The sequence below is a fragment of the Clostridium sp. LS genome (genome assembly GCF_002760435.1).
Lineage (GTDB): Bacteria > Bacillota > Clostridia > Clostridiales > Clostridiaceae > Clostridium.
Window position 1 is genome coordinate 1 of sequence record NZ_AUUU01000067.1, and the last position, 57,671, is coordinate 57,671.

Genomic DNA, 57,671 nt, shown 5'->3' on the forward strand with positions numbered 1-57,671 from the left:
CAAATCTATGATTTGGTGTGAATCGCTTACTCAGCGAGCGTATGCGAGTCGAGCTTTCCTTGATGGAAAATAGGCTTGGCAGATGGACTTGTTATTTTTTGGAATGTGCCTAATTTAAGAAACCTGTTATCTTTTATGCTAACAGGTTTCTTAATGTCTAAAATCTATTTCAATTAAATGAAAACGTATATATAATGAGCCTATGAAAGACACAATAATTTAATAAGAGGTGGAAATTATGAAGGATAAAATTATGAATGCTATGCAAAGATTTTCTAAAGCTATGTTTATTCCAGTATTAATACTTCCAATTGTAGGTATACTAATAGCCTTTGGAAATATCTTTACAAATGCCAAGTTAGTAGAATATGCACCGTTTCTAAAAAACGATATAATATTTGGATTTGGTAAAATACTATCAGGTTCTTTGGTACCTATACTATCAAATCTTGGAATAATATTCTGTGTTGGGTTAGCAGTGGGACTTGCAAAAGAGAAAAAGGCAGAATCAGGATTCACATCAGTTTTAGTTTATCTAATATTTAATAATGCTATGAATATTTTCCTTAGTTTATCAGGAAAATTAGTTCCAGCAGATCAGTTAAGAGGATCTGGTCAGGCAGTTGTACTTGGTACTCAAGTTTTAGACATGGGAGTTTTTTTAGGAATAATTTTAGGAATAGTTGTAGCTTATGTTCATAACAAGTATTGCAAAAAAGAATTTAATGGAGCATTTCAAATATATGGTGGTTCAAGATTAGTATTTTTAATATTAATCCCAGTAGTAGTTATACTAGCAGTTATTCTTTCTTATGTTTGGCCATCAGTACAATGGGGAATATCAAGTTTAGGATACTATATACAAAAGAGCGGTAACTTCGGAATATTCATATACGGAATGTTAGAAAGACTTCTAATTCCAACAGGCTTACATCACTTAGTATATACTCCATTCTTATATAGTCAGCTTGGGGGAATAGAAACTATAGGAGGTAAAACAATTGAAGGAGCAAGAAATATTTACTTTGCACAAATTGCAGATCCTTCAGTTAAAGTTTTATCTAGTACAGTTATATGGGATGCTAGAGGATTATCAAAAATGTTTGGTTTAGTAGGGGCTTGTTTAGCACTTTATCACACAGCTGATCCTGATAAGAAAAAGAAAGCTAGAGCTATACTTATACCTGCAGCAATTACATCAATAATAGCTGGTGTTACAGAGCCTATTGAATTTTCTTTCTTGTTTACAGCACCAATATTATTTGGAGTGCACGCAGTATTAAGCGGGCTTGGAATGGTAGCTCTAAACATACTAAACGTAAGAGCTATAGCACCTAATGGATTTATAGATTTCTTGCTTTATAACTTACCATTGGGTATAGAAAAAACAGGCTGGCCAATGTTCATTTTAGTAGGTATAGTACAATTTGCAGTTTACTACGTAATATTTAGATTCCTAATAGTCAAGCTTAACTTAAAGACTACTGGAAGAGAAGACAATACCGAGGAAGTTAAACTTTATACTAAGCAAGACTATAAGGAAAAAGTAGCAGGGGAACAAGGTACAGGAGATAAAGCTTCAGGAAATGAAGCACTTGTAATAATAGAGGCCCTAGGAGGAAAAGAAAATATTAAAAAAGTAGATAATTGTTTCACAAGATTAAGATTAATTCTCGATGATACATCAAAGGTAAATGAAGCTATGTTAAAAGGAACAGGGGCTACTGGCGTAGTTAAAAAAGGAGAAAATGTTCAAGTAGTATACGGATTACATGTAACTAGAATTAGATCTATAGTAGATGAAGCACTAGGAATCATAGGAGAATAATACAACTCACAGAAATAGTTGAAGAATAATATAAATTAGAGGAAAGAGGTAATATATATGAAAAAACATTCTATTGTTATTGCAGGAGGAGGAAGTACATTCACTCCAGGAATAGTTATGATGCTATTAGATAATCTACACCGTTTTCCAATTAGAAAATTAAAATTATATGATAATGACGGCGATCGTCAAAGTGTTATTGGTAAGGCTTTAGATATTGTATTAAAAGAAAATGCACCAGATATTGAATTTTCTTATACAACAGATCCTAAAGAAGCATTTACAGATGTCGACTTCTGTATGGCACATATACGTGTTGGAAAATATGAAATGCGTGAAAAGGATGAAAAAATTCCGTTAAAGTATGGAGTACTTGGACAAGAAACTTGCGGGCCAGGTGGAATTGCTTATGGAATGAGAAGTATAGGAGGCATGCTGGAATTAATAGATTTAATGGAAAAATATTCGCCAAACTGTTGGATGTTAAACTACTCTAATCCAGCATCAATTGTAGCTGAGGCTTGCCGTAGATTAAATCCAAATTCAAAGGTGTTAAATATTTGTGATATGCCGGTAGGGACTCTTCGTCGTATGGCTGGTATTGTAGATTTAGAACCAAGTGATTTAGAAGTTAAATACTTTGGGTTAAACCACTTTGGATGGTGGACTAGCGTTAAGGATAAACAAGGTAATGACTTAACAGATAGGATTAAAGCATATGTTGTAGAAAATGGATACTTAACAGTAAAAGAAGTGGAGACACAACACACTGACCCAAGTTGGCAGGAAACTCATAAGAAAGCAAAAGATTTATTAGCAGTAGATCCAAGATTTTTACCAAATACTTATTTAAAATATTATCTATATCCTGATTATGTTGTAGAACACTCCAATGCAGAATATTCTAGAGCAAATGAGGTTATGGATGGAAGGGAGAAAGATGTATTTAATGCAGCACGAGCTATTGCAAAAGCAGGAACGGCTAAAGGTGGAGAATTCCATATTGATGCTCATGCTACCTTTATAGTGGATTTAGCAAGAGCAATTGCTTATAACACTCACGAAAGAATGCTGTGTATTGTAGAAAATAAGGGTGCAATTTCTAATTTTGATCCAACGGCTATGGTTGAGGTTCCGTGCATTGTTGGAAGTGATGGACCAGAGCCTTTAGCTCAAGGAGAAATTCCACAATTCCAAAAGGGATTAATGGAGCAGCAGGTATCAGTAGAAAAATTAGTTGTTGAAGCATGGATTGAAAATAGTTATCAAAAATTATGGCAGGCACTTACTTTATCTAAGACTGTACCAAGTGCCAGAGTTGCTAAATTATTATTAGACGATCTTATTGTAGCAAATAAAGGCTACTGGCCTGAATTAAAGTAGAGGTATACATGTTTAAGAATTTATTTGATAAAAATAAGAATAAAGTATTTTATGCTTTTGCTGATGGTGTAAGTGTTGACCTAAGCGAGGTTAATGATGAAGTGTTCTCACAAAAAATAATGGGGGAAGGAATCGCTATTAAACCAAGTGAAGGGAAAATATATTCACCTTGTGATGGATCTATAGCAGCAGTTATGAAAGAAAGTGGACATGCTGTTGGTATCAGAACAAAAGATGGAGTAGGATTTCTTATACATGTTGGAATTGATACAGTAGCTTTAAATGGAGAAGGTTTTGAAGTGCACTGTGAAGAAGGAAAAGCAGTAAAAAAAGGTGATCTTCTTTTAAGCTTTGACAGGAACTTTATTAAAGAAAAAGGATTAGATGATATTACTATGCTGGTAATCTCTGAGCCTAACAATCATAAGATTGTGAAATTCAATACTGGTATGAGTGTGAAGGCTAAGGAAGAGATTTTGTTGGAATATAATTAGCATAAAAATCACATTAAAAATAAATTGAATGCCTCACTACCCCAAAATTAAGCATTCTTATATAGCGCTACAATTCAATCTAATAGCTTTAGAAACTATATAGGAGAAGCTTAGTGTTACAGCACTAGGCTTTTTTTAATTATTTTACAAAAAATATATCAAGAAAATTACTTTCTACTAAAATAAAACCCGGTAATATATTTTCAAGAATTTATTAAAAAATTTATAAATACATTGTTATTTTATAAAGTAAACCATATATCCTAATTGTAAAGAATATAGAAATAAAAATTTTAAGGGGAATGATTAATATGAGAGAAAGAAGATATGCACCTTTAAAAAGAGCAGCTATGCTGCATGTGAGAACATTTGTGGATTAACTTGCTAGTATATAAATTATGAAAGGAAATGATAAAAGTGAGAGAAAGAAGATATGTTAGATTAAGAGTTGATATGTTTGAAGATACAAAATTTAAAATAATAGATAGAATGCCTGAAAGGGATGTTATTCACTATATTTGGGCTAGGATTGTAACTTTAGCTGGTAAGATTAATTTAGAAGGTAATTTATATATGTCAAAAAACATCCCATATACAGTAGATACTTTGGCTATAGAATTTAATAGAGATGTAAATCAAGTGAAATTAGCATTGGATACATTTATAAAATTAGAAATGGTGGAAGTTACTGAAGAGAATATTTATAAAGTAAAGAATTTTGCAAAGCATCAAAATATTAAAGTTAAAGCAAAGGACAAAGAAGAAGAGATAAAGAAAGAAGAGAGTCATTTAAAAAGTGAAGAATCTAATAAAGTTAATATGAATATTGATAATCAAAAATTAGAAAATAAAGAAAAAGAGATTGATAATAATTCAAGCGAGAAACAAGATGAGAAGGGAGAAAAAAATAACATTAATGATGGAAAGGTAGATTTAGAATTTGTCAACACAGATGTTAATCAGGATAATAACAGCCTGCAAAGTACTCCTATACTTTTAGAAATGAAAAAGAGTAAGAAATTAAATAAGCGGGGAAGAAAAGATATGGATATTAAAATTACCGATGAGGAAGTTAATGATGATAGTATAATTAGTATGTACGAAGGAGATGCAAGGCCCTTAGGAGAAGGTGAAAGTGTAGTCAGTGAGTGGGCTTTTTAAGTAATTTGTGCAGTTAAACGGTTGGAAGTTTCTATGTTATAATATTATCTATGGAAAACGTGATTATTTTTATAAATGGGCGAGAAGATCTAAGCGATCACAAAAAAGTAGATTAAAAGAGTATATAAAACCACATAGTCTTACGGCTGAAAGGAGTGATTCTTTGAAACTGAATGAATTGAAAGCAATAGTATTTAAGTCTGCCACGAGTGTTATGAAAAAAGAAGGGGAAGAGGCTTTTAATAATGGCTTAGTCACCTATTTTAAAGGCAAGAAGATAGAGAATATATATCACATTTATGGTAGAGTGAAAGATAAAAGTAAATTCAAAGAGTTTAACACTCACATTAAAATTAATCTACAGAAGAAAAAGTTAGATGGAGCAAAATGTTCTTGTGATGAGTTCAAGGAATTTGCTTCAAACGGATATAACTTCATGTGTAGCCACATAACTGCAACTAGCTATAAATTTTTTAGTTTACTATCAAAAGGGAATAGTGAGACAAGAGAGGATTCAGAAAATAACATTGTAGAAAAGTATAAAATATGGGGGAATAGTGAAACCACTCGGCTTATTAGAAAAACAGAAAAAGAATCTGAATATTATGAAGTGCTGACAGCATCAAGAAGCGAAAAACTTATACTTAAGCCTAATGACTTAAGAGGATTTTTAGAAGTAATAGATAATAGAAAAATCAAATTTAAGTTTGAGCATATAGAATTTACGGTACCGATTTTTCATAGGGATATGCCTATAACCTTTAACTTAAAAGAAGATAATGAGAAAATGGTTTTATCAACCCATAAGCAGCTTCCTGTACCACTAAATTCAAATAATGATGTTTATTACTTTAAAAATGAACTTTATCTGCCTTCAAAAAAGCAGAGTGATAATTATGTAACTTTACATGAAAAACTTAAAGCTCATGGAGAAATTGTTTATAGGAAGGATATACACAACTATGTTAAACTCATTTTAATTCTAAGCAATATTACAGAAAATATTAATATTGGAGAGAGCTTAAGGAGTTTAGTATCACATTCTTTAAAACCTGAATTATTGGTATTTGAGGAGGATGGAAAAGTTTATTGTGATGTAATAGTAAATTATGGTGGCAGAAAAGTTAATATATTAAATAAGAATAGTAGAGAAGATAATTTTATAAGAGATCGTAGGAAAGAAGAGAAACTTCTCTTAGAAATGGAAAAAAGAAACTTTATAAAGCTGAAAAATAGATTTATGTTTACAGGTGAAGATGAGGAACTATTTAATCTGTTAAAAGGAATAGAAGATAGCATTCAAGCACTGGGAAAGATTACTTTAGGCAAAGGGCTTAATAATAAAAAAATATACACATTAGAACATATAAAAGCGGATTTATTTGAGGCAGATGGAGAATATAATTTTTCTTATAAAATAGGAAATTTAGAAGTAAATGAGCTAAATAGTGCATTTGAGGCTTATAGAAATAAGAGTAAGTTTTACAAAACAAGGAACAATGACTTTTTAGATTTTGAAGACGACAATGTAAGAGGGTTTTTCAATATTTTTGAAGTTTTAAATATTAGCGAGAACCTAGTAGATGGAATGGTTAAAGTAGAAAAAGCCAAAGCATTATATTTATATGAAAATATAACTAATAAGAGATTGGGGATTATTAAAAGTTCTGAAGAGTTAAAGGAAATGGAAAATAAGTTATCCAACATAAATAATAGAAAAATAGCTTTACCAGATACGTTTGTTGGGGAACTTAGAGACTATCAGATGAAGGGCTTTAAATGGTTTAAAACCATAAGTGAATTAGGCTTTGGTGGTATACTTGCTGATGAAATGGGTTTAGGGAAGACAATACAAACTATTGCATTTTTGCTTTCAGAAAAAAGTAAAAGAACCCTCATCGTTTGTCCTACTTCCTTAATTTATAATTGGAAAGATGAATTTCAGAAGTTTGCTCCAAGCTTAGAGGTGCTAATTGTACATGGAGCACAAAGAATTGAAACAATAAATAATACTCGTGATTATGATGTAATCTTAACTACCTACGGAACTTTGAGATTAGATATAAATTACTATGAAGATATTATCTTTGATTACTGTATCATTGATGAAGGACAAAACATAAAGAATGCTTCAGCTCAGAACACAAAAGTTATAAAAGAAATCAAAGCTAAAACAAGGTTTGCTTTAACTGGGACACCTATTGAAAATAATTTAACAGAGCTTTGGTCTATCTTTGATTTTATTATGCCAGGCTACTTGTACTCCAAAGAAGTATTTATAGAGAAATTCATTTCAAAAGGAAAAGATAATTTAGAAAACCTTAAACTTTTAATAAAGCCATTTATTCTAAGGCGGACTAAAAAAGAGGTAATGAAGGAACTTCCAGATAAAGTAGAAAAGAAGCTTTTAGTTGAAATGACAGCTTCCCAAAAGGCTCTATACAGTAATTATATTAAAAGAGTAAAGAATGTAATGAAGAATAATAATGAAGGGAAAATTGAGATCCTTTCATATTTAACTAAGCTTAGACAAATATGTTTAGATCCTTCGCTTATAGTTGAAGATTATAATGGTGGAAGTGGGAAACTAGAAGTGGCAGTCGATATAATTAAAGAACATATTTATTCTGGCAATAAAGTTCTCTTATTTTCACAGTTTACTTCAGCTTTAGATAAAATTGGAGAACGCTTAAATAAAGAAGAAATTGACTTCTTTCACTTACAAGGAAGTACGAGACCAAAAGATAGAATTAAACTTGTGAAAGATTTTAACAGCAGTGAATCCGCAAAGGTATTTTTAATTTCACTAAAAGCTGGGGGCACGGGCCTTAATTTAACTTCAGCCAATCTAGTTATTCACTTTGATCCATGGTGGAATCCAGCAGTTGAAGATCAGGCAACGGATAGAGCCCATAGAATTGGTCAAGAGAATATAGTGGAGGTAATTAGGTTAGTTGCTAAAGGAACTATAGAAGAAAAGATTATATTGCTGCAGGAAGATAAGAAAGATCTTATTAATGATATTCTAACTGGAGAACTTCAAAATAGCAGTTTGCTTAGCAGTTTGTCAAAGGAAGATTTGATTCAGTTGTTTGATAGGGAGTGAAATTTGATTTATTAAAGTAACATAAATATTGGTGTATGGAGGTTATATGCGCCTCTCCTCCACCATGAAACCCACGAAAATCTAAAATTTGGATTTTCGTGGGTTGTTTTATGTATATTATATCATCTTGATATTTTTAAATATTATAAAAGAAAAAAGTATTCTAAGACTTGGCATTATTCTTTATTTTGGAGAAACTATAAAATGAGATATACTAATGTTCTAGTTGTATAAAACTTAAGTAACTATGTATAATTTAATTTTTGTTACTAATTTATAATTGTTTCTTTATCCATTCATCAAGACCCTTCAATAAAGGAAGTAATTCCTTACCTTTTTCTGACAATGAATATTCCACCCGAGGAGGCATTTCTAAGTATTGTACACGATCTATTATTTGATAATGCTCTAATTCATTCAAACAGTTACTCAGAGACATATTAGTAATTCCATCTAATTTTCTTTTTAATTCATTAAAACGTACTACATCGTTCATGCTTAATATGCATAGTATAGGTAACTTCCACTTACCACCAAGTACTTGCAACAAATATTGTACAGGGGTGGTTATAGGATTATCAATTTTTCTATTTTTCATAAATAAGCTCCTTTAGTCAAGTTTAATATACTTAGTCAAAATAAATTGCGTACTAGTATATTTTTGATTTAGTAATATAATTATATCATAAAGTAAAAAATAATATTACTACATAAGTAACAATAAAAAATCTTATTAAAACCATAAAAGTATGTAGTATTATTTATTTAATAACTGCAATTAATAAAGGAGTGAAAATAATGAAAATTATTGCTATTAACGGTAGCCCACGAAAAACTTGGAATACTGCAACCTTATTAAACAAAGCTCTTGAAGGGGCAGCTTCACAAGGAGCAGATACTGAACTTATTCATCTTAATGATTTAAAATACAGGGGTTGCATTAGTTGCTTTGCTTGTAAAAGAAAAGATGGACAACATGGAAAATGTGCAATGAAGGATGACTTAACAGATATTCTTGAAAAATTAGAAACAGCAGATGCTATTATATTTGGTTCACCTATTTATTACATGAGTATTACAGCTGGAATGAATGCACTTTTAGAACGTTTTTTATATTCACATAGCATATATAGTTCAAAAGTACCAACAGTTTATCCTAGAAAAATCAGAGCTGGATTTATTTATACTATGAATGCAACAGAAAAGCAAATTGAACAATTTGGACTTAAGCAAAGCTTAAGTTTACGTGAAAATATGATTGCAAAAACCATAGGAAGACCACTTGAATCATTATATAGTTGTGATACTTATCAATTTTCTGATTATGATAAATATGAGTCATCTTTGTTTTCTAAAGAAGCTAAGGCAAAACAAAAATCTGAGCAATTTCCAATTGATTGTCAAAAGGCTTTTAAAATGGGTATAACGCTGGCTACAAATGCCTAATAAAGATGTAAAAAAATTATTATAATTTAGATTAAAGTAATAATAATTTAACTTATATGCAGGATTTAGTTGCATTAATATTTACACCTATAATGAATGGAAAATTAACTAAACTTGATAGAATAATAAAATCAATAAGTAATTAGATAAATCTTAAAAGATATCTTAAAAGGTATCCTTTAAGATAAAAAGGTGTTATCACTTTTTACTGATACGGGGAGTCGTATGCCTTAATTGGCACGTACAGATCTGTGAGGGGAAAAGTCCGTGAGGGCTTTTTCTACTCGACTACCACAAGTAACGGAGGTTTTTATATGATGGTTCGAAGTGGCTTCCTGCTCAAACTTCCCATTATAATAACTCAGGTGGAGTTTTCTGATAAAAAAGCAGGAGATTTAAATCTAAACTTCCTGCTTTTTAAATAATATGACAATTTTATTAATTATTCATGAATCTTTTTTCTATTCATAGCTTTTACAAATTCTGGTTCATCCCGATTGCCTACAAGGCCTTGTTTCTTATCCATAGATGTAATTAAAGCCATATCTTGTTCACTTAATTGAAAATCCCAAATATTAAAGTTTTCTTGAATACGTTCTTTATGAGCTGATTTTGGAATAGTTATAACTCCTCGCTGAATGTGCCAGCGTAAAATAACCTGTGAAATTGTTTTGTTATATTTCTGACCAATTGCAGAAAGAATTTCATTTTTGAAAATATCTTTTTGTCCTGCTGCAAACGGTCTGGACGATTCAATCTGAACATTAAACTCATCCATTATGATTTTTTCTTCTATCCGCTGACAGAATGGATGTGTTTCTACTTGATTAATTGCTGGAACAACTTCATTATTTAAAATTAAGTCAATCAAACGACCACTGTTAAAATTTGAAACACCAATTGTTCTAATTTTGCCCTCTTTGTAGAGCTCTTCCATAGCGCGCCATGAACCATAGTAATCATTATATGGTTGGTGAATTAAATATAAATCAAGATAATCAAGATGTAAATTTTTTAGAGATGTATAAAATGCTTTTTTAGTATTATCGTAACCAGCATCCTGAACCCATAGCTTAGTAGTAATAAAAAGCTCTTCTCTAGAAATTCCACTGCGTTCAATTGCTTTGCCTACAGCTGCTTCATTAATATAAGCAGCAGCAGTATCAATTAAGCGATAACCAGCTACAATTGCATCGTAGACACATTGTTCACATTCTTTTTCATCTTCAAGCTGAAAAACTCCAAAACCCAAAATAGGCATTTCAACACCATTATTTAAAATAACTTTTTTCATTTTAATATCCTCCTTGCGATTTTGTACTTTAAGCACAAAATAACTTTAATTCATTCGTGTAACCCTAAGTCAATGTTTTTTTACAAATCTAATATAAAAATTATAAAAAAGTTTTGACTTCGCTTAACGAGCATTATAGAATTATTTTAATAAACATGAATATGTACTAAAAGACTATTTCCCATAAGCTAATGATTATTAGAAATAAAAATCTAATAAATTTCAACTTTCTAAAGGTTTTGGGAGTACTCAAAGAAATTTACGGAGGAAATGTTAAATAATATTAATAATAAATCTGTTAAAAACAGAGGACTTGCTACTTCATTATTGTTAGTAAGCTATAACTTAGGTTCATTTATCTATGATCATCGAAAAGATCTCATTGATTAAATCAATCAGAGGAATTTTTTATACAAACGGAATAATCTTAACAGTAATTGTGATATTTTATTCAATAAAAAAAGATATTATTATTCTTGAAGGAAAATCGCTTTAGCTTCTTATAAAATTACAGAATTAAATATTTGATAGTATAAATGTTAATATAAAAAATATTAAGTATTATAAAGAAGATATATTGGAGATGTTAAAATGTACACAATAAAGGAAGTTTCAAAAATGATAAATATGACTGAACACACCATTCGTCACTATACAGATAATGGATTGGTTCCAACAATTAAACGGGATAAAAATAATAATCGCTTATTTGATCAGGAATCAATTGACTGGCTTAACTCCGCAAGATATCTAAGAGCGTGCGGTATGTCAGTTAAAGAAGTAAAATACTATATCAATTTATATTTACATGGTGACTCTACTATACCTGAAAGATATGAAATAATATCGAAACAAAAACAATTGGTTGAAATCCAACTTCAAGAAACTTCTAAGAGATACCAGTTTATTAAAGCAAAAGAAAAACGTTATTCAAATATCCTTAAACAATATCTTGATGATAATACCAATTCAAATAACTTATAATTATAATTAATATTTCTACTGTGAATTAATGATAATATTACTGATTTTGATCAAAATCTCTGCAAAGTATTATTGGGTATGTTTAATAAAGTTGAAGTATCAAATGGCATTTTGAAATATATATTATTATGATAGAAGATCTTGCATTGAAAAGATGGTAAGAGTATTCTATTTCCAGGAGGCAATGAAAATGATAAAATTTTATAAAAAGAATAGTTAGAAAAACTAAAAAATTATGTGTAATAGAGCAAAAACTAAAGGGACAAAAGGGAATACTTTGAAAATATAACATTAAAATTAAGTTACACTGAAGATAAGTAATTATAAGCTGAAATGTAGTAAAATAGTGGGTTAAACATGTATCATTATAGCTGAATGAACGTGAAGAAATATATGAGTGGTATACCGCTGGGAGTACCAATGTATAAAGAGAAAGGGGCTGTCGCATTGAACTGCACCCTGTCAAGTAGACAGATGAAAAAATAAAAATTTATGAAGCTAAGGTCTGATTTCGATATTCAATTGCAGTCAGACCTTTTAAGTTTTTCTGTAATCTTTTTGTATTATAAAAAATTATGTATTCATCAATCGCTTGTCTTAATTCTTCATATGTATAAAATTTTTGTAAATAGTATATCTCACATTCCAGAGTTCCCCAAAAACCTTCCATTAGTCATAATTCTATCTCCTTGCTTATTATGAGATTTAATTGTTTTATGACCATTATACTTCTTAATCCAATCTCTGAGAACACGAGGAGATGAAATTTCATATATACAACATATATTTCTTAAAGAGCCTTTTCCAGCCAGATAATCTTTAACTGCATTAAGTTTAAGCGAATCAGAATAATATTTATTTTTTGTAGAAAACATTAGATTTGCTTCTCCAATATCATTATATATTTTCAACCAGTCATAAAATGTGGCACTATGAATTGCCAACTCATCGCATATCTGTACAACTGCTTTTTCACCTGCTAGATATTCTTTAATTCCTTTCACTTTCTCTTCTAAAGAACATTTCATTTTTCTTAACATTAAAATACCCCCTTTATAGAAACAGTTTTATTATTTTAACTGTCTACTATAAAGGGAGCATATCAAAAAATAGATTTTCGTGGGTTATTTTATTAAAATCAATGAAATGAAAATATCTATGGGAACTTTGGAATTGTTAGTTATTTTTATGTGTCTTAATAAAATATGAACTTCATAATTTCTTCATAAATTTAATAAATAGTTCTTTAATTTTGGTAACTAAAATTAAAATATGCCAGATGAAGGAAGGGGGAGCGAAATAAATGAAATATTTGATTATAGTACCAGCTTATAATGAAGCAAAAAATATATTTAATGTAGTAACTTCAATAAAAAACAATAATATATTTGCAGATGTTGTGGTCATTAATGATGGTTCTAAAGATAATACGTATTCTGAAGCGAAAAGAGCAGGAGCAGAAGTTATAAATTTAAGTGAAAATCTAGGTATTGGAGGAGCTGTTCAGACAGGTTATATTTATGCATTAAAGAAAGGATATGAGGTGGCAGTGCAAATAGATGGTGATGGACAACATGATCCAAAGGATTTAGAAAATTTAATTAAACAAATGGAAGAAAGTAATTTTGATATGATTATAGGCTCAAGGTTTATAGAGAAAACCAATTACATACCAAGTAAATTTAGAGCAATGGGGATAAGATATTTTTCTAAATTAGTTTCTTTACTATGCAGAAGTAACTACTATGATACAACATCTGGTTATAGATTAATAAATAAAAAAGGAATAAGCCTTTTTGCAAAATATTATCCAAAAGACTATCCAGAAGTGGAAACTATAGTATATGCTTGCAAAAATGATCTAAGAGTCAAAGAGATTAGTGTTAATATGAGGCAAAGGTATGAAGGGAAGTCATCTATAACACCAATAAAATCGATTTATTACATGATCAAAGTAACCTTATCAACATTAATAATAGCTAAAAAACAGGTTTATTAGAAAATAAGGAGATTAAGGTATGAATGGAGTAATAATTTTTTTTATAATATTAATTTTTATAATAGCATATTTAATTAAACAAATATATGAGGTCAAGAGAAGATTAGTTAGATTGATACAAGAAAATGCTGTGATTTGGCAACTTATAAAGGAGCAGGAGAATAGATGATGTATTTATTACTATTTATAAACATAATAATGCTGGTTTTAGGTCAAGTATTATGGAAAATTGGTGTAGGAAAAAGTAGCTTTAACTTATCAATTCAAGGAATTATTAATATGTTTTTTAATCCTTACATATTAGGTGGAGGAATTATATATGTGTTTGCTACAATAATTTGGATTTATATATTATCTAAGGAAGAACTAAGCAGGGTATATCCATTACAAAGTTTATGTTATGTAATTGGAATATTAGCTGGAGTTTTAATATTCAAAGAGTGCTTTACACTTAACAAAGGATTAGGAGCAGTATTTATAATAATTGGGACATTAATTATTACAAGGTAAAGGAGAAAATCATGGTTATTGTTTGTGAGGAGGATAAAAGAATAAAACTTGGACTCGCCATTTTAGAAATACTGTTTATAATAGTGGTTCTCATTTCGATTTTCAAATATGGCAATTCCACACTGCTCGGAAGCTTGGAGAATTTTGATAATGATGATGTTAAATATATAAGAAGTGCTTGGAATTTGGTGGAAAATGGAATCTTTTCCTATGAAGATATAAGTAAGTCTACAGTTTATATAATGCCAGGATTAACCTTTATACTTGCATTCTTTGTGCTAATATTTGGGAAGTCTCAAGCTATTGTGGTATTTAGAATATTTCAAGTTGTTCTACAGATATGCAGCCTAAATTTAATATTTCTAATAGGAGGAAGAGTTTTTAATAAGAAGGTAGCTCTAATAGCTTGCGTTATCGATTCAATTTATATTGTTGAGATATATGCTGCAAATCTTATACTTATGGAAGTTACATTTAAGTTTTTAATTTTACTTCTTATATATTTAAGTATTAGAGCAATAGAAACTAAGAGAATAAAATACTATGCACTAGCAGGCATAGTTTGGAGTTTTGGCTGCTTATTTAAACCTACAATAGCAGTTTATCCACTAGTAATACTTATAATTTGGCTTAAGGTTGGGTATAAGCTGAAAGAAATGGTTAAATATGCTAGTATAGTAATAGGGATATTTTGTATTGTAATGTCGCCTTGGTGGGTAAGAAATTACAATAATTTTAATATGTTTATACCATTTACAAAGTCCAGCGGAAATCCTTTTTTACAAGGAACTTTTGTTAATTATAATCAAAGTGGTGGATGGGGCGTTGAGTATAAGAGTAGTGAAGATCTTATACAAAGCAATGAATATGAGATAGAAGCAGGAATAGAAAGATTAAAGATATATGGAAAAGAAGAACCTCTTAAATTTGTTTATTGGTATACCCTAGGAAAGACTTTTTATTTTTGGTATGAACCATTTTATTGGGATAAAATTTTGGGGATAAGATATGGATGGGCTTTTTTTGAACACTATCTCATTTTGGTAACAGCAATTATTGGAATTATTAATAATTTAAAAACCGGAAAGTGGGATTTAAAAAAGCAAATAATTGCATTATCAATAATAGTTATGAATGCAGTGTATCTTCCGTATTACACATACAGCAGATATGCATATCCACTTATGCCCTTAATGATAATTTTTTCAGGTGATTATATTTATTATAAAATATGCAAATACAGAGATTCAAAGACAAGAAAAAGGCAGGTACAATAAATGGAAAAGAAAAAATCTATATTAGTTGTAGATGATGAAAAAGATATAAAAGAAGTTATAGAAATTTATTTGATAAATGAAGGCTTTGAGGTGATTACAGCTTGTGATGGTTTAGAAGCCTTAGAAAAATTGAAAAATAGTGACATAGATTTAATAATTTTAGATATAATGATGCCTAAACTAGATGGCATTAGGACATGCATGAAAATAAGAGAAGAAAAAAAGCTTCCAATAATAATGTTGTCAGCTAAAAGTGAGGATAGTGATAAAATTCTAGGGTTAAATATAGGGGCAGATGATTATGTGGTGAAGCCATTTAATCCTTTAGAACTTGTTGCAAGAGTAAAATCTCAGATAAGAAGGACTACAAGTTTTAATGAACCAAGAGAAGAAAATTGTGATGAGATATGTATAGATGGACTTGTGATAAATACAGCAACTAGAGAAGTATTTGTAGATGGTAAGTTCGTTAGATTAACTCCAAGGGAATTTGAGATAATTAAAGTTTTAGCAACAAACATCGGCAGAGTATTAAGCACTGAACAGATATATGAAAGAGTATGGGATGAACCTTTTTTCAATTCCGATAATACTGTAGCGGTTCATATTAGAAATATAAGAGAGAAGATAGAGATTAATCCGAAAGAGCCTAAATATATAAAGTTAGTCTGGGGTGTTGGATACAAGATTGATAAGTAAGAGGTGGAAGGGTGAAAAATAAAATAATAAGAAGCCTGAGTAGCTTGAACATAAAATTTATATTAATGAATGTTCTGGGTGTGTTAATAATAGTATGTGGCATCTATGGAATTATGTCTTTTTATAACACAAATACTACAGAGGGAAAAATCAATAATTTAAATAGTGCTTTTGTTAAAGCACAGGAATATGTAAATAGAAATGATAAATCATGTGGAGAATACTTAGAAAATGTTGCTGAGTTGTATAATGTAAATGCTGCAGTTATAGATAAGGATGGGAAAATAATATTAAAATCTAAAAATGTTAAAGAAGATAAGCTAGATACTGAAAAAATAAATAAATGGTTTCATAAAGAGTATGCAGATGGTAATTTTTATCAAATGTATTATATTACAATAGATAATAAAACAGAAAAATTATTAATGTGGGACAAGGAACCAATTTATTATAATGATAGGACAATGGTATACATTTTTATGATGCCTGTTATTATAGCAATGCTTCTAACCTTCTTATTAATCAATAGAAAAGTAAAGTATATAAAACAAATAGCGGAAGGTGCAGGAGAATTTTCAAATGGAAATTTGGACTATATAATAAGGAAAAAAGGCAAAGATGAATTGGGCTTTTTAGCGCAAAGCATGAATGATATGGCAAGAAAGCTTAAAGAAAATATAGAGAAGGAAAGAGCTCAGGAAAAGTTTAAAACAGAACTTATAACCAATGTATCTCATGATTTAAGAACTCCTCTGACTTCATTAATAGCATATTTGCAGCTTGTAGAAAACGAAAAAACAACAGAGGAAAATAAAAAGAAATATACTAAAATATCTATTGAAAAAGCTTATAGGCTGAAGCAGCTTATAGAAGATTTATTTGAATATTCAAAATTGGAATGTGGTGGAATTGCTTTAGAAAAAGAAGAAGTAAATATAATAGAAATATTAGAGCAAAGCATAGGGGAATTATTTATAGAAGCTCAAAAAAGAAATATGAATTTAAAAAAGAAATTTAAGAATTCTAAAGTGATTCTAAAGGTTGATTCAGGAAAATTAGGAAGAGTTTTTGAAAATCTATTATCAAATGCAGTAAAGTATGGTGTAGAAGGTACAGAGGTATATGTAAATTTAAAAGAATATAATGAATATGTTGCTATTACATTTGAAAATGAAATAGCAAGTGAATCTTTAGATGATACATTAAATCTTTTTGATAGATTTTATAGAGGAGATAAATCTAGAAATTCAAAGGTAAGTGGTTCTGGACTTGGATTGGCTATATCAAAAAATATAGTAGAATTGCACAAAGGAGAAATCTGGGCAGAGTGTGAAAATAATATTTTTAAGATTCATGTAAAGATATATAAAAACTGGAAGAAAGGATTTTAATTGAGCTGCCAGACTCCTATTAGTTATTAACATTTTAGGTAACAAAAAAAATCATACTATGAAAGAGAAATTTTTAAAAGAAATATTCATGCGTCATTTCCCAGGATATGAATTTGAAAATTTAATGGATTCTATAATTAATTTTAGCATCATATGGAATAGCACTTTAATAATAAATAACCTGTTTGAATTGTATTGATAATTAAAGTATATCTAATGTTTGAAAGTTTTTGTTTCTCAAAAGTGAATCTTCTTATGTTAAATATTAAATTAAAATTAAGATTAACTACAAGCAATTGCATATTGCTATTATTTCCTACATAATTAGTTCATATTTTGTTATTTTATTTTCTTTGGGGGAGATTTAGAATGAACAAGTTCTTGATTAATAGAAAACTTCTCAAGCAATTAGATTTTATAATGATTATCACGGCGATTCTTATTACCACTTTTGGAATTATAAATATCTATAGTGTTACGTATTCAAATCTTGGTTTTTATTATGCTAAATTGCAATTTTTGTGGTTAATTATTGGACTAATAATAGTATATTTTATTCTAGTCTTTGATTATAATTCTCTAGGAAGATATTCAAAATTAATTTATTGGTCTGGAATCGCACTCTTATTATTTAATGATGTAACTAGTAAAGCAGTAAAGGGAGCTTCATCTTGGATAAGAATTGGAAATCGAGCCATAGAACCTGGTGAATTTGTAAAGTTTGGATTAATTCTAATTCTTGCAAAAAAATTAGATGATATGGAAGGTAATATAAATAATCCGAAAAATTTCATTACTTTATCATTTTATGCTGGAATTCCAATGTTTTTAATATTAATTCAACCCAACTTAGGAATGACGCTTATTTGTTTTTTTATCACACTAGGAATGTACTTTATTTCTGATTTAAATTTGGAAATTCTTAGAATTGGATTTTTATCTACAATTCCATTAAGCCTCATAATATGGTTTAGTGGTCTTCTAAAGACATATCAAAAAAATAGAATATTGGTATTCTTAAATCCGGATGCGTATCAACAAAATGCAGGCTTTCAATTAATGCAATCTATAATTAGTATAGGATCTGGTGGATTTTGGGGAGAAGGTTTTCTAAAAGGAGTCCATGCACCTGGCGGGTTTATTCCAGAGGTTCATACAGATTTTATATTTGCTATAGTTGGAGAAGAATGGGGGTTGTTAGGTTCTATTTTTCTTCTAATCTTATATAGTATTTTAATTTATAGAATGATTAAGATAGCAAAGAAATCTAAAGATATTATGGGGCGACTTATTTGTGTTGGTACAGCATCTGGCTTCTTGTTCTCCATCTTTCAAAATATTGGCATGACCATTGGTCTTATGCCAGTTGCTGGAATTACTCTTCCATTTATGAGTTATGGTGGAAGTTCAATCCTTGTAAATTTTATGTCATTAGGTCTTGTATTAAATGTTGGTATGAGAAAAAATAAAATTATTTTTGAGAAATAGAAAACTCAAAGCACAAATTCTATACTATAAAAGCATTTTTCTTTGTTATTAGTTGTATATAATATTAATATTATGTTCATATTATATACAAAATTTATTGGAGGTACGTTAAACATGAATATTATTCAAACTATTATCCTTGCTATAGTTCAAGGAATTACAGAATTATTTCCAATCAGTAGTGTAGCACATTCTGTATTAACTCCATATATATTCGGATGGAAACTAGATCCTGTTTTCTTAAAGGAAAACTTTCTTCCATTCGTAGTAATGATGCATTTGGGTACAACGGTAGCACTATTAATCTTCTTTAGACAAGAGTGGATTAATATAATTAAATCGATTTTTAACAGTAAGGATTCAAAGAAATTACTTCTTATTATTATAGTGGGTACCATACCGGCTGCAGTATTGGGTAAAGTATTCGAAAAAAGACTAACCGAAGTATTTAGTAGTGTTACTGTAGCAGCAACATTCTTGATTTTCAATGGTTTACTATTATATTTTGGTGAAAGAGTGCGTTCTAAGGGAACAAAAGATATTGAAGATTTATCATACGGTCAGGCAGTTGTTGTTGGATTATTTCAATCTTTAGCTCTTATTCCAGGCTTCTCAAGATCAGGTGCAAGTATGACTGCAGGCTTTTGGATGGGATTGAAACATGAAGAATCCGCAAGGTTTTCCATGCTTCTTGCAACACCAATAATCGCTGGTGCAGGAATATTAGAAGCACCAAAGTTACTTAAATCAGAAACTCATGGATTACTTATGACATCATTAGCAGGAGGCGTAATAGCAGGGATATTTGCATTTATAAGTGTTTTAATGTTAATGAGATGGTTTAAAAAGAAAGAGATAAATGCTATGAGACCTTTTGCTTACTATTGCTGGATAGTAGGAATATTAGTTTTAGGTACGCATTTGTTATAAACTTATGAAAAATACAACATTTTTTGCGTAATTGCTACGCAGCTAGTACGGCATTATTTCAAAAAAGGGCAATAAATACATTTTCTTAATTTTTAGAAAATAAAAAAAGGAATTAATAGAATTTTGAGATATAAATAAATTTAATCTTTGGTACTGCGTAACCTTACAACATATGTACTTTTGCATAAACATTTGATATAATAAAAATATAAGTGAATTTTATTATATTTTGTAATATTATGTTATGACAAGTTGGAAACTATGATGATTTCTTTTATTTGGGCACCTTAAGAAGTCGGAGTTAGCGGTGCAACCTGCCAACAATTAATTTGTTAATTGTTGACAGGTTTTTTTGTTGGAATTTTAAGTAAAGGTAGGGGTTAAAAATGAATTGGCTTAATAATTTAAAAGTAGGTAAAAAATTAACATTGCTTATACTGTGCTCTTTAATAGGGTTACTTGCAGTAGGGATAACCGGATATTATTTTTTGTCATTATCTAGCAAAAGTATTGATTCTATGTATAATGAAAGATTATTGTCTAGTGAATGGCTAAATGAATCTAGAATACATGCAAGAGCGATTACAGCTGATATCTATAGAATTATGATAACGACTGATAAAAATGAGAATGATAGTTTACTTAAAGATATAGATACTCGCGCTGGAGAATTTAATAATTATATGAACCAGTATAGAAAATTAAATTTAGATTCATTTGAAACAAATAAGCTAAAAGAAATAGATGATAATTTATCTAAGTATAGAGAGGAAAGGAAAATTGTTCTTAGCTTAGCAGCAGAAAATAAAAATCAAGAAGCATATGAGTATTATGAGAAAAACGTTGATACATATGCACAATCTTTTTTAAATGGTTTAATTGAACTGGGTGAGCACGATAGGCAAATAGCTGAAGAAATAAATAATGCTGACAAATCAAATTTTAAAGCTGCAATAGTAACATTTTCAAGTATAGCTATAGCTGCATCAATTCTGATAATTTTACTTGGCGTATTAATAACAAAACGTATTACAAAGAGATTGAACGATTTTGTAGTATTCATAGGTGCTTTAGCACAAGGAGACTTTTCATTAAAGATAAATCCAGAGAATCTTAAAGACAAGAGTGAGTTTGGAATAGTAACAAATGCTTTAGATAAAATGACAAAAAATATTATTGAATTATTAAAGCAATTAGGAAGTACATCAGAGCAATTAGTATTAGCATCAGAAGAGCTAACTGCAAGTGCAGAACAATCTGCGGATGCATCAAATCTTGTTGCTACAGCTGTTACTACCGCAGCAAATGGTGCAGATGATCAACTTTCATTCGCTAATGATACTACCAGAGTAGTTGAAAACATAGCTGATAAAATAAACACAGTGTATGGCAATACAAACTCAGTTTCAACATTAACAGATAATGCTAAAACTTCAGCAACTTCTGGTGAAGAAGCAGTAGAAAAGGCCATAAATCAAATGATAATAATAGAGAAAAAGACCAATGAAACCTCAGCTATTATTAGTGAACTAGAAAAAAAATCAGTTAAGATCGGACAAATTGTTAATGTAATCGAAGGCATATCAGAACAAACTAATCTACTTGCACTAAATGCATCAATAGAATCTGCAAGAGCAGGAGAAGCAGGAAAAGGATTTGCAGTTGTGGCAAGTGAAATTGGAAAATTGGCAGAACAGTCACAGGAAGCAACTAAAGAAATAGCTGAAATTATTAGTGAAGTTCAAAATAAGACCAATAGCGCAGTTTCAGTTATGAATGAAAACTCAAGAGAGGTTGATACAGGAGCAAAGATTGTAAATATTGCAGGTACAAGTTTTCGTGATATACTTCAAATGATAAGAGAGATATCTGAACAAATCCATGCCATATCAAAATCAATTAATGATATAAATATTGGAACTAAAGCATCAGTTATATCAGTAAATAATATTCAAAATATAAGTGTTAAAATATCAGATGAAACACAAACAATATCAGCTGCAGCGGAAGAACAACTTGCATCTGTTGAAGAAATAGCTTCATCTAGTAAAATTTTATCTCAAATGGCTGAAGAGCTTAGAAATATAATAAATAGATTTAAGATTTAAACCATTTAAAAATACTGATAAACTTGTAGTATTAGGTACTGATATAAATTACTCTCACAGAGTAGTTTCTTTTGGAAATACAAATTTATGATTATTTCTGTAATATAAAAAAGATGCATCTATTAATTTGGCTGCATCTTTTTTGTATTATTTTTGCTTTGAATTTTAATAAAAATAATTATGCAAGTTTGAATTGATAAAATATTACGATATAATATAAATATATAGAAGTACTGGGAGTAATATGGCGAAAAATACTAAAATATATCTAATAAGAAGATTTAATTTTAGTACAAACCTTATATTATTTCGGATTTTGAAGAAGAAAATCATAAAGCAAGATAACTAGTTTATATTATTATTTGGGGAGACATAATTTATGATTAGAGTAATAATTGTAGATGATGAGTTACCAGCATTAAAAATGGCTGAAAGTGTTTTACGTGAATTTGACGATGTATTAATATGTGGTACTTTTTCGGATCAGGATGAGCTATTGGAATGCATACCTATGGTAGAGGTAGACTTATTATTATTGGATATTAAAATGCCTGGCATGCATGGCCTCGAGTTAGCTGAACGTATTAAGGAAATTAGATCTGATATATTCATTGTATTTGTAACTGCATATGACAGTTATGCTATTGAAGCATTTGAGACAGATGCCCTTGATTACATCATGAAACCAATTACGGAAAAACGAATGAAAAAAACCTTAGAAAGATATATTAAAAGGTGTGGAGATCAAAAGAAGAGTGAGAAGCCAAGGCGTATATATGTAAATTCCTTTGGTCGTTTTTCTGTGGAATCAGAGCATGGGGAAAAGATGAAATTCAGAACAGTTAAGACTGAGGAACTTTTAGCATTTTTAATTCACCACCAGGGGAACCCAGTATCTAAGGGGAAAATAATAGAAGAGCTATGGTATGATAGAGATGCAGATAAGGCACAATCAATTTTATATACAACACTGTATCAATTAAGAAAGGACTTAGAGAGTTTTGGATTAAATGATGTTATTGAGAATAGTCGAAAAGAAGGTGGAATCTGCCGCTTATTATGGTCTCCCGACTATTGGGATTGTGGGGAGTATATGAAGGTATACAAGCAATATAAAGATGGAAAGTTAAGTGTCGAAGACGTAAAACGTGCAATAGAGATTCATCAAAATGGATATTTAATACATAATGGATATAGATGGGCAGTGGAAAAACAAGCAGAGTTAGAATTAAATTGTTCTGAATTGTTAGAAAGTATTGTTGATAATGAAGTGCAGAAACAGAGGTTTGAGTTTGCCTTGATATACCTAAAAAAATGGGCAGAGATAGTTTCTTTTAATGAGAGTATTCATGCTAAAATCATTGCCATATACTTACTTATAAACAACAAGGGAGCAGCAATTTTGCATTACCAGAAGATTAAAGAAATATTTGAAAAGGAAGCTGGACTAGCAATTGAAATTGATATAAATACATTAATTTTAAATCCTTATTTAGCATTTTAAAGCTTCAAGATACGTATTGCGAGGAGAAAATAATTTTATGTAATATCATGGAGGATAAAATGGATACAATCCATATGCAGGGTTATGAAAATATAGAAACCTTATATGAAAGTCGAGATACAATTGTTTGTCGGGCACGAAATAAGCAAGGTGAAATCCGAATTTTGAAAACAATAAAGGATAATTACCCATCTGAGGAACAATTGGCACAACTGGAATATGAATACAGCATTTTAAATCAGTTAGAGGGTCAAGGAATCATTCATGTATGTGAATTGATTAAACATTATAAAGGGCATATTATCGTTATGGAAAATATTGATGGGATACCGCTTTTAAATGTTCCAGTGTTTGAAAGTATACGAAATGAGAACAAAAAGCTCTCTACAAACAAGTTAATGTTAATATTAAATATATTCATTAAAATGACAGAAGTTATAGGAAAGCTTCATGACAAAAATTTAATACATAAAGAAATTAATCCTGGAATATTCCTTATTAAATCAGATTTTAGCCAGGTAAGCATACTAGATTTTGGATTGACTAAAAAAATCAATAACTCTAGAAAAGAATTTCATAATACTGAGGGAATTGAAGTACTGCTGCCTTATATTTCTCCTGAGCAGACAGGAAGAATGGGCAGATTAATCGATTATCGCACGGATTTCTATTCTCTTGGCGTATCAATGTATGAATTAATAACAGGAAAAAGGCCATTTACCACTAATAATATGTTGGAAATGATCCATAGTCATATTGCTAAAACACCTATAGCACCTCATATTGTAAATCTAGATATACCGAAGTCCGTTTCAGAAATCATAATGAAGCTAATGGCAAAGGAATTGGAGCAGCGTTATCAGAGTGCTCAAGGTATTATACATGACCTTAGGAAATGCTTAGAAGCATTAGTTTCATCAGGTGCTGTGGGAGATTTTGAAGTAGGTATGAATGATGTATCAAATAAATTTCAAATTCCTCAAAAACTTTACGGTAGGGATAGAGAAAGGGGGACCCTTAAGCAGTTGTATCAGCAGGTGGCTAAAGGTGGTTCACACATGTTATTGGTAGGTGGATATGCTGGTGTGGGAAAAACGTCTATCATTCAAGAAATTTATCGTCCAGTTGCGGAAGTTGGTGGTTTTTTTGCAAGTGGTAAAGCAGAACAGCTTCAAATAAATACACCGTACTTTCTTTTCACTCAAGTTGCTAAAGAATTAATTCGGATGCTTTTACAGGAGCCGGATTTCATGTTGGATCAATGGAAGGGACGTTTGTTAAAAGCACTGAATGATAATGGTCAGCTGATTATAGATTTGGTTCCAGAACTTGAGTCTATCATTGGAACTCAGCCTAAGGTGGAAGAACTTGAACCAACAGAAAATAGAAACCGTTTTTTAAATACTTTTGGGAACTTTTTTAAAGTTTTTGCAGGTCAAACACATCCGCTAACGGTATTTTTAGATGATTTGCAATGGTGCGATCTAGCTTCCATGAAGTTCATGGAGTACCTACTGGCTCTTGACGATATGGAAAGCTTTATAGTAGTTGGCTGTTACAGGGATAACGAAGTTATGGAAGAACATCCGTTGTATAATGCCCTTAATGAACTTCGAAAATCAGATAAAGCTACAACATTTATCGTGAAGCCACTAGAGGAGAAGAGTGTTTCAAATATCATTATGGACACAGTACATTGCCATGAAGTTAAGGCTCAGTCTTTAGCTAAGATAATTCACAAAAAAACTAAAGGAAATCCATTCTTTGTAAAAAATTTGCTTCTTCATCTATATACTAACGGTTTCATTAGGTATAGTGAGGAGATGCATCAGTGGGAATGGGATGATAATGAAATACAAAACATAGCAATTAGCGATAATATTGTTGATTTTATGATTAATCAAATTTTAAAATTACCACAAAAGACACAAAATTTGCTTAAAGTGGCAGCTTTAGTGGGGACCACATTTAATTTAGAGATATTAGCTGATGTTGAAAATATGGATGCTTTAGAGGTGGCAGCTGGCCTTAAGGAAGCAGTTGACAGCGAAATTATTATACCGGAAAGTGATTATTATGATATAGTCTCAATGATTAGGCTTAAGGACATTAATATAGATTTTCGCTTTACCCATGATCGCGTGCAGCAAGCATGTATCGAGTTAATTCAAGAGGAAGCTCAAAAGCAGCTGCATTTGAAAATTGGTAAGAGCATAAAGCAGAACATACCAATAAACATGTTGAAAGATCACGCTATGAGCATAGTATGCCATTTGAATGAAGGACTTGAAGAGATTAAGTCCTTAGAGGAACGCTTTGAGACGGCTAGGTTAAATTTATGGGCTTGCCAGAAGGCAAAAGCAACTTCTTCATTTAAGCTTTCACTGCAATACGTTTCAAATGGTATAAGAGTGTTACCTGATAATGCCTGGACTCAAGATTATGAACTTACATTTGAAATTATTAAGATCTATGCGGAATGTGCATACCTAAATAATGAGTATGCTTTAGCTGAGAAGCAGATAGAAATTTTAATGGAGCATGCTAAAACTCCAATAGATCAAGCAGAAATACGGTTGATGCAAAGCATCATTTATAGGTTTTTAGGGCAATTTGATAAGGTTACAGAATACGGAATTCTTGGTCTGCGTCTTTTAGGAATTCGAATCCCATCTGTTCCAGGCTGGCATTCTGTAATCAAAGAAATGATAATTGTTAAAGCGCGCTTATGGGGAAAAAATACAGAAACCCTTCTAAATGCAGCACCTATAAAAAATGATGAAATAAAGCTTATAATACGAATCATGGGTGAATTATATTGCATCTCTTATAATGCAGGTAATATTAATTTATTTCTTTTCTCTATTTTAAAGGGTTTGAATTTGACCCTTAGTTATGGTAATAGCCGAGAAGCAGCATCAATTTATTGTGGATACGCAGTTCTATTGGCCGTGTTAGGAGAACTACAAAATTCTTTTAAATTTAATAAATTAGCACTTAAGTTAGTTGAATCCGAAGAACGTGCCAAATATCGTGCAAGTGTACTGTTTGCTTATGGATTTTTTGGGCATGCATGGAGTGGGTCATGGCAGGATTTACATCAATGGTTTGAGAAAACTATGGAAGAAGCAATAAAATATGGTGATCATTATCAAATTGGTTTAGCCGGCACTTTCATGTATACTTTTAAAGCAGACACGAATTTGAAGTTATTAATAGAAAAAGCTATGAAACAAGTTCCTCTAATTATTAAGATAAATAACAAATACGCCTATTATATGTCTTTTTTATTTATTCATAGGTGGCTCAATTATATTGGCCTTACTGATGGACAGTTTACTATGAATGTGTCAAGAGAAACCTATGAATTAAATGGTAGTGTTGGAGTTGTATGCAGTGAGGAAGAATGCCTAGAGTATCTGCAGCAAATTAACTCTTTATCTGGAATAGGCGTCTACTATAAGGAAAAGATGTATATTCATTATATATATGATGATTATACAGGAGCAATGAAATATTTAAAAGAGTCAGATAAATATTTGAAGGAACATTCAGGTACTCCATATCTAGTAGAATGTAGAATGTGTAATTTCTTAGTTTTAGCCGCAAATATAAAAGAAATGGGCGCGAAAGAAGCTGTCAAGGTACGTCGAAGATTAAGGAGAGAATATAAATATATAAGATCCTGGGCAAAGTATAATCCAGCAAATTTTCAACATTTACAATATATATTAGAGGCTGAGCTTGAACGTATTGACGGAAAAATATATAAGGCAGCTGAATTCTATGAATTAGCTATACAAACAGCGGGTAGGAATGGATTTATTCGGGATGAAGCTCTAGCTAATGAATTGGCAGCCAAAATGTTTTTAGCTGCTGGTATGAATAAACAAGCTGCATTTTATATGATGGAAGCTTTCAAGGGATACAAAGTATGGGGAGCAGACGCTAAGACTCGACATATTAAAGAAAAATATGGACATTTGCTTAACATTTCAGAAAGTGATGGAAAGGTATTGAAAACTTATGAAAGGGTTGAGTTAGAAGATATCGACTTGATGTCCATAATGAGTGCCTACCGTGCTATATCTAAAGAAGTACAGCTTCCTGACCTATTACGGCAGATTATGAAAATAGTGGTGGAAAATTCGGGAGCGCAAAAAGCATATATCCTTTTGAAATATGAACATGGGTGGAATATAGAAGCCGAGTGGTTACAAGGAGAAGATGAAGTTAAAGTACTACACTCTGTGCCTTTGGAAGAAGCAGAGGGGGTATTAGCGGCTTCTGTTATAAATTTTTGTATACGCACTGGGGAGTATGTGGTGCTGGCTGATGCTGCAAGACAAGGTAACTTTTACAAAGATCCTTATATTCTGAAAGCCCAAACTAAATCTCTGCTATGTATGCCAATTACAAATCAAGGTGTTTTGATTGGGATTTTATATATAGAAAATAATTTATCAAGGGATGTTTTTACTGATAATCATGTTGAGGTGCTGCAATTGCTGACAGCTCAGTTTTCAATTTCAATTAAAAATGTTCAATTATTTTCTAACTTGCTTGTTACTACTGAGGAATTGCATCGTTCTATGGAGGAATCCTTACGTTCTGAGATTGCTTTTCTTCAAGCTCAGATTAAGCCTCATTTTCTTTACAACGCTCTAAATACCATATCAGCTTTTTCGCTCGATGATCCAAAGATGACGAGAGATTTACTAGCAAATCTTAGCCAATACTTAAGGGGCAGCTTTGATTTTAAAAATAGGGATAAGCTTGTACATTTACATAAAGAGCTAGAATTGGTGGAAGCTTATTTGTTTATTGAGAAAGCACGATTTGGAAAAAGACTTCAGGTTGTTTATGATATTGATGATAATATAGATTGCATGCTGCCACCCCTTGTTATTCAACCATTGGTAGAAAATTCGGTGCAACATGGACTGGCAGGTAGAAAGAATGGTGGAACAGTAAGAATTGCTGTTTACAGTAAAAATAGTTTTATTGTCATAAGTGTTGAAGATGATGGCGTAGGGATTCCAGAATCCCTTTATGGAAAGTTACTTTCTGATGAAGAAAGTAAGAGTGTTGCTTTAAAAAATATAAATCAGAGGCTCATAAGGCTATATGGCCATGGATTAGAAATAGAAAGAAGAGTAGGGGGAGGAGCCAAAATGGTAATACGTATTCCAATGGAAAGTAAGGGGATATCTTCGAAGCCTGATATTTCACTGGAAAACGCATATTTATATGATAACCTCAAGGAATTGGTTGATGAAAGAACACGTGAATTAAGAGAAGAAATTAACGAGCGTAAAAAAACGGAAAATTTATTATCAGAAATGGCTAATTATGATTATCTTACCAATCTTTCAAACAGAAGAAGGTTAGAAGAAGTACTTGAGGAGTCTATTATAGCGGCAAAGCAAAATAAAAATAAAATATGTGTACTATTCGTCGATTTGGATGGATTCAAGGCAATCAATGATAAATATGGTCACGATAAAGGTGATGTTGTTTTAGTAACTGTTGCCCAAAGAATTTCAGAAGCTGTAAGAAGCTGTGACACGGTTTCAAGAATGGGTGGAGATGAATTTGTAATAATTTTGCAACGTGTTACCGGTATATCTAAAATAAAAGAAATTTGCCATGAAATTATTACATCAGTAGGAAAACCAATCTTACTTAATGAAGAAGGAATAGAAGTTGCAGTTACAACTAGTATAGGTGTATCCATATCACCATTTGATGGTGAAACTGCTGAGGAATTAATATCTAATGCTGATAAAGCTATGTATATTGCAAAAAAGAATGGTAAAAACAGGTTTGTTTTTTACTCGGAGGAATATGAATTGTAAAAAAATTTTTTTCGTATATTAAAGCAGATTTTATCAAAAGGTTGATAAGTTCGGCAGAAATGCTGACTTTATCAGCCTTTTGCTTTTTTTACCAGCACAATTTGTTCAAATTCGGTTCAAATTAGATGAGTAAAATAGAGCATATAGGGTTAGGAAAGGAGAGATATTTTGTGAAGAAATTGGGTTCAGATTATTTTCATATAGATGAATTGTTGGAAAACATAGATTTGATTAGTAATCCTGAGGAATTACATCGTTCTGTGGAAGAAGCGCTGCGGTCGGAAATTGCTTTTTTGCAGGCTCAGATCAATCCACATTTTCTTTACAATGCAATAAATACCATATATGCTTTTTCAATAGATGATCCTAAGATGACGAGGGATTTACTTTAAAAAAATTTTTTGTTTGGATTAAGAGAATGTTAAAAGAAAAGCTTGTAAATTTGGCGGAAACGTTGAATTTACAAGCTTTTTAGCTATTTGTGACATTTTTTACCTAACTCCATTTGTTCAAATTCGGTTCAGATTCGATGTCTATAATTATGTATATGAGGGGGAAGTCAGTATTGAATAAGGTAAATGCATTATAAGTATCTATGAAAAATTAAGAAATTTTAAAGAAATTGGAAGGTGATAAATAAGTAATAATTTTAGAAAAAGTATGAAAAAAGTATGAATAAATATTATTCAAAATGTTGAAATTAAGGAGGTATATTAATGGGAAAATTTAAAATTAAGAAAAAGTTATTATCAATGGCGATTGTTTTATCTATGGGCGTTACTTTTTTAAGTCCAATTACAGCCCATGCATCAACACAAACATGGAAAGAAGTGGGAAATGCAGAAGTTTCAGCAGATCAGGCATGGTGCACATCAATAGCAAAAGACAGAAATGGTACTCTTTATGTTGCATATGGAGATAATGCATATGGCGGTAAATTAACAGTAAAGAAATATGATGGAGGTAATTGGGTAACGGTAGGAAGTGCAGGCGTTTCAGCATTTGGATTAAGTAGCGCATCAATAGCAATAGACAGCAAAGGAGCCATTTATGTTGCATGTGTTGAACAGTACAGTAACATATCAACTCCCTTAGTAGTAATGAAATACACTGATAGTACTGGTTGGGAAAGTGTAGATAATACTGTAGGAAATGCAGAAGCTTCACAAGGTAATGCAGAATATGCATCGATAGCAATAGGTGCAGATGATATACCTTATATTGCATATTCGGATGATTATATTACTAGCAATCCTGGTGGCGCAACAGTAAGAAAATACGATGGAAGTAATTGGGTGCTAGTAGGAAGCGCAGGATTTTCAACAGGTCAGGCCTTCTATACATCAATAGCAATAGACGGAAGTGGAACTCCTTATGTTGCATGTCAGGATTATGGAAATAGTGATAATGGCGCAACAGTAATGAAATACACAGATAGTACTGGTTGGAAAGCAGTAGGAACAGAAGATTTTTCACAAGGTTATGCATCATACACATCAATAGCAATAGATGCTAGTGGAACCCCTTATATTGTATATTCTGATGGGGATAATTATTATGGAAATGGTAATGATGCCGCAGTAGTAATGAAATTTGATGGAAGTAGTTGGGTAGCAGTAGGGAATGCTGGAGCTTCAGGAGACAGAGCAAATGATCTATCAATAGCAATAGGTGCAAATGGAAAACCTTATTTTGAATATACTGATTCAGAAAGTATTCCATACGTAATGAAATACAATGGAACTGATTGGGTAAAGGTAGGAAATGCACCTGTTTCAGTAAATTCTGTATCGGACACATCAATGATAATAGGTTCCGATGGAAATCCTTATATTACATATATAGATTATGGAAATAATCAAAAAGCTACAGTAATGACAATTGAAGAAGATAAGGAAATAACAAGTGTAGATTCATTAAATGATAAAACAGTAGCAAATGGAACAGATAAAAATAGTATAGGATTACCAGAAACAGTAGACGTAACCTTAAGTAATGGAATAACAACAAGTGCAGCAGTAACATGGGATAATGGGAGTCCGGCATATGATGGAAATACTTCAAGAACATATAGATTTACGGGAACCTTGACCTTGCCAGATGGAGTATTAAATCCAAATAACTATACAGCAAGTATAAATGTAATTGTACAAGCAAGTGGTGAATTACCACCTGTAAATGATGAAACAACACCAGCAGCAGTAAGAATTGAAGGAACACCAAAAGTTGGAGAAACTTTAACAGCACAGCTTAAAGATGCAGGTGGAAATAATTATACAACAAGTGCGGCAGTAACATATGAATGGTATAGATTAGATAATTCAGATTCTGAATTTGTTAATGCAATAGGAACAGGTAAAACATATAAATTAACTGGAAGTGATTTTTATAAATATATAGGTGTACGTGTTACATGTGGCGAATATTCATTTGAATATGTTATTGGAAGAATTTTAGCAGCAAGCAGCAGTTCAAGTCATCATCATCATTCAAGTACAACAGATACTACAACGAGTACAGAAACAAAGAAGGATGATAATACCATCAAAAAAACAGGATGGACACAAGATACCAATGATACAATGTATTATCTAAAAGATGATGGAAGCAAGACAATAGGTTGGAAACTAATAGATAATAAGTGGTATTTCTTTAATAATAAGACTGGTGCTATGGTAAGAGGCTGGTATAAGTCAGAACTTGGAGATTGGACTTATGATAAAAAAGATACAGTAGGACAATGGTTCCATTTGGGTACTGATGGAAAAATGGATATAGGCTGGTTTAAAGATACTGATGGTACATGGTACTATTTATGTGATGGAAGAGATTACGGTGCTTTAGGATATATGGAAACAGGATGGAAGTACATAGATGGAAAATGGTATTTCTTGAAAGACAATGGAGCTATGGCAAGTGATACAGTAGTTGAGGGTTATACTTTAGGAAGCGATGGAGCATTAGTTGAATAAGAAGTAAAACTTAAATTTAAACTTAGTTATAGAAATTTATATAAAAATTTTGAAAATTGCACTAAATTAATCATTTAGTGTAATTTTTTATTTTAAGGAAATAATTTATAGGCTATAATATTACTAGAGTTAATGTTAGATAAAGGTGAAGTGAAGCTTATGTATAAATTGAATCCCAAAGTAGATTTTGCATTTAAAAAGCTATTTGGAAGTGAAGAAAACAAAGGTATATTAATATCATTTATAAATTCAATATTAGAAGGAAAAAGAAATAGCTAAAAATTTATTAGATGCTTTAGATAATGAAACAATAGCTGTTAAGACTCGATTAACTATAGAAGAAATACAAAAATTAAGATAAGAATAACAAAGCAATGGAATTATTTTAACATTAATTATTTTAGGTTATAATATAGGAAACAATGAAGTACGAAGAATAGATGAATAAAAAAGGCTATAAAAATATAATAGAAATATCTATAAATGAGGAGGCAGAATAAAATGAATATTATTAAAGATTATATATATACAGAAGAAGAATTTGAAGAAATTCAGAATAACTTTAATGGTAAGGCCGAATTTGATAATGGTTCAATTTTTTTGAGCTCTAATACATCAATAGAACATAATAGAATAAAAAGAAAAATATTAACAAAGCTTGACATATTCCTTAATGGGTCAAAATGTGAACCTTTTGATGAGCAGATAGAGGTTATATTTAGAGATAAAGAAGAAGTATATAAGTATAAGCCAGATATTTTTGTAATGTGTGAAAATTCAACTAAAGAGGGAGAAAGTTTTACTTCAGTACCTAAAATTATATTTGAGGTAGTTTCAAGAAGTACATCCTCTCATGATTATATAACTAAACTTGCAGTATATCAAAAATTTAAGGTGCAAGAATATAATATAGTTGAACAAAATGGGAAGATCATACAATACTCTTTGGTAGATAATCAGTATATTATATCAGAGGTCTATAAGAATGATGATATATATGTAAGCTCAGTATTTAATAATTTTAAAATTAGTCTTAAAGAGATATACTAGATTTATGCTTTTTACTCTGAAAAATACACTTTAAATTGTACAATAAGTTTTAAAGAGATAGGTGATTTAACTTATGTCATTTTTAAACAAGGCATTAGTGATATTGAAATAAGTAATATATTTAAATTTTTATATAGTAATTGCTTGGAATGATATTAAAAAGAATAGAAAGAATAGTGATATTCACTTAAAAAATGCTCGCTGCTGTTAAGTAACGAGCATTTTTTTAGCTACAGCTATCTTAGTCACATTTTCTCTGTTAATTGGGCTCCGGATTTACGATAATAATTATTATCTTTTAGAAATGCTACTTAAATATATAACAAATTTCCAATAAAAGTGATATAATTATCTAAAAAATATAATTAATACTATATTAGAGTATTAATTTAAATTTAAATTGTATATGTTTACAATTAACTGTTAGTATATTTAAGTATATTAAGTCTGATTGTAGGAAATGTTTATGGAGGTAGTTATGCATATTAAGAAGAAGTTACCAATAACAATGATTATATTAATTTCAATACCGCTGCTAATATTAAGTTATGCTATTTATAATTATACATATATGTCTGTTACTAATGATAGCGAGAATCATATTAAACAAGTGACTTCAATAGAAGGTAATGCATTAAGTACCTTTGTTAACTACCAAATAAAAGAAGTAGAGCTTTCAGCAAGGATAGAAAGTGTTGTAGAGTTATTAAAAGAAGCAAAACAATCTGAGGATTTAAAACAGCTTATATATAAAACAGAGGCTCTAAATGTTGATAAATTACTAACTTTAAGAGTAAAGGAACTTAATGATGTTCAGCATTCTTTTGTCTGTGATTTAAAGGGCAATATTATTGCTGACAGCAATTCCACAGGATTAATGCTAAACATAACAGATAGAGAATACTTTCAACAAGCTATAAATGGAGAAATAGCAATAAGTGATGAAATAAAATCAAAAATCAGTAATGAAGATATAATTGTGGTGGCGAGTCCTGTAATAGATGAACAAGGAAATGTAATTGGCTTATATTGTAATGCAATACAAATTTCGGCCTTTAATAAATATATAGAAAATATTACAATTGGTAATACAGGATATGCTTATTTAGTAGATGACGATGGAATTATGATAGCTCATCCCCAAAAAGATAAATTGGGTAAACCAGTTGAAAATTCAGTTTTAACAAAAGTGGTTGATGAAAAGTCGTATTTAAACCAAACTGATACTGGATTTGATACGTATGTGTATAATGGTACTAAGAAATATTTTGGATATACTGTAATACCAAAAATAAATTGGATTTTAGCAGTTACTCAAAATGTAGATGAAGTAAATGCTCCAGCACGATTGGAATTATACTTTATAATGGGGATAACACTAATAATGCTAGTTATAACATCTATAATTAGTTTGCTTTTTTCAAAATCTATAACTAATCCTATTAGCGGCTTAATAGCCATAATGAATAAAGCAGAAAATGGAGATTTATCTGTATCCTGTGATTACGACTCAAATAATGAATTAGGAAAACTATCAAATAATTTTAACAGCATGATAAAAAAGCTGAGCGGCAGTTATGAGGAATTATCTGCTGTATATGAAGAATTGTCTGCAACGGAAGAAGAATTACGGTGTCAATATGAAGAACTTGTAGAAAATGAGAAGGCATTAGCCATCAGTGAAGATAGATTTAAACAAGCACTAGACGGAATAAATGATGTAATATGGGAGTGGGATATAAAGGCAAATACTTTCTTTGCTTCTGATAAGTGGGAAGAACTAACGGGGTATAGCAATAAAAATATAGATATCAAAAATTTCTTGAAAATTATTTTACCAAATGAAGAACTAGAAAGAATTGTTAAAAATTACAAAACACTTACTATGTCAGCAGAATATTTTAGAGAGGAATTTGAGATTACAACTAAAAGCGGTGATAAAAAGTGGATTTTAAATAGAGCTAGGATAACTATGGATAGCGAAGGAAATCCGATAAAAATAACAGGTACTATATCTGATATAACCAGCATTAGGCAAGCAAATGATAAAATAATGGAGCTTGCATATTGTGATTCATTAACAGGAATTCCAAATAGAACTACGCTTATGAGTAAGCTAGATGAAGTAATAAATGAATGTGTAGAAAACAATAAATTAGGTGCAGCATTGTTTATAGATTTGGATGACTTTAAAAGGATTAATGATTCGTTAGGACATGATATTGGAGATAAACTTTTAAAAAGAATATGCACTAAAGCAAAAAGCATATTAAATCAAAATGAAATCCTCTATAGATTTGGAGGAGATGAATTTTTAATATTAATGTGTAATGTGAAAGCTAGGGAACAAGTAATAAATTTGTCTAATAAATTATTAAATATATTTAAAAACTACTTTATTATAGACAATAAGCAGGTTTATATAACTTGCAGTATAGGTATTTGTATTTTTCCTACAGATGGCAAAGATAAGAACAGCATTTTGAAGAATGCAGATACAGCAATGTACAAAGCAAAGGAAAAAGGTAAAAATACTTTTGAATTTTATAATGAAGAGATGTCAAAGAAAATATTAAAGGATATGATTATTGAAAAAGCATTAAGGAATGGAATAGAAAACAATTATTTTTACCTTCAATATCAGCCTCAAGTTAATATAGAAGGTAAAATAATAGGTGTTGAATCACTTGTTAGACTAAAAAATGAAGAACTTGGTTTTGTATCTCCTGGTGAATTTATTCCAATAGCAGAGAAGACAGGACTTATTATAACAATAGGTGACTGGATTATGGAGACTGCAATTATAAAAAAATTAGAATGGTTAAATAATGGATATGGGGATATACGAGTTTCGATAAATGTATCCTCACTTCAAATTCATAGACCTGACTTTGTTGAAAAGGTTAAAAAATTGGTTGAAAAGTATAAAATAAATCCTAATTTTATAGAATTGGAAATAACCGAAAGTGTTTTGATGGAACAGCTGGATAAAAATGTTGTAATTTTGCAAGAGCTAAGGGATATTGGAATAAGAATTGCGCTAGATGATTTTGGGACAGGATATTCTTCTTTAAATTATTTAAGGACTATACCACTGAATACATTAAAGATTGATAAATCTTTTATAGACGATATTTGTATCAATGATAAACAGGGGGCTATAGTTGATAGCATTATTGAAATGGCGCATAAGTTGGGGATGGAAGTTGTAGCTGAAGGCATCGAAACAATAGACCAGTTAAAAGTTATGAAAGAGAAAAACTGCGATATAATTCAAGGGTATGTATATAGCAGACCACTTTTGAGTACTGATCTAGAAAATTTACTGAAAAAAGGATTTGATAATCTCATTAAGTAATACCACTTTATTATTAATAATATAAAAAAGAAGAGATTGGTAAACCTTATTATAGGTGGTTTAATAAAGCAGAAGGAAAAAATAATTCTGGAATTAAAAGCAGGTGCAGATGGGATATCTTTATTTTAGAAAAAATATTTCTGCTAAGTGATGGAATTATATGACTTTCAGTAGAATAGATTGGTAATTGGATAAACAATTAAAAGGTGGTAAATATGTATCTATCCATACCAAGCAGTTTTTTAGTACCAGTTTGTGTTGCAGAAGATATCTTAAATACAGAAAAAATAGTAGAATTACAAGAATGTATCAGCAGTAGTTATTTTATAAACAAACCTGTAAATAGAAAGGGGTTAGTAATAGGTGTATCTTTGCCTAATCAAAGAGATGAGAGATGGATTAGAGATAGGGAAGCTATGGAAGCCTATGCTAAAGAAAAAAATGTTATTTTGAAGATAGAAGATGCTGAATATGATGTGAATAAACAGATTTCACAAGTGGAAAATCTAATATCACAGGGCATAGATGTATTAATTTTAGTGGCCATAGACGTATATACTGCAGGAGGTATGGTAGAAAAGGCTAAGCAAGCAGGAGTTAAGGTGGTAGCTTATGAGGCGCGGATACTAAAAACTGATTTAGAGATATTTGTTACATTCGATCACTTGATGGCTGGACAACTTCAAGGAAAGTTCCTTATTACTAAAGTTCCGGTAGGGAATTACATTATTATGTATGCGGATCTTCCATATGATTCTTCGCTAAGGGATGGAGCAATGCAATATATAGATCCCTTGGCTATTATAGGAAATATAAAGATAATTGCAGAAAAAGCAATTAAAAACTGGGATCCAAAGATTGCTTTTGAGGTGGTGAGAGATGTATTAATTACTAATAATGATGAAGTTGATGCTATACTAGCACCAAATGATTCAACAGCAGGAGCTGCAATTGAAGCGCTACAAGCACGAGGTTTAGCTGGAAAGGTAGCAGTAACTGGGCAAGATGCAGAATTGGCTGCCATTAGAAGAATAATCCAAGGAACACAATCAATGACACTATTCAAAGATACTAGGCAATCCGCCAAGAAGACTATAGATGTTGCAATACATCTGGCTAATGGCGAGCATATATCAACAAATACAGCCTTATTTAATGGCAAAATGTACGTACCAACGGTTCTGATTGAACCAATTCTTATAGATAAGAGTAATATAGATGATGTTCTTATAAAAAGTGGATATTTTACGAGAGAAGAGGTTTATGGAAGTTAATATTAGATTTTATGAAAATTTAAGAAGAGAGTTAAATATTTAAAGGCTGATCTTTGTACTAAACAGGAGTCAGCCTTTTTTGTGTTTGGAATATTTCTGAATGTTTTATTAAGTTTAAAAAATTTTAGAATGCCAGAGGCATCCATATAAATTAAAAAAGGACTGCTGCACTAAATACCATAGTGCGGCAGTCCATATGCTTTATGTGTTCTTAAGAAAGGGTACCTTTCTTCTACGCTGAACGCAATAATTATTATAAACTTAAATCTTCATCTGTATTGTCCTTTAACGACTTGTTAGGATGAATTTTTTTCTCGAATTTATTTTTCAAATCATCAAGTATTGTATACATAATTGGTACTACAAATAAAGTTAGGATTGTGGAAGTAATTAATCCTCCAATTACTGCCTGTGCCATTGGTGCACGCATTTCAGAACCCATTCCCTTTGATACAGCTAGCGGAATCATACCAAATATCATGGCTAACGTAGTCATAACTATTGGGCGTAACCTTACAAGTCCTGCCTCTTTAATAGCTTTTTCTCTAGGCATACCATGCTCAATTCTCTGTTTTGCTGCATCTATAAGCAATATTCCATTTTTAGAAACTAAGCCCATAAGCATTATAATACCTATTATTGACATCATGCTCAATTGTGTTTTGAAAATGTATAATCCTAGAACAGCCCCAATAATTGCAAGTGGTAAAGAGAATAATATAGATATAGGATCAACGAAACTTTCAAACTGTGCTGCCATAACTAAATACAAGAATACAACTGCCATTGCTACTGCCTGTTGTAAACTTCCAAGACTGTTATTTAAAGTTCCGGAATTTCCTCCTAAAGATACTGAAATTCCTTGAGGCATATTCATTTGAGTTTGAATTTGTTTCAAATAAGAATTCATAAACGTACCTGCTGCTCCGCCTGAAACATTGCAGGAAATTTGAATTTCTGCCATTCTATCATATCGACTCAATTGTGCTGGTGCTGAACCTAATACCTTACTAGTTACTTCTGATAACGGAATCATATTGCTATTAGTACCAGAAACGTAAACTTTATTAAGTTCATCAAGACTTTGACGCTGATCATTTTCTAAATATAGTACTACATTGTCCATATCTTTTCCATCATCATATTTGCTTACAGTTGTGCCATTAAATAGTGTACTCAAAGTATTTGCGACATCTGAACTGCTCACTCCTAAATCGGCTGCTTTATCGCGGTTAACCTCTAAAGTCATTTCTGGAAGGCCAGACTTAACGTTAGTACCAACATCTCTCACATTAGAATTCTTAAGTAAATCATCTTCTACTTTTTGCGCAAATTTTTGAAGTTCTTCTCTATTTTCGCCAACAAGCTCAAATGTTGCATCTTTTGATCCTCTTCCGCCGCCCGCCATGGATGAGGCTGATGCTGTTATTTGTGTTCCAGGAATCCCTTGCAACTTTTTACTAAAGTTTCTAGCTAAATCTCTTGAGTTATCCTTACGTTGTCCTTTATCGGCTAATTCAACTTTAATTGTCGCATTACTATTTGACACTGTAGTATATAATCCTTTTACTTCCGGAAATTTCTTAAGTATATCTTCTATTTGCTTAGTTTTTTCTCCTGCATTTTCTAATGTTATGCCAGAATCAAAATTAGCGTTTACTGTTAACTGATTATTATCAGTTGAAGGCATCATAGTAAATCCAAGTGTATAAATAAGACTAATACTGCTTGCAAACAAAACTCCTGCTGCAATTAAAATTATTAGTTTTTTGTGAAGAGCAATAACCAGAAGCTTTGAATATTTTTCGGCTAAATTATCAAATTTTTTATTAAACCAATTGAAAAATTTACCGATAAATGTTTTTCTTGTTTTCTTTCCAGCTCTAAGCATTTTCGATGACATCATAGGCACAAGAGTAAATGATACAATCAATGAAATTGCCATACTGAAAACAACTGTAAGACCAAATTCAAAGAAATACCTTCCAATTGCTCCTGTTACCATAGACACAGGCAAAAATACTGAAATAACTGCTGAAGTTGTTGCTATTACAGCAAAACCAATTTCAGATGTAGCATCTCTGGCTGCTTCCTTTGCTGATTTTCCCATATGCAGATGCCTTACAATATTTTCTATAACAACTATAGCATCATCAATCAAAAGTCCGACTGCTATCGATAATGCCATTAAAGACATTGTATCTAGAGAAAAATTTCTCTCTTTCATACAAATAAAAGTAGTTATAATAGAAATAGGAAGGGATGACGCACTTATAAGAGTACTTTCCCATTCGTTTAAGAATAAAAATACAATAATGACAGCCAATATACATCCATCTCTAATTGTTTCTATAACACTGTCTACCGTACTTTGTATTGATATTGAATCATCACTAACAATTTCAAAATGTATATTCTTAGGCAAAGTCTTTTTATATTTCTCTAACTCTTTTTTTACGTTATTTGCTAACTCAACAGTATTGGAGCCAGATTGTTTAACTATATCAATACCAATTGCTGGTTTTCCTTGATAATATGCATGGCTGGTTTCCTGTTGAATTCCATCTTCAACATCAGCAATATCCTTTACTCTAATTTCTGCACCATTTTTAGTAGCTATTAATATGTTCTTAAAATCATCTACTTTTTTTATCTTACTGCTTATTTTTATATTAATTTGATGATCTTTATCGCTAATCTGTCCACCTGATTGATCAACATTATCTTTTTTTATGGCATTTGTTACAGCAGTTGTTGTAAGACCATATTTTAATAGCTTGCTATTATCGAGTTTTATATGAATTTCCCTTGTATCTTCACCTGATACATTTATAGCTCCAATATCGGGTACTGTATACAACTTTTTCTCAAAATTATCAACAACATCCGATAATTGTTTATTATCATCTGCACCATAAACAGCAATTGATAAAATTGACGCTGCTGAAGTATCAAACTTAGAGATAACCGGAGTATCAATATCACTTGGTAACCCTCTAATGCTTGAAACCTTATCTCTAACATTTTGTGCTGCTACTTCTGGATCCACACCAAGATTAAACTGTATTGTAGTCCTTGATCTACCTTCTGTTATAGTAGATGATATATGTGCAACTCCAGAAATTTCTCCTGCAGCATCCTCTATTAGCTTGGTTACATTGGTTTCCAGGTCTTCTGGTGATGCGCCACTTTCGGCAACCGAAACTGAAACTGTAGCCTGTTCAGAATCTGGCATATCATTAACTACTAATTTCTGATAACATAACATGCCGACAATAGCCATAGCAATCATTATAACTGAAATAAATACAGGTCGTTTGATACTAATATTTGCAATATTCATTTGTCATCCCTCCTACTTAGAAGCTGTGTCTTCTGAGCTATTGTCCTTCTTATCAGTTGCATTTTGTCCGCTATCATTTTGCTTAGCTACTACGTTTATCTCATCACCATCTTGCAACGTGCTTGTATTTGTACAGATTATTTGATCTCCACTTTTGACGCCAGATGTTACTTCTACATTATTATCGCTAGTTTCTCCAATAGTTACCTTTGTTTTTTTAGCTTTTCCATTATCGTTTATAAAAACAGAATAGTTTCCTTCGTTTCCAACTAAAGCATTGACTGGTACCGTAAGCACTTCAGCATTTTGATCACTAATAAGAGTTACCTTACCATAAATACCTGGCAATAATGATTTATCACTATTATCTATTTTAACTTTAACATTGAAAACTCTTGAAGTTGTATCCGCTGCTCCATCTATATATTGTACAATTCCATTGTAATTTTGATCACTTCCATCAACTGTAAGTGTAGCTGCTTGCCCTGTTTTTACGATGCTTATTTTTTCCTGAGGTACCTGTATTGTTGCATACACTGATGATATATCATTAACTGTTGCAAGCGATGCACCAGAACTCGCCATTTGTCCTATATTTAAATTTTTATTACTTATTATCCCGCTTATAGGTGCCTTGATAATTGTGTTGCTCAAAGTGTCTTGTAAATTTGATATGGTTACCTTCTCTGTTTCTATATTTGATTGCGCAGTTTGAATACTTGCATTTCCAGAATCGTAATCAGCTTTAGCAGATTTTAAAGTTTTCTCAGCAGCCTCAAAATCTGTTTGAGATATAGCTTGTCCTTCGAAAAGAGTTTTTTGTCTATCATAATTGCGCTGTGCATCATCTAAATTGACTTTGAGTTTTTCCAAAGCAACTTGAGTTGAATTTAATTGACTTTCATACGTTTGTAACTGAGCTTGTGCAGTTTTTATATTATTTCTTATGTCTTGATCATCTAATGTAACTAGTGTATCTCCTGCATTTACATATTGTCCATTTTCAAATGATACGGAAACAACTTTTGCTGATGTTTTACTACTTATAATACCTTGCTGATAAGCTTCTAGAGTGGCTTTATATATGTCTCCTGAAGTTTTTTTCGTTGTTTGCGCAGTTTGAACTTCAACTGAAGTTTTACTAACAGCAGCTTGAGCAGGTTTACTTTTTGCACTTATCGTTAATTTATTTTTAATTGCTATAGCGCATCCTATTACGGCTATAACAATGACAGCATATAAAACTACTTTTTTTACGTTCTTCATGTCCCATCCTCCACTTTTCCAATATAAAATATTTATTTTGCTACGAACTCTATATTAATAATGTAAATGCAGGCCCATTTTACCATAAATGTATAAACAATTTATAAACTAAATCTATATTTTAACATAACTATCTTTAAACCTAAGCTTTCGAGATTTACATTTAAAATATTAGCAAATTCAATTTAAAAAACATAATTTTTAATGTTTTTCATATAATTTGTTAGGTTTTTTAATTTCTTATTAGTGGTAAATTTTAAGGGGAAATGTTTTCAATAAGAATAGTAAATTACTGGGCATTTATTAAATAAGTCAGTATAAGGCAATTCATCCAGTAATATTTAAAGAAAAGAGTGATTTTATGGAAGTACTAAAGTTTGGTTTTAAGTATTGGAAAAGGAATCTTCCTGAAGCTGTTATTATACAGCTTGTTAGCTACATTGCTATAATTGCAGATTTGCTGATTCCGCTGGTTTCAGAAATGTTTATTGATTACGTTATATGTGACAATAAACCTGCAAATAATGGTATATTTTCATTTATGCTTAGCGGAAAATATGGTGAGGTTCATTCGATGAAGCTCTTTTTCAGCTTAGCAGTTATATTTATAATTTTTCTTGTTGCAAGGATAATTCTTATTTATATTAAAAACACTAATAATCAGCGTCTTGGTCTCAAACTGGAGAGAGACTTGAGAGTGGTTACATTTCGAAAACTGATGGAGCTAGACAGTGAGTCTATTTCACAATACAACACAGGTGAATTATTAACAACTATGAATTCAGATACCATTATGTATAAGGAACTTTTTTGCAGAATGATTCCCAATATATTAGATAGTGTATTTGTTCTTATTACATGTGCATGTCTATTATCGCTTATTAACATAAGTCTTCTTGCCATTCCATTAATTATGATGCCCATTTTTGTCATTGCATTGAGAAATTTTAAGAGGGCAGCGAAGGTTAATTACAGCAATATTAGAAAGAGCAACAGTGAGATGAGTTTGAATGTTCAGGAGAATATTGAGGCAGTACGTCTGGTTCGGTCTTTCACTAATGAAGAAGTTGAAAAGAGAAAGTTTGATAAGAACAATGATAAAGTGAGAGAGTCGTATATCAACCAAATTAATCTATCAGCTAAGTTTGAAGTTATATTTAGTTCAATTAAGCAAATATCATATATTGGAACAATTGCAGTCAGCACAATTCTTGTTATAAAAGGATATATGCTTGTAGGATATCTAGTTGCATGTTCTAACTATGTACTTAAGATAATGGATCATATATCACAAATAAATAATACCTTATTTCAAATGCAGCAGCAGTTTGTTTCGGGACAAAAAATGATGAATTTCATTAGTTGCGAATCAAAGATAACTGATGGCGGGGGAAATTTAAAAATAAGCGGTATGCCTAACATTCGTGTCAAGAATGCATATCTTACTATGGAGGGAAATGAGGTACTCAAGGATGTCAGCCTTGATATTCCATATGGAAAAAAGATTGGTATAGTGGGAGGAACAGGAAGCGGTAAAAGTGTACTTTTAGAATCCTTAGTGCGCATCCATGATTTAACCAGTGGAACAATTGAGATAAATGGTAAGGATATAAGAGATTATTCTCTAAAATCTCTTAGAAATAAATTTTCATATGTATTTCAAGAAGTATTTCTTTTTTCAAATACAATTGATTCCAATATAGCATATGCTGAGCCTGAAATTGAAAAGGAACATGTAGTAAAAGCAGCAAAACATGCCCAAGCTCATAACTTTGTGAAAAAACTCCCTGTGGGATATGAGACAATTGTTGGAGAAAAGGGGATAGGTATCTCAGGAGGACAAAAGCAGAGGGTTTCTATAGCTAGAGCGCTTCTTAAGGATGCGCCTGTGCTTATACTTGATGATTCAACAAGTGCATTAGATGTTGATACGGAGAAGAAATTTCTTGCAGATATTAAAAAGTATTATCCAGATAAAACCATCCTCATTTCAGCTCACAGGATGTCATCAGTAATTGATTGTGATGAAATAATCTATATGTTGGATGGAATAATTTTAGAGCGAGGAACCTTTGATGAGCTCATGAAGCTTGGAGGACATTTTGCTAAGGTATATAAAATTCAAGAAGCACAGAGAAAATCAGTTATCGATTTTGATGCTCTAGCTGCAGGTGAGGTGTGAAGATAAGATGGCACAGAGAAACACATATTTTCAGGACGAAATTATACAGAAAAAATTTGATATAAAACAGTTTGGAAGAGTTTTACGATATATATTTCCTTATAAAAAGATTTTTCTACTTGTATGTTTTTTAATGCTTGTTTCGGCTACAGCCTCAATGATAGCGCCAATGCTACTTGGATATATTATTGACAATACAGTTATTTCGAAGGATTACAGGGAATTAACATTAATAATTTCAGGTTTTGTAGTGCTCTCAGCCATTGAAATAGGAATTACATTTGCTCATCAAAGGCTTATGGGTAAGGCAGGACACAATATAATTGCGAAGATAAGGAAAGATATATTTTATAAGTTGCAACAACTGCCATTTGACTATTTTGATTCAAGACCTGACGGTAAGATAGTTATTCGTGTTACTGATTATATTAATGATTTAGCTAACTTCTTTACCAACAGCTTATTGCTATTTCTCATTTATATAGTGAAGATAGTAGTTGTAACTGTATTTATGCTTGTAATAAGCCCTCAGCTTACAGCAATAGTTTTGGGAGCAGTTATACCAATGATGATATGTGTTTTTGGACTTAGGTATTCAATAAGGAAACTGTTTGCATATCATAGAGCAAGGCTTTCCAATAGAACGGCATTTCTTGTGGAATCTATCATGGGTGAAAAGATAGTTAAGAACTATAATAGAGTTGGTATGAATGAAGATGTGTATATGGAAGTTCACGATGCTAGTGCTAGAACATGGATGCAGATTGTTATGAGAAATGAACTTAATACACCAGCTGTTGAGGTATTTTGGAACCTTGGCACCCTCTGTTTATATGGAATATCACTATATATGATACTTCAAGGTAATAGCAGGATTGATGCAGGCACAATAGTCGCTTTTATCAGTTATATGAGTCTTTTCAGTGGTCCCCTTACACAAGTTGCTATTCTTATACAGCAATTGGCTCAAGTAAGCTCTAATTTAGAGCAGGTATTTGATACAATCGATTATCCTGTTGATATTGAAAGTAAAGATGGCGGAATTGAACTCAAAAACGTAAAAGGGCAGGTTGATTTTGATAATGTAACTTTTGCATATGAAGATGAAATAGATGTTTTGCAGGACTTTAACCTCCATGTGAAGCCAGGGGAAACTATTGCGTTAGTAGGACCTACAGGTGCAGGTAAGACAACAGTAATTAATACTATTACAAGATTTTATGATGTAAATAAGGGTAGTGTTAAGATTGATGGTATTGATGTAAGAGATGTTACTCTTGAGTCACTGCGAAGGGAAGTTGGTGTATTGATGCAGGATCCTTTTATATTTAAAGGAACTGTCATGGAGAATATAAGATATGGAAGGCCGGATGCTACAGATGAAGAATGTATTAAAGCCGCTAGAACAATCTTTGCAGATAGATGCATAAATAAAATGAAGGATGGATTTTATCAAATGCTGGAGGAACGTGGTGCAGGACTTTCAGCGGGGGAAAAACAGCTCATAAGTTTTGCTCGTATTATTCTTAAAAATCCTTCAGTTATTATATTAGATGAAGCAACAAGTTCTATAGATACAGAGACTGAGAATTTGATTAAAGAGGCAATGGATGTAATACTCAAGGATAAAACAGCATTTATAGTTGCACACAGGTTATCTACCATAAGAAATGCTGACAGAATTTTATATATTGCAAATAAGGGAATTGCTGAGGAAGGAACTCATGAGGAGCTTATGAAGCTTAAAGGGTTATATTATGCTTTAAATTAAAGTTACATTAAAAAAGATTTCTGGAAATTTTGTGGTAAGAATAATGTTAAGTCACAATTGTAATATGATGCAATACAAGGAGGAAAATTAAGAAAATGGATGGTACAGAATTAAAATTTGGTATTCAATCTGATTTATCAGTATTTGCTGATACGTTAGTTGAAATGACATGGGAAGAGGTAAAAGGATCAGGTGAAAGTGGAGATAGTGTTATATTTCCAGTTGCAGTTGTTGAGGCTCATGGACCTCATATGGATTTAAGTGCAGATATTTATTATGCATATCTATTTAGTAGATTTCTTAAAAAGAATCTATGTGAAAAAGGTGTTAATACTGTTATTGCACCACCATATTATTGGGGAATTAATAGTGCAACGAAGAAATATCCAGGTTCTTTTACAGTTCGTCCAGAAACATTTAAAGCGATTATGTTTGATATTTTTAGTTCTCTTAAAGAGTGGGGATTTTCCAAGGTGTTTATAGTAAATGCTCATGGAGATAATAAACATACTGATGCAATTGAAGAATCTATAAATGAGATTAAGCAAAAGTTAAATATGCAAGTTTACCGTATGGATAACTTAGATATACAAATAGAAAATAAACCTGACTTCCCAGGACAAAGAGAAGATCGTTTTGAGCCGGATATACATGCTGGATCAATTGAAACAGCGACAATGTATGCATTTTATCCTCAAAAAGTTAGGAAGGAAATTGCTTTAAAATTGAAACCACAAAAAGAATTTGATCCTTTTGCATATTGCGGAGACCCTGCTAGTTTCATTTTTGAAAAAAATATTATTGAATATTTCCAAGCAAATGTTGAGTTAGATTCCTTAAAAATAGAAACTATACTTAATAATGATAAGAATATTTAGTGTAGGTAGTAATAATTATGATACCTTATCAAAAAAGATTTATATAAATCAGATAAGAGGGATTTTATCTCTTTGAATATGAAAAGATAGTATCTAAATAAGATGAAAATGGTTTAAATTTCTAGATTATTTTTTGAATAATCTAGGTGAAAAATATTGATTTGTAAGTTATGGAAGGAGCAAAATAAGTAGTATGAAAAATATTACAATCGCAGCTGATGGAAAAGCAGCTGTCATATATATAGATTCAAAAGGAAAAGATTACAATGGTTTAAAGCTTGTAGCAAGCTCTTTCGCTGAAGATATTAATTTGGTTACTGGAGCAACTCCAGAAGTGGTAAGTGCTGCAGAAGAATTAAAAGAAACAGTAGTCATTGCAGGCTCGATAGGAAATAATGACGTAATAGATTCATTAATCAAGAAAGGAATAATTGATGTATCTGAAATAAAGGATAAGCGTGAATGCTATAAGACACAGGTTGTTGAAAGGCCAATTGAAGGCGTAGATGTAGCTGTTGTTATTGTAGGAAGTGATAAGAGAGGAACAATTTACGGCATTTATCGAATTTCAGAATTAATTGGAGTAAGTCCATGGGTTTATTTTGCAGATGTTATGCCAGCAAAAAAATCTGAATTGATTTTTTCAGAAAAGGAGTTAAATATCACTTCTAAAGAACCATCTGTAAAATATAGAGGTTTCTTCTTAAATGACGAATGGCCATCATTAGGGTCGTGGGTAACTGGTGCCTTTGGAGACTTTAATGAAGAATTCTACGACAAGGTATTCCAATTGATTCTTAGATTAAAAGGAAACTTTATGTGGCCTGCTATGTGGAGTGCTGTATTTAGTGAAAATGGGAAAAGCTATCCTTTAGCTAATGCGGAACTTGCTGATGCATATGGTATTGTAATGGGTACTTCTCATCATGAGCCAATGTTTCGAGCGGGTGAAGAATGGAAGAATATTAACAGTCAGTATGGTACAAACCCAGTATGGGATTTTTCTAGCAATGCAGAGGCGATAACAAAGTTTTGGGAAGATGGATTAAAACGTAATAAGCACCTTGAAAGCATCATTACTTTAGGAATGAGAGGAGAACAAGATTCAGCATTAAAAGGTTCTGAAGAAGAAAACATTGAACTTTTAAAGGATATTATCAGAACACAAAAGCGTTTATTAAAGGAACAAGGTCTTGAGGATGCACCTCAGGTTCTAACTATATATAAGGAAGTAGAAAAATATTGGTATGGTACAGATAAGGCAGAGGGGCTAAGAACTTGGGAGGTGCTGGATGATGTAACAATTATGCTGGCAGATGATAACTTTGCTAATGTCCGCACGCTTCCAACAGAAGCAGAACGAAATCGTAATGCTGGCTGGGGAATGTATTACCATTTCGATTATCATGGAGGCCCACGTTCTTATGAATGGGTGAATACAACTCCTCTTGAAAAAGTCTGGGAACAGATGACTATGGCTTATGATTATGGTGTACGTGATATATGGATTGTTAACACTGGAGATTTAAAGCCTAATGAATTTCCGGTTTCCTACTTCTTGGATTTAGCCTATGACTTTGAAACTTGGGGTGTTAATGGAAGGAATAAAACCAAGGAATATACAAAGAAGTGGACTGAACAGCAATTTGGAAATGCTGGTAACGCAGATATATTAGATGGAATTGAAAATATATTAACAAGCTATACTAAGATGAGTGGATGTAGAAAACCTGAGGTTACTTTTGCTGATACATATAGCTATATGAATTATAATGAAGCACAAAGAGTGCTGGAAAAAGCAATTGATTTAGAGAACAAAGCTAAGAGATATTACGATCAGATGCCAGAAGCTTACAAGGATGTATACTATCAATTAGTATATTATCCAGCAGCATTTGCAAATGTTGTTAAAATGCAGATATATGCAGGATTAAATAATCTATATTATAAACGAAAAAGTGCTCTTGCAAATTCCTATGCCGCATTGGTAGAAGAATGCAAAGTAAAAGATATTGATATGCAGGCTTATTACAATCATAATATGTCTAATGGTAAGTGGAAGGGAATGATGAGTTCTCCTCACATAGGATATATGGAATGGAGCCCTGATAGCTGGACTTATCCCGAAATTTACAATATTCCTTTAAAAAATGGAAGTGTAATGATTGTAGATGTACAAGGCACCGAAGAAGCATACTGTTCTGGTAAAGCAGTTCTACCAGCCTTTACGAACTTGGTTAAAGAAAGCTATTACATTGTTATTAGCAATGGCGGAAGTACAGAATTTGATTATAAAGTGGAAACTTGTGCAGATTGGATAAACGTAGATAATGTGCAGGGAACTATCTCTGATGGAATAAAAATTAAAGTTTCAATAGATTGGAACAAAATATTCAAGACATTAAGTGGTTTCATAGATATTTCGGGCGCAGGAGAAACAGTAAAGGTGAATGTTATTGCCGAAGTCATAGATACTACAGATCTGCCAAATATGTGCTTCGTTGAGACCCATGATGTGATTTCTATTGAAGCAGAACATGTAGTAAATAACGTTGCAAAATATAATGTGGAATGGAAGGCACTTGAAAACTATGGACGTACTTTCTCCTCAATGAAGATGTTCCCTACAACTGTGTCTTTTGAAAAAGCAGAAGATGCACCATATTTGGAATATGTATTAAGGGTAAATGAGGATGCAGAGTATACTCTAACAACCTACGTTGCACCAACAAATAATCTATCTAAAAACAGCAGATTAAAATATGCTGTAGCTTTTGATGATGAAACACCAGTTATAGCTGATGCTCTTCCAAAGGATTTCATTGCTGGCGATTATGATAACTATGTTTGGTGTAATGCAGTATTGGATAACATTCATATAACCACTACTACTCATAAATTAACTAAGGGAATACACACACTCCGCTTCTATGGATTAGATGCGGGATTAGTATTGCAAAAGCTGGTTTTATCAAAAGGAAAACTTCCAAATTCGTATTTTGGACCAGAAGAGAGTTTTTATATAGTCAAATAATAAACCAAAAGTTTTTCTATAAATAAATAACAAGTTCAAAGCCGCCATGGAAGATGGTCTGACAAGTGGATTTGTTATTTTTTTGAATGTGCTTTAGACAATTCCAATGGAACAGAGCACGGAAAGTTTCATATATGTGTAACACAATAAATCATATAGATTAAATTATGAAAAATGCTGATTTAATATAAAAAATTTTGTAATAATTATAATTTATATGTTTCTTTATTAAATAGCATTTGGTAAGATGTACTAAATTGATATATGTATTCGTAGAGCTTTGGTGTGATTTAAGTTTGTAGCTACTGCACCAATGTTAGATATTATGTATCGGTTTATAGAAAGGAAATAATGCAAATGCGAAGGAAAAAAATTATTTTTACTGCTGTTACTTTAATAATTTTAATTATATTATCTATATTTTTTACAGAAAGAAGCAATAAAGATGTAAAAGTAGAAAGTACAGATTTAAGTTTAGAAAGTATTAGTGGCATATCCCTATTAGAAAAATATGATTCAGGTAAAGTTGCTCAAATATTAGGTAATAATGTAAGGAAATCAATTATAAATAATGATAGTAATTATGAATATGTTTCAAATGATTTTATCGTAGATTTAGAAGTAGATAAGAATAAAAACATAGTTGCAATTTCAATGGTTACTTCACAGAAAAACAACATTAAAACAATAAGAGGAGTAACAAATAGTTTTTCTTTTAATGATGTAACAAAATTATATGGGCAAAATTATGTCAAAAAGCAATGGAAAGATGATATGGGTAGCGGAGATGGTACTTCTATCACATATTTTGATAAAATCAATAGATACAAAATTGAATTTGGATTTTCTAAAATTCAAGATAATGAAACTATGAGTAATATAAGTTTTTCGGTATATTAACTGATAATATTCAAAAAGGGGACATTAGAATAAATACATCACAATAAAGTAATATATAAGCGATTAAGTAGGTTCAGAATAATAAATTATTGTAAATAGAAAGGTGAGGATATTATGATTTATAGAGTAGATATACTTTTATTCGATAAGTTTGAAACATTAGATGTATTTGGGCCAGTAGAAGTATTTGGAAGATTGCCTGATATTTTTAAATTAAATTTCATATCCTTCAATGGAGGAATAGTTAAAAGTTCACAAAATGTAAGGGTAGATACAAATTTATATACAAATGAAAATAATATAGAGAAAATTTTATTTGTGCCAGGTGGAAGCGGAACCAGGGAAAAAGTTAATGAAGTTATTTTTACTGAATTTATTAGAAATATGGCAAGTGAGTCAAAATATATACTTAGTGTATGTACTGGCTCTGCTTTGCTCGCTAAGGCTGGAATATTAAATGGGAAAAGAGCAACAAGCAATAAAAAAGCATTTAAGTGGGTTGTAGAACAAGGTGAAAATGTGAATTGGATAAAAGAAGCGAGATGGATAAATGATGATAAAATATATACATCATCAGGAGTATCAGCGGGGATAGATATGGCACTCGGTTTCATTGGAGATCTTTTTGGAAAAGAAAAAGCAATGGAAATTAGCAAAAGTATTGAATATATATGGAATGAAAATAGTGAATATGACCCATTTGCTAAAATGTATGAATAAGTAATATATGATTAAACAGTATTTTACTGACATTATTACTGCTGGAGAAGTTGGTGTTTCAAAACCAAATAAAAAATTATTTAATAGAGCTTGCGACAGGGTTAATAAAGAGCCACGGGAATGTTATTATATCGGTGATGACTTACACCCTTGTAAAGATGCAGGTATGAATGGTATTTGGCTAAATCGAAAGTTTGAAACATTGATAATTTATAGCATAGATATAATTTATAATATGATTGATTTAAAAAACATATTGCAATTAAAATACTTGTGCTTATATTGTAAGTAAATACGTATTATAAGTTCATGTGTTTAGTATAAAAATTTAAAATAGGAGATAAAAAATGGAACAAGATATATGGCAAGTATTATATGAAAAAGCAAGAGAAGTGCAAAAGTCGAGAGTAATTTCACCATTTATTGAAGCAGGTGGTGTAGCAAGTGCAATTCTAACGAGAAGTGGAAATATATATGTTGGGGTTTGTATTGATACAGCATCAACTCTTGGAATGTGTGCAGAGCGTAACGCGATTGCCAACATGATAACTCATGGAGAAAGTAAAATTGATAAAGTGGTTGCTATTGTAGAAGATGGTAGCGTAGGTTCACCGTGTGGAGCGTGCAGAGAATATATGATGCAGTTAGATAAAGATAGTTCTGAAATAGAAATATTAATAGATTATGAGACCAGAAAAACTGTTAGATTAAAAGATTTAATTCCAGATTGGTGGGGTACTTATCGCTTTAATAATTCAGATATGAGAGTATAATTTAGAGCTGGATTAGTTATTAATATTATTAAAAAATGTATGAATAAAACCTGATAGTTATTGCGCCGTAATTAATTTTAATAAATTAAAGGGATGAGATAAAAAAGATGGAATCAATTGAAATGCTTATAGTACAGAATGAAAATGAGTTATTGAAGTCAGAAATAAGAAAATCACCACAAAAAATAAAAGAAATATTAGCGGATGATTTTATTGAGTATACAAGTTCAGGAAGTGAGTATCATTATAAAAGTGGGGATGTTTTTCAAGAACAAAATGATAGTAACGAGTTATTTGGGCAAATTATAGATTTTAAAATAAAACAGTTATCAGATAATTGTATATTGGCAACATATAAGTTAGTAAAACATAATGAGTTAAATGAAAATAAGAAATATTCACTTCGTAGCTCTATATGGAAGTGTTTTGATGGAAGATGGAAAATGATTTTTCATCAAGGCACATTAACTGCTGGAGTCAATTTGTAGAGGAGCACAAAAAAATGAAGAATTTAATTAGATTAAGTGAATATAGTAGAAGTGATGTCGAAAATATTTTTCACATTGCGGATGAATTGCAAAGAGGGAAATATAAGGAGTTAACCACATAAAAAATTTAAAAGAAGCTATTAAAGAAAAAGACATAATTTGCACAGATTCGTTAAGTGGTGATAAATTAGAGGTCTTTGGAGAATATCAAGTTACATTAGAATTGATGAAGAGTGCTAACGAAAATGCAATATTAAATCCTTGTCCGCCATTTTATCGTGGTGAGGAAGTGTCAGCAGAGGCTATAAATAGTGATTATTTTATAGGTTATTCTTTTAAAAAATATTTATTAGAAATACAACAAGCAATAATAATTTATAGTATTTTAAATTAAGAAACTTATGCTTGTCAAAAAGATTATGAACATAGTACCATGAACCCCGGGAAAATCGAAAATGATTTTCGTGGGGCATTTTAAATTTTAACTTAAGTATAGAAATAAATATGTTTTATCAGCATATGGATTTAATCAGATATATGCTTGATTAACCTCTTTTGGTACTATAAGAGCTTGTTGAATATGTAACTATTTATTATTAGACAGTTGACTTACAGATTGACGTTCAACAATTTCTACATCTAAAGTTATTCTATTATTTGTTACAGAGCCTTTTTCTATATATTCTACAAGAAGATTAACAGCAGCTGTTGCTTTTGCTTCTATGTCTTGAGAAATTGTAGTTAGTTTAGGCGTGACATAAATAGATGGTAATTGATTATCAAAACCAATAATTGATAAATCATTAGGGACAATCATACCATTTAATTTTGCGCCTTCTATAATACCAATTGCCATAATGTCGGCTGTAGTAAATACAGCTGTAACGTCAAACTCTTTATTGCATATAGCTCTTCCTAAATCAATTCCTCTTTCATAATTAGGCTCTACATCTACTACAAGGTTTTCGTCAAATGGAATATTAAATTCTGATAGCGCTTTTTTATAACCTTCTAGTCTTTGAAGAATTTGATGAATTGGGGCATTGTTTTTATGGCATGGGCCGGCAAATAGTATTTTTCTATGACCGTTATTTAGAAGATGACGAGTAGCTATATAGCCGCCTTTAAAGTCATTTATACCAACACTTATTATATTATCCATTTCTGAATAACTATCTAAGAATACCATTGGAAGTTTATTTTCTTTTAGTATGGAATAAATAAGATTATCGTAATCTGGCATTAAAAATATAGCACCATCCATATTCCAATTTTTAATTAACGCAGATATATCTGACACATCTTTAACGGAACGTATCATCAAATAGTATCCGTTTTCACGAACTACATTTTGTATAATTCCAAATAATTCACTAATGTAAGGATCATTGAATAAATTTTTAAATGAACCTTTAATAGGAACTATTGCACCTATTATTTTTGAAGATTTAGCTGTTAAGCTTCTTGCGGTAAGATTAGGAACATAATTATATTTTTCTATAATTTTTTGTATTCTTTCTATATTTTTTTGAGATACTTTTGAGTGATTTCCATTTATTACATTTGAAACTGTCATAATACTAACACCAGCTTCGGCAGCGATATCTTTTAGTGTAATCATAATTACCTCCTAGTTTAGCGATATACTAATTATTATATATACCTATAATAATATATATCATATGTTATTGCAATGATTGTAAATTTATTATGTTTATAAAGTAATACATAATAAAATCTTTTTTATATTATTAATATTTTAAAAACGTGAATTTAACTAATGATAACGGCTTACAAGATAATTAAAGGATATATAGTATTGCGTATAAATAGGTAAATCCCATTGTTTAAATATTCCTTTATTAGTTGTAGTAGGCATATGTGCTATGAAATATAAAAATGTAATTATTAAAGATAAAAATATTTATGAAAACGATTGACAGGTATCTGAAATAATGTTAATCTTTTAATAAGGTTTAGCGCTAAACTGAATACCCCTAAATAGGTATAATTAAATATGACTTTTTATTTAAGACTAGATTTAAATAAATATGTATATGAGGTGAAAGATATGAGAAAAAAGGTGTTGGCAGCAATATTAGCAGGCACTATGGTGATCGGTTCTTTGACAGGGTGTGGAAGTAGTTCAAGTCAAACTGGTACTGATTCCAAAACATCAACAGGAAATAGCGGAGCAATCCGTTTTGTAAATACAAAAATAGAGATTGATAAACCACTTAAAGAGTTTGCAAAAAAATATCAAGAAAAGACAGGACAAGAAGTTGATATAGAATCTCTTGGCGGCGGTGTAGATGTTAATGGGCAGCTTAAAAATTATTTAGCTGCAGGTAATATGCCTGATATTTATGCATTTGGACCAGACTCTTATGCTTCATTTAAAGATTATTTAACAGATTTAAGTGATCAACCATGGGTTAAGGACACTGATTTTGCTTTTAAAGGTGATGATGGCAAGGTTTATGGATTTCCATTTGCTATTGAAGGAATCGGCTTAGTATATAATGCAGATATTTTAAAGAAGGCAGGTATAGATCCAAAAACTTTAACAAATATAAATGCATACCGCGAGGCATTTAAAAAAATTGATAGCATGAAAGATCAACTTGGTATTCAAGCAGTTGCTTCTGTAGCAGCAGAATCAGGGCAAATGTATTGGTCAACTGGTAATCATATTATGGGAGCCTATTTATCAGAAGGTTTAGATAGAAAAGATAAGAAATATATTGACCTATTAAATAAAGGACAGTTAGATGATGAACGTTTTGGAGAATTTGCTGATTATGTAAAACTATTATTTGATTATGCAGATAAAAACGTTTTAATATCTGGAACTTACGATGATCAATTAGCATTGTGGGCAAAAGGAAAAACAGCCTTCATTACTCAAGGAAACTGGATTGATCCTTCTTTATCAACATATGATGTGAAATTTGATTGTGGTATTGCACCACCAGCTTTTACTACAAAAGACACACCAGGTATTCTAGCAGATGCACCAGCGTATTGGGGAATTTATAAGGATAGTAAAAAAATTGATGCATGTAAAGAATTCCTTAAGGCCTTTGTCTCTACAGAAGAAGGACAAGCATGTCTAACTAAAGATTGTGGTATGGTTTCGCCATATAAATCAAATACACTTCAACCTGACTTACCTCTAGCAAAGAGTGAAAGTAATTACATTAAAAATAATCAAACTTATGCATGGGATTGGACACATATGAAGGATGGTATTGCTATGAACGCTACAGCACCTGTATTTGAATTATATGCAAAAGGACAATTAGATAAAGATGGTTTTATAAAATCAATGAAAAAAGCAGTGGCTGATTACGTATCCAAATAATAATTGTAGTTTGAAATTATATAGGCTGCTTACATGAGGTAGCCTATATTAAATTATATACCTTAATTAGAAGTGTAGATAAAGTACTTGGAAGGAGGAAGAGCATGAGTGTAAATATGAATAATTATGATAATATTTCTACGGATTATTCGAGTTTAGGGGGAAAAAGAGTGGTATTAAAAACAAAAAAATTGCTTTCTGGTGGGATAATATTGGTTGGAATTTTAGCTATGATTTTTGCACTATATTTAGATATTACAGGCAGCAAAAATACCATGCGTGGTTCTATATTAATTATAGGTGCTTTATTAACGATTTTAGGTGTATATTGTTTTCCGACTAGGAGACATCGAATGATAATTAATATTTTATTTTTATTTCCATTGCTATTTGCATTTTTTGTAACTGTATTAATACCTTTTGTGTGTGGTGTATTTTATTCTTTTACCAATTGGAACGGAATTAAGTTTACAGAATTTGTTGGATTAGGTAATTACATTAGCATGTTTAAATCTGAGGATTATGTGTATTCATTTATAGTAACTTTTATTTTTACAGTTATTAATATGATTTTAGTAAATTCAGTAGCATTTGCTTTGGCATTATTTTGCACATCTAAGGTAAAAGGAAAAAATTTTTATCGTGCAGCTTTTTTCATACCCAACTTAATTGGTGGAATTGTCTTAGGGTATGTATGGCAGTTTATTTTTAATAAAGTATTCACAATTGTTATTAGTGGCAGCGCATCTATGCTGACTGATCCTAATTTAGCATTAATGGCAATTTTGATGGTTAGTATTTGGCAGTATGCAGGATATATTATGATGATTTATGTTAC

Annotated in this window: 41 protein-coding genes, 1 pseudogene and 1 riboswitch (1 of these 43 running past the window's edge); of the genes and pseudogenes, 36 read left to right on the top strand and 6 right to left on the bottom strand. The window is 31.0% G+C overall.

Annotated features, from left to right (window positions below; translation table 11 throughout):
- The first annotated feature begins 238 nt into the window (after positions 1 to 238).
- The 5 genes from COL3_RS15920 (at position 239) to COL3_RS15940 (ending at position 7,972) form a co-directional block, all read left to right on the top strand.
- Entirely contained in the window at positions 239 to 1,828 is a 1,590-nt protein-coding gene (locus tag COL3_RS15920) for a PTS transporter subunit EIIC (RefSeq protein ID WP_008425311.1), read from the top strand.
- Between the two features lie 57 nt (positions 1,829 to 1,885).
- On the top strand, positions 1,886 to 3,211 hold the full coding sequence (locus tag COL3_RS15925) for a 6-phospho-alpha-glucosidase (protein ID WP_008425310.1): 1,326 nt from the start codon (positions 1,886 to 1,888) through the stop codon (positions 3,209 to 3,211).
- Between the two features lie 8 nt (positions 3,212 to 3,219).
- The gene (locus COL3_RS15930; RefSeq protein WP_008425309.1) at positions 3,220 to 3,705 is read left to right on the top strand and encodes a PTS glucose transporter subunit IIA; all 486 of its coding nucleotides are present in this window, start codon (positions 3,220 to 3,222) and stop codon (positions 3,703 to 3,705) included.
- A 408-nt stretch (positions 3,706 to 4,113) separates the two neighbouring features.
- Positions 4,114 to 4,866 carry a phage replisome organizer N-terminal domain-containing protein gene (locus COL3_RS15935; RefSeq protein ID WP_242982145.1) on the top strand — a complete coding sequence of 251 codons (753 nt, stop codon included), beginning with the start codon at positions 4,114 to 4,116 and terminating at the stop codon, positions 4,864 to 4,866.
- Between the two features lie 163 nt (positions 4,867 to 5,029).
- Positions 5,030 to 7,972, top strand: a complete 2,943-nt coding sequence (locus COL3_RS15940; protein WP_035283622.1) for a DEAD/DEAH box helicase — start codon at positions 5,030 to 5,032, stop codon at positions 7,970 to 7,972.
- A 274-nt stretch (positions 7,973 to 8,246) separates the two neighbouring features.
- On the opposite strand, the gene COL3_RS15945 is transcribed toward COL3_RS15940, so the two are convergent.
- Complete coding sequence (locus COL3_RS15945; RefSeq protein WP_008425306.1) at positions 8,247 to 8,570, bottom strand: helix-turn-helix domain-containing protein; 324 nt, start codon at positions 8,568 to 8,570, stop codon at positions 8,247 to 8,249.
- Positions 8,571 to 8,770: 200 nt separating this feature from the next.
- On the opposite strand from COL3_RS15945, the gene COL3_RS15950 reads away from it, so the two are divergent.
- Complete coding sequence (locus COL3_RS15950; RefSeq protein WP_008425304.1) at positions 8,771 to 9,418, top strand: flavodoxin family protein; 648 nt, start codon at positions 8,771 to 8,773, stop codon at positions 9,416 to 9,418.
- Between the two features lie 442 nt (positions 9,419 to 9,860).
- Here the strand turns inward: COL3_RS15950 and COL3_RS15955 are convergent, their stop codons facing one another.
- Positions 9,861 to 10,712: an aldo/keto reductase gene (locus COL3_RS15955; protein WP_008425302.1), complete on the bottom strand. Its 852-nt coding sequence runs from the start codon at positions 10,710 to 10,712 to the stop codon at positions 9,861 to 9,863.
- A gap of 591 nt (positions 10,713 to 11,303) precedes the next feature.
- On the opposite strand from COL3_RS15955, the gene COL3_RS15960 reads away from it, so the two are divergent.
- Entirely contained in the window at positions 11,304 to 11,696 is a 393-nt protein-coding gene (locus COL3_RS15960; protein ID WP_008425300.1) for a MerR family transcriptional regulator, read from the top strand.
- A 638-nt stretch (positions 11,697 to 12,334) separates the two neighbouring features.
- On the opposite strand, the gene COL3_RS15970 is transcribed toward COL3_RS15960, so the two are convergent.
- Positions 12,335 to 12,736 (bottom strand): helix-turn-helix domain-containing protein, encoded by a 402-nt coding sequence (locus COL3_RS15970; protein WP_008425294.1) that lies wholly within the window; start codon positions 12,734 to 12,736, stop codon positions 12,335 to 12,337.
- 263 nt (positions 12,737 to 12,999) lie between these two features.
- Between COL3_RS15970 and COL3_RS15975 the strand changes: the two genes are divergently transcribed.
- From COL3_RS15975 to COL3_RS16055, 17 genes and pseudogenes are all read left to right on the top strand, one after another.
- Positions 13,000 to 13,695: a glycosyltransferase family 2 protein gene (locus COL3_RS15975; protein WP_008425292.1), complete on the top strand. Its 696-nt coding sequence runs from the start codon at positions 13,000 to 13,002 to the stop codon at positions 13,693 to 13,695.
- Positions 13,696 to 13,714: 19 nt separating this feature from the next.
- Positions 13,715 to 13,864 (top strand): hypothetical protein, encoded by a 150-nt coding sequence (locus COL3_RS28845; RefSeq protein WP_008425290.1) that lies wholly within the window; start codon positions 13,715 to 13,717, stop codon positions 13,862 to 13,864.
- Entirely contained in the window at positions 13,861 to 14,205 is a 345-nt protein-coding gene (locus COL3_RS15980) for a transporter (protein WP_008425289.1), read from the top strand. The genes COL3_RS28845 and COL3_RS15980 overlap by 4 nt, the downstream gene beginning before the upstream one ends.
- An 11-nt stretch (positions 14,206 to 14,216) precedes the next feature.
- Complete coding sequence (locus tag COL3_RS15985) at positions 14,217 to 15,482, top strand: glycosyltransferase family 39 protein (protein WP_008425287.1); 1,266 nt, start codon at positions 14,217 to 14,219, stop codon at positions 15,480 to 15,482.
- On the top strand, positions 15,483 to 16,181 hold the full coding sequence (locus tag COL3_RS15990) for a response regulator transcription factor (RefSeq protein WP_008425285.1): 699 nt from the start codon (positions 15,483 to 15,485) through the stop codon (positions 16,179 to 16,181).
- 11 nt (positions 16,182 to 16,192) lie between these two features.
- Complete coding sequence (locus COL3_RS15995; protein WP_008425283.1) at positions 16,193 to 17,572, top strand: HAMP domain-containing sensor histidine kinase; 1,380 nt, start codon at positions 16,193 to 16,195, stop codon at positions 17,570 to 17,572.
- A 369-nt stretch (positions 17,573 to 17,941) separates the two neighbouring features.
- Positions 17,942 to 19,060, top strand: coding sequence for a rod shape-determining protein RodA (gene rodA / locus COL3_RS16000; protein ID WP_008425281.1), 1,119 nt, complete (start codon positions 17,942 to 17,944; stop codon positions 19,058 to 19,060).
- Between the two features lie 114 nt (positions 19,061 to 19,174).
- Positions 19,175 to 19,990 (top strand): undecaprenyl-diphosphate phosphatase, encoded by an 816-nt coding sequence (locus tag COL3_RS16005; RefSeq protein ID WP_008425279.1) that lies wholly within the window; start codon positions 19,175 to 19,177, stop codon positions 19,988 to 19,990.
- A 245-nt stretch (positions 19,991 to 20,235) separates the two neighbouring features.
- Positions 20,236 to 20,318: riboswitch (cyclic di-GMP riboswitch) on the top strand.
- A gap of 58 nt (positions 20,319 to 20,376) precedes the next feature.
- On the top strand, positions 20,377 to 22,098 hold the full coding sequence (locus COL3_RS16010) for a methyl-accepting chemotaxis protein (protein WP_008425277.1): 1,722 nt from the start codon (positions 20,377 to 20,379) through the stop codon (positions 22,096 to 22,098).
- A gap of 379 nt (positions 22,099 to 22,477) precedes the next feature.
- The gene (locus COL3_RS16015; protein WP_008425275.1) at positions 22,478 to 23,602 is read left to right on the top strand and encodes a response regulator; all 1,125 of its coding nucleotides are present in this window, start codon (positions 22,478 to 22,480) and stop codon (positions 23,600 to 23,602) included.
- A gap of 59 nt (positions 23,603 to 23,661) precedes the next feature.
- Complete coding sequence (locus COL3_RS16020) at positions 23,662 to 29,460, top strand: diguanylate cyclase (protein WP_008425272.1); 5,799 nt, start codon at positions 23,662 to 23,664, stop codon at positions 29,458 to 29,460.
- Positions 29,461 to 29,630: 170 nt separating this feature from the next.
- A complete protein-coding gene (locus tag COL3_RS16025; protein ID WP_008425270.1) occupies positions 29,631 to 29,852 on the top strand; it encodes a histidine kinase in 222 nt (73 codons plus the stop codon).
- 324 nt (positions 29,853 to 30,176) lie between these two features.
- Entirely contained in the window at positions 30,177 to 32,432 is a 2,256-nt protein-coding gene (locus COL3_RS16030; protein ID WP_008425268.1) for an Ig-like domain-containing protein, read from the top strand.
- A 159-nt stretch (positions 32,433 to 32,591) separates the two neighbouring features.
- Positions 32,592 to 32,690, top strand: a pseudogene (locus tag COL3_RS16035) (PD-(D/E)XK nuclease family transposase); the annotation flags it as partial.
- 243 nt (positions 32,691 to 32,933) lie between these two features.
- Positions 32,934 to 33,482, top strand: coding sequence for a Uma2 family endonuclease (locus tag COL3_RS16045; RefSeq protein WP_008425267.1), 549 nt, complete (start codon positions 32,934 to 32,936; stop codon positions 33,480 to 33,482).
- 478 nt (positions 33,483 to 33,960) lie between these two features.
- Positions 33,961 to 36,840: an EAL domain-containing protein gene (locus tag COL3_RS16050; protein WP_008425265.1), complete on the top strand. Its 2,880-nt coding sequence runs from the start codon at positions 33,961 to 33,963 to the stop codon at positions 36,838 to 36,840.
- Positions 36,841 to 37,055: 215 nt separating this feature from the next.
- Positions 37,056 to 38,114: a substrate-binding domain-containing protein gene (locus COL3_RS16055; protein WP_008425264.1), complete on the top strand. Its 1,059-nt coding sequence runs from the start codon at positions 37,056 to 37,058 to the stop codon at positions 38,112 to 38,114.
- A gap of 253 nt (positions 38,115 to 38,367) precedes the next feature.
- Here the strand turns inward: COL3_RS16055 and COL3_RS16060 are convergent, their stop codons facing one another.
- Both COL3_RS16060 and COL3_RS16065 read right to left on the bottom strand, forming a co-directional pair.
- Positions 38,368 to 41,457 (bottom strand): efflux RND transporter permease subunit, encoded by a 3,090-nt coding sequence (locus COL3_RS16060; protein ID WP_008425263.1) that lies wholly within the window; start codon positions 41,455 to 41,457, stop codon positions 38,368 to 38,370.
- Between the two features lie 12 nt (positions 41,458 to 41,469).
- Complete coding sequence (locus COL3_RS16065; protein WP_008425262.1) at positions 41,470 to 42,723, bottom strand: efflux RND transporter periplasmic adaptor subunit; 1,254 nt, start codon at positions 42,721 to 42,723, stop codon at positions 41,470 to 41,472.
- A gap of 361 nt (positions 42,724 to 43,084) precedes the next feature.
- Here COL3_RS16065 and COL3_RS16070 point away from each other — a divergent pair, with 361 nt between their 5' ends.
- The 10 genes from COL3_RS16070 to COL3_RS16115 all read left to right on the top strand — a co-directional run bounded on the left by COL3_RS16070 (position 43,085) and on the right by COL3_RS16115 (position 53,863).
- Entirely contained in the window at positions 43,085 to 44,905 is a 1,821-nt protein-coding gene (locus COL3_RS16070; protein WP_008425261.1) for an ABC transporter ATP-binding protein, read from the top strand.
- A 7-nt stretch (positions 44,906 to 44,912) separates the two neighbouring features.
- Positions 44,913 to 46,676, top strand: coding sequence for an ABC transporter ATP-binding protein (locus tag COL3_RS16075; RefSeq protein ID WP_008425260.1), 1,764 nt, complete (start codon positions 44,913 to 44,915; stop codon positions 46,674 to 46,676).
- A 95-nt stretch (positions 46,677 to 46,771) separates the two neighbouring features.
- The gene (locus tag COL3_RS16080) at positions 46,772 to 47,554 is read left to right on the top strand and encodes a creatininase family protein (RefSeq protein WP_008425259.1); all 783 of its coding nucleotides are present in this window, start codon (positions 46,772 to 46,774) and stop codon (positions 47,552 to 47,554) included.
- Between the two features lie 193 nt (positions 47,555 to 47,747).
- Positions 47,748 to 50,588, top strand: coding sequence for a glycosyl hydrolase 115 family protein (locus tag COL3_RS16085; protein WP_008425257.1), 2,841 nt, complete (start codon positions 47,748 to 47,750; stop codon positions 50,586 to 50,588).
- 357 nt (positions 50,589 to 50,945) lie between these two features.
- On the top strand, positions 50,946 to 51,488 hold the full coding sequence (locus COL3_RS16090; protein WP_008425256.1) for a hypothetical protein: 543 nt from the start codon (positions 50,946 to 50,948) through the stop codon (positions 51,486 to 51,488).
- A gap of 114 nt (positions 51,489 to 51,602) precedes the next feature.
- Entirely contained in the window at positions 51,603 to 52,208 is a 606-nt protein-coding gene (locus tag COL3_RS16095; protein WP_008425255.1) for a DJ-1/PfpI family protein, read from the top strand.
- A 7-nt stretch (positions 52,209 to 52,215) separates the two neighbouring features.
- Complete coding sequence (locus COL3_RS16100) at positions 52,216 to 52,500, top strand: HAD family hydrolase (RefSeq protein WP_008425254.1); 285 nt, start codon at positions 52,216 to 52,218, stop codon at positions 52,498 to 52,500.
- Positions 52,501 to 52,555: 55 nt separating this feature from the next.
- The gene (locus COL3_RS16105; RefSeq protein ID WP_008425253.1) at positions 52,556 to 52,981 is read left to right on the top strand and encodes a cytidine deaminase; all 426 of its coding nucleotides are present in this window, start codon (positions 52,556 to 52,558) and stop codon (positions 52,979 to 52,981) included.
- A gap of 107 nt (positions 52,982 to 53,088) precedes the next feature.
- Positions 53,089 to 53,469 carry a DUF4440 domain-containing protein gene (locus COL3_RS16110; RefSeq protein WP_008425252.1) on the top strand — a complete coding sequence of 127 codons (381 nt, stop codon included), beginning with the start codon at positions 53,089 to 53,091 and terminating at the stop codon, positions 53,467 to 53,469.
- Between the two features lie 118 nt (positions 53,470 to 53,587).
- Positions 53,588 to 53,863, top strand: a complete 276-nt coding sequence (locus COL3_RS16115) for a hypothetical protein (protein WP_099716661.1) — start codon at positions 53,588 to 53,590, stop codon at positions 53,861 to 53,863.
- Between the two features lie 192 nt (positions 53,864 to 54,055).
- Here COL3_RS16115 and COL3_RS16120 read toward each other — a convergent pair whose 3' ends face one another.
- A complete protein-coding gene (locus COL3_RS16120; RefSeq protein ID WP_008425250.1) occupies positions 54,056 to 55,090 on the bottom strand; it encodes a LacI family DNA-binding transcriptional regulator in 1,035 nt (344 codons plus the stop codon).
- 450 nt (positions 55,091 to 55,540) lie between these two features.
- Between COL3_RS16120 and COL3_RS16125 the strand changes: the two genes are divergently transcribed.
- Both COL3_RS16125 and COL3_RS16130 read left to right on the top strand, forming a co-directional pair.
- Complete coding sequence (locus COL3_RS16125) at positions 55,541 to 56,833, top strand: extracellular solute-binding protein (protein WP_035283619.1); 1,293 nt, start codon at positions 55,541 to 55,543, stop codon at positions 56,831 to 56,833.
- 104 nt (positions 56,834 to 56,937) lie between these two features.
- On the top strand, positions 56,938 to 57,671 hold the 5' portion of the coding sequence (locus tag COL3_RS16130; RefSeq protein WP_008425248.1) for a sugar ABC transporter permease. Its footprint extends 373 nt past the window's final position; only the first 734 of its 1,107 coding nucleotides appear in the window; the start codon lies at positions 56,938 to 56,940; the stop codon falls past the right edge of the window.

Excerpts from the sequence above, each read along its gene's own strand:
- COL3_RS15950 (WP_008425304.1), top strand. The coding sequence starts at position 8,771 with ATGAAAATTATTGCTATTAACGGTAGCCCACGAAAAACTTGGAATACT.
- COL3_RS16005 (WP_008425279.1), top strand. The coding sequence starts at position 19,175 with ATGAATATTATTCAAACTATTATCCTTGCTATAGTTCAAGGAATTACA.
- COL3_RS16030 (WP_008425268.1), top strand. The coding sequence starts at position 30,177 with ATGGGAAAATTTAAAATTAAGAAAAAGTTATTATCAATGGCGATTGTT.
- COL3_RS16075 (WP_008425260.1), top strand. The coding sequence starts at position 44,913 with ATGGCACAGAGAAACACATATTTTCAGGACGAAATTATACAGAAAAAA.
- COL3_RS15930 (WP_008425309.1), top strand. The coding sequence starts at position 3,220 with ATGTTTAAGAATTTATTTGATAAAAATAAGAATAAAGTATTTTATGCT.
- COL3_RS15945 (WP_008425306.1), bottom strand. The coding sequence starts at position 8,570 with ATGAAAAATAGAAAAATTGATAATCCTATAACCACCCCTGTACAATAT.
- COL3_RS16055 (WP_008425264.1), top strand. The coding sequence starts at position 37,056 with ATGTATCTATCCATACCAAGCAGTTTTTTAGTACCAGTTTGTGTTGCA.
- rodA (WP_008425281.1), top strand. The coding sequence starts at position 17,942 with ATGAACAAGTTCTTGATTAATAGAAAACTTCTCAAGCAATTAGATTTT.
- COL3_RS16065 (WP_008425262.1), bottom strand. The coding sequence starts at position 42,723 with ATGAAGAACGTAAAAAAAGTAGTTTTATATGCTGTCATTGTTATAGCC.
- COL3_RS16100 (WP_008425254.1), top strand. The coding sequence starts at position 52,216 with ATGATTAAACAGTATTTTACTGACATTATTACTGCTGGAGAAGTTGGT.
- COL3_RS16015 (WP_008425275.1), top strand. The coding sequence starts at position 22,478 with ATGATTAGAGTAATAATTGTAGATGATGAGTTACCAGCATTAAAAATG.
- COL3_RS16085 (WP_008425257.1), top strand. The coding sequence starts at position 47,748 with ATGAAAAATATTACAATCGCAGCTGATGGAAAAGCAGCTGTCATATAT.
- COL3_RS15990 (WP_008425285.1), top strand. The coding sequence starts at position 15,483 with ATGGAAAAGAAAAAATCTATATTAGTTGTAGATGATGAAAAAGATATA.
- COL3_RS16050 (WP_008425265.1), top strand. The coding sequence starts at position 33,961 with ATGCATATTAAGAAGAAGTTACCAATAACAATGATTATATTAATTTCA.
- COL3_RS16060 (WP_008425263.1), bottom strand. The coding sequence starts at position 41,457 with ATGAATATTGCAAATATTAGTATCAAACGACCTGTATTTATTTCAGTT.
- COL3_RS16010 (WP_008425277.1), top strand. The coding sequence starts at position 20,377 with ATGAATTGGCTTAATAATTTAAAAGTAGGTAAAAAATTAACATTGCTT.
- COL3_RS15970 (WP_008425294.1), bottom strand. The coding sequence starts at position 12,736 with ATGTTAAGAAAAATGAAATGTTCTTTAGAAGAGAAAGTGAAAGGAATT.
- COL3_RS16105 (WP_008425253.1), top strand. The coding sequence starts at position 52,556 with ATGGAACAAGATATATGGCAAGTATTATATGAAAAAGCAAGAGAAGTG.
- COL3_RS16120 (WP_008425250.1), bottom strand. The coding sequence starts at position 55,090 with ATGATTACACTAAAAGATATCGCTGCCGAAGCTGGTGTTAGTATTATG.
- COL3_RS15980 (WP_008425289.1), top strand. The coding sequence starts at position 13,861 with ATGATGTATTTATTACTATTTATAAACATAATAATGCTGGTTTTAGGT.
- COL3_RS16110 (WP_008425252.1), top strand. The coding sequence starts at position 53,089 with ATGGAATCAATTGAAATGCTTATAGTACAGAATGAAAATGAGTTATTG.
- COL3_RS16080 (WP_008425259.1), top strand. The coding sequence starts at position 46,772 with ATGGATGGTACAGAATTAAAATTTGGTATTCAATCTGATTTATCAGTA.
- COL3_RS16125 (WP_035283619.1), top strand. The coding sequence starts at position 55,541 with ATGAGAAAAAAGGTGTTGGCAGCAATATTAGCAGGCACTATGGTGATC.
- COL3_RS15920 (WP_008425311.1), top strand. The coding sequence starts at position 239 with ATGAAGGATAAAATTATGAATGCTATGCAAAGATTTTCTAAAGCTATG.
- COL3_RS16090 (WP_008425256.1), top strand. The coding sequence starts at position 50,946 with ATGCGAAGGAAAAAAATTATTTTTACTGCTGTTACTTTAATAATTTTA.
- COL3_RS15985 (WP_008425287.1), top strand. The coding sequence starts at position 14,217 with ATGGTTATTGTTTGTGAGGAGGATAAAAGAATAAAACTTGGACTCGCC.
- COL3_RS16020 (WP_008425272.1), top strand. The coding sequence starts at position 23,662 with ATGGATACAATCCATATGCAGGGTTATGAAAATATAGAAACCTTATAT.
- COL3_RS28845 (WP_008425290.1), top strand. The coding sequence starts at position 13,715 with ATGAATGGAGTAATAATTTTTTTTATAATATTAATTTTTATAATAGCA.
- COL3_RS15925 (WP_008425310.1), top strand. The coding sequence starts at position 1,886 with ATGAAAAAACATTCTATTGTTATTGCAGGAGGAGGAAGTACATTCACT.
- COL3_RS16070 (WP_008425261.1), top strand. The coding sequence starts at position 43,085 with ATGGAAGTACTAAAGTTTGGTTTTAAGTATTGGAAAAGGAATCTTCCT.
- COL3_RS16095 (WP_008425255.1), top strand. The coding sequence starts at position 51,603 with ATGATTTATAGAGTAGATATACTTTTATTCGATAAGTTTGAAACATTA.
- COL3_RS15955 (WP_008425302.1), bottom strand. The coding sequence starts at position 10,712 with ATGAAAAAAGTTATTTTAAATAATGGTGTTGAAATGCCTATTTTGGGT.
- COL3_RS15935 (WP_242982145.1), top strand. The coding sequence starts at position 4,114 with ATGATAAAAGTGAGAGAAAGAAGATATGTTAGATTAAGAGTTGATATG.
- COL3_RS15975 (WP_008425292.1), top strand. The coding sequence starts at position 13,000 with ATGAAATATTTGATTATAGTACCAGCTTATAATGAAGCAAAAAATATA.
- COL3_RS16045 (WP_008425267.1), top strand. The coding sequence starts at position 32,934 with ATGAATATTATTAAAGATTATATATATACAGAAGAAGAATTTGAAGAA.
- COL3_RS15960 (WP_008425300.1), top strand. The coding sequence starts at position 11,304 with ATGTACACAATAAAGGAAGTTTCAAAAATGATAAATATGACTGAACAC.